At 44.2% G+C, this 56860-nt stretch carries 58 protein-coding genes and 4 pseudogenes (2 of these 62 cut by a window edge); 19 read left to right on the top strand and 43 right to left on the bottom strand.

The window, feature by feature from the left end; translation table 11 throughout:
- A protein-coding gene (locus LEP1GSC061_RS11855; RefSeq protein ID WP_040508659.1) for an STAS domain-containing protein crosses the window boundary here: on the top strand, positions 1–115 show its 3' end. The gene continues 362 nt to the left of window position 1, outside the view; 115 of the gene's 477 nt are visible here — the last part of the coding sequence; its start codon lies off the left edge, out of view; it ends in the stop codon at positions 113–115.
- An 80-nt stretch (positions 116–195) separates the two neighbouring features.
- A complete protein-coding gene (locus LEP1GSC061_RS11860; protein WP_040508584.1) occupies positions 196–3033 on the top strand; it encodes an adenylate/guanylate cyclase domain-containing protein in 2838 nt (945 codons plus the stop codon).
- Between the two features lie 8 nt (positions 3034–3041).
- Here LEP1GSC061_RS11860 and recD read toward each other — a convergent pair whose 3' ends face one another.
- The 7 genes from recD to LEP1GSC061_RS11895 form a co-directional block, all read right to left on the bottom strand.
- The gene (gene recD / locus LEP1GSC061_RS11865) at positions 3042–4823 is read right to left on the bottom strand and encodes an exodeoxyribonuclease V subunit alpha (protein WP_016545640.1); all 1782 of its coding nucleotides are present in this window, start codon (positions 4821–4823) and stop codon (positions 3042–3044) included.
- Complete coding sequence (locus LEP1GSC061_RS11870; RefSeq protein WP_052006535.1) at positions 4820–8500, bottom strand: UvrD-helicase domain-containing protein; 3681 nt, start codon at positions 8498–8500, stop codon at positions 4820–4822. The genes recD and LEP1GSC061_RS11870 overlap by 4 nt, the downstream gene beginning before the upstream one ends.
- Positions 8487–11900, bottom strand: coding sequence for an exodeoxyribonuclease V subunit gamma (locus tag LEP1GSC061_RS11875; protein ID WP_016545493.1), 3414 nt, complete (start codon positions 11898–11900; stop codon positions 8487–8489). The genes LEP1GSC061_RS11870 and LEP1GSC061_RS11875 overlap by 14 nt, the downstream gene beginning before the upstream one ends.
- A 6-nt stretch (positions 11901–11906) precedes the next feature.
- Positions 11907–12545: a hypothetical protein gene (locus LEP1GSC061_RS11880; protein WP_016545726.1), complete on the bottom strand. Its 639-nt coding sequence runs from the start codon at positions 12543–12545 to the stop codon at positions 11907–11909.
- Positions 12546–12554: 9 nt separating this feature from the next.
- Complete coding sequence (locus LEP1GSC061_RS11885; RefSeq protein ID WP_016545528.1) at positions 12555–12998, bottom strand: hypothetical protein; 444 nt, start codon at positions 12996–12998, stop codon at positions 12555–12557.
- Between the two features lie 270 nt (positions 12999–13268).
- Positions 13269–14111, bottom strand: coding sequence for an SDR family oxidoreductase (locus tag LEP1GSC061_RS11890; RefSeq protein WP_016545732.1), 843 nt, complete (start codon positions 14109–14111; stop codon positions 13269–13271).
- A gap of 33 nt (positions 14112–14144) precedes the next feature.
- Positions 14145–14531, bottom strand: coding sequence for a cysteine rich repeat domain protein (locus tag LEP1GSC061_RS11895; protein WP_016545660.1), 387 nt, complete (start codon positions 14529–14531; stop codon positions 14145–14147).
- Between the two features lie 524 nt (positions 14532–15055).
- Here LEP1GSC061_RS11895 and LEP1GSC061_RS11900 point away from each other — a divergent pair.
- The 3 genes from LEP1GSC061_RS11900 (at position 15056) to LEP1GSC061_RS11910 (ending at position 19108) form a co-directional block, all read left to right on the top strand.
- On the top strand, positions 15056–15568 hold the full coding sequence (locus LEP1GSC061_RS11900) for an LB099 family protein (RefSeq protein ID WP_016545513.1): 513 nt from the start codon (positions 15056–15058) through the stop codon (positions 15566–15568).
- Positions 15569–15756: 188 nt separating this feature from the next.
- Positions 15757–17175, top strand: coding sequence for a polysaccharide deacetylase family protein (locus LEP1GSC061_RS11905; protein WP_016545651.1), 1419 nt, complete (start codon positions 15757–15759; stop codon positions 17173–17175).
- Positions 17176–17311: 136 nt separating this feature from the next.
- Complete coding sequence (locus LEP1GSC061_RS11910; protein WP_016545563.1) at positions 17312–19108, top strand: diguanylate cyclase; 1797 nt, start codon at positions 17312–17314, stop codon at positions 19106–19108.
- Between the two features lie 188 nt (positions 19109–19296).
- On the opposite strand, the pseudogene LEP1GSC061_RS11915 reads toward LEP1GSC061_RS11910, so the two are convergent.
- Positions 19297–20450 (bottom strand): annotated as a pseudogene (locus LEP1GSC061_RS11915) (integrase core domain-containing protein).
- An 84-nt stretch (positions 20451–20534) separates the two neighbouring features.
- On the opposite strand from LEP1GSC061_RS11915, the gene LEP1GSC061_RS11920 reads away from it, so the two are divergent.
- The 7 genes from LEP1GSC061_RS11920 to LEP1GSC061_RS11950 all read left to right on the top strand — a co-directional run bounded on the left by LEP1GSC061_RS11920 (position 20535) and on the right by LEP1GSC061_RS11950 (position 28170).
- Positions 20535–22421, top strand: a complete 1887-nt coding sequence (locus tag LEP1GSC061_RS11920; RefSeq protein ID WP_016545680.1) for an AMP-dependent synthetase/ligase — start codon at positions 20535–20537, stop codon at positions 22419–22421.
- A 60-nt stretch (positions 22422–22481) separates the two neighbouring features.
- Positions 22482–22874 (top strand): DoxX family protein, encoded by a 393-nt coding sequence (locus LEP1GSC061_RS11925; RefSeq protein ID WP_016545557.1) that lies wholly within the window; start codon positions 22482–22484, stop codon positions 22872–22874.
- Positions 22875–23036: 162 nt separating this feature from the next.
- Positions 23037–24344 (top strand): porin, encoded by a 1308-nt coding sequence (locus LEP1GSC061_RS11930; protein ID WP_084680500.1) that lies wholly within the window; start codon positions 23037–23039, stop codon positions 24342–24344.
- 134 nt (positions 24345–24478) lie between these two features.
- Positions 24479–25282 carry a UDP-2,3-diacylglucosamine diphosphatase gene (locus LEP1GSC061_RS11935; RefSeq protein WP_016545699.1) on the top strand — a complete coding sequence of 268 codons (804 nt, stop codon included), beginning with the start codon at positions 24479–24481 and terminating at the stop codon, positions 25280–25282.
- An 81-nt stretch (positions 25283–25363) separates the two neighbouring features.
- A complete protein-coding gene (locus LEP1GSC061_RS11940) occupies positions 25364–26932 on the top strand; it encodes an FMN-binding glutamate synthase family protein (protein ID WP_016545597.1) in 1569 nt (522 codons plus the stop codon).
- Positions 26933–27001: 69 nt separating this feature from the next.
- Entirely contained in the window at positions 27002–27718 is a 717-nt protein-coding gene (locus LEP1GSC061_RS11945; RefSeq protein WP_016545595.1) for a Yip1 family protein, read from the top strand.
- Between the two features lie 20 nt (positions 27719–27738).
- Positions 27739–28170: an acyl-CoA thioesterase gene (locus LEP1GSC061_RS11950; protein WP_016545611.1), complete on the top strand. Its 432-nt coding sequence runs from the start codon at positions 27739–27741 to the stop codon at positions 28168–28170.
- 12 nt (positions 28171–28182) lie between these two features.
- Here LEP1GSC061_RS11950 and LEP1GSC061_RS11955 read toward each other — a convergent pair whose 3' ends face one another.
- Together LEP1GSC061_RS11955 and LEP1GSC061_RS11960 are read right to left on the bottom strand one after the other, a co-directional pair.
- Positions 28183–28635, bottom strand: coding sequence for a DUF1801 domain-containing protein (locus tag LEP1GSC061_RS11955; RefSeq protein WP_016545697.1), 453 nt, complete (start codon positions 28633–28635; stop codon positions 28183–28185).
- Positions 28625–30187, bottom strand: coding sequence for an NAD(P)/FAD-dependent oxidoreductase (locus LEP1GSC061_RS11960; protein ID WP_016545708.1), 1563 nt, complete (start codon positions 30185–30187; stop codon positions 28625–28627). The genes LEP1GSC061_RS11955 and LEP1GSC061_RS11960 overlap by 11 nt, the downstream gene beginning before the upstream one ends.
- Before the next feature lie 138 nt (positions 30188–30325).
- On the opposite strand from LEP1GSC061_RS11960, the gene LEP1GSC061_RS11965 reads away from it, so the two are divergent.
- The gene (locus tag LEP1GSC061_RS11965; protein WP_016545688.1) at positions 30326–30562 is read left to right on the top strand and encodes a helix-turn-helix domain-containing protein; all 237 of its coding nucleotides are present in this window, start codon (positions 30326–30328) and stop codon (positions 30560–30562) included.
- Positions 30563–30568: 6 nt separating this feature from the next.
- On the opposite strand, the gene LEP1GSC061_RS11970 is transcribed toward LEP1GSC061_RS11965, so the two are convergent.
- The 15 genes from LEP1GSC061_RS11970 to LEP1GSC061_RS12040 form a co-directional block, all read right to left on the bottom strand.
- A complete protein-coding gene (locus LEP1GSC061_RS11970) occupies positions 30569–30901 on the bottom strand; it encodes a DUF3817 domain-containing protein (RefSeq protein ID WP_016545501.1) in 333 nt (110 codons plus the stop codon).
- A 1-nt stretch (position 30902) separates the two neighbouring features.
- Positions 30903–31370: a hypothetical protein gene (locus LEP1GSC061_RS11975; RefSeq protein WP_016545589.1), complete on the bottom strand. Its 468-nt coding sequence runs from the start codon at positions 31368–31370 to the stop codon at positions 30903–30905.
- Between the two features lie 237 nt (positions 31371–31607).
- Positions 31608–33134 (bottom strand): MFS transporter, encoded by a 1527-nt coding sequence (locus LEP1GSC061_RS11980; RefSeq protein ID WP_016545658.1) that lies wholly within the window; start codon positions 33132–33134, stop codon positions 31608–31610.
- 120 nt (positions 33135–33254) lie between these two features.
- Positions 33255–33737 carry an SRPBCC family protein gene (locus LEP1GSC061_RS11985; RefSeq protein ID WP_040508664.1) on the bottom strand — a complete coding sequence of 161 codons (483 nt, stop codon included), beginning with the start codon at positions 33735–33737 and terminating at the stop codon, positions 33255–33257.
- A gap of 139 nt (positions 33738–33876) precedes the next feature.
- A complete protein-coding gene (locus LEP1GSC061_RS11990; RefSeq protein ID WP_016545475.1) occupies positions 33877–34389 on the bottom strand; it encodes an SRPBCC family protein in 513 nt (170 codons plus the stop codon).
- 44 nt (positions 34390–34433) lie between these two features.
- On the bottom strand, positions 34434–34829 hold the full coding sequence (locus LEP1GSC061_RS11995) for a DoxX family protein (RefSeq protein ID WP_016545498.1): 396 nt from the start codon (positions 34827–34829) through the stop codon (positions 34434–34436).
- A complete protein-coding gene (locus LEP1GSC061_RS12000) occupies positions 34822–35178 on the bottom strand; it encodes an ArsR/SmtB family transcription factor (protein WP_040508587.1) in 357 nt (118 codons plus the stop codon). The genes LEP1GSC061_RS11995 and LEP1GSC061_RS12000 overlap by 8 nt, the downstream gene beginning before the upstream one ends.
- A gap of 254 nt (positions 35179–35432) precedes the next feature.
- Positions 35433–35768: a TM2 domain-containing protein gene (locus tag LEP1GSC061_RS12005; RefSeq protein WP_016545674.1), complete on the bottom strand. Its 336-nt coding sequence runs from the start codon at positions 35766–35768 to the stop codon at positions 35433–35435.
- 159 nt (positions 35769–35927) lie between these two features.
- Positions 35928–36287, bottom strand: a complete 360-nt coding sequence (locus LEP1GSC061_RS12010; protein WP_198014263.1) for a 7(1) septoil knot domain-containing protein — start codon at positions 36285–36287, stop codon at positions 35928–35930.
- Positions 36288–36431: 144 nt separating this feature from the next.
- Positions 36432–36806 carry an iron chaperone gene (locus LEP1GSC061_RS12015; RefSeq protein WP_016545486.1) on the bottom strand — a complete coding sequence of 125 codons (375 nt, stop codon included), beginning with the start codon at positions 36804–36806 and terminating at the stop codon, positions 36432–36434.
- Between the two features lie 78 nt (positions 36807–36884).
- Positions 36885–37277 (bottom strand): hypothetical protein, encoded by a 393-nt coding sequence (locus LEP1GSC061_RS12020; protein ID WP_016545594.1) that lies wholly within the window; start codon positions 37275–37277, stop codon positions 36885–36887.
- A 64-nt stretch (positions 37278–37341) separates the two neighbouring features.
- Positions 37342–38160, bottom strand: a complete 819-nt coding sequence (locus tag LEP1GSC061_RS12025) for a lipoprotein (RefSeq protein ID WP_016545754.1) — start codon at positions 38158–38160, stop codon at positions 37342–37344.
- A 141-nt stretch (positions 38161–38301) separates the two neighbouring features.
- Positions 38302–38802 (bottom strand): SRPBCC family protein, encoded by a 501-nt coding sequence (locus tag LEP1GSC061_RS12030; RefSeq protein WP_016545516.1) that lies wholly within the window; start codon positions 38800–38802, stop codon positions 38302–38304.
- A gap of 8 nt (positions 38803–38810) precedes the next feature.
- On the bottom strand, positions 38811–39125 hold the full coding sequence (locus LEP1GSC061_RS12035) for an ArsR/SmtB family transcription factor (protein WP_016545577.1): 315 nt from the start codon (positions 39123–39125) through the stop codon (positions 38811–38813).
- A 62-nt stretch (positions 39126–39187) separates the two neighbouring features.
- Complete coding sequence (locus LEP1GSC061_RS12040; RefSeq protein WP_016545600.1) at positions 39188–39598, bottom strand: hypothetical protein; 411 nt, start codon at positions 39596–39598, stop codon at positions 39188–39190.
- Between the two features lie 309 nt (positions 39599–39907).
- Between LEP1GSC061_RS12040 and LEP1GSC061_RS12045 the strand changes: the two genes are divergently transcribed.
- The 3 genes from LEP1GSC061_RS12045 to LEP1GSC061_RS12055 all read left to right on the top strand — a co-directional run bounded on the left by LEP1GSC061_RS12045 (position 39908) and on the right by LEP1GSC061_RS12055 (position 41164).
- The gene (locus LEP1GSC061_RS12045) at positions 39908–40213 is read left to right on the top strand and encodes an ArsR/SmtB family transcription factor (RefSeq protein ID WP_232218448.1); all 306 of its coding nucleotides are present in this window, start codon (positions 39908–39910) and stop codon (positions 40211–40213) included.
- A complete protein-coding gene (locus LEP1GSC061_RS12050) occupies positions 40176–40631 on the top strand; it encodes an SRPBCC family protein (RefSeq protein ID WP_016545737.1) in 456 nt (151 codons plus the stop codon). Before LEP1GSC061_RS12045 ends, LEP1GSC061_RS12050 begins: the two co-directional genes overlap by 38 nt.
- Positions 40632–40696: 65 nt before the next feature.
- Positions 40697–41164: an SRPBCC family protein gene (locus LEP1GSC061_RS12055; protein WP_016545535.1), complete on the top strand. Its 468-nt coding sequence runs from the start codon at positions 40697–40699 to the stop codon at positions 41162–41164.
- A 59-nt stretch (positions 41165–41223) separates the two neighbouring features.
- Here LEP1GSC061_RS12055 and tmpT read toward each other — a convergent pair whose 3' ends face one another.
- From tmpT to LEP1GSC061_RS12095, 8 genes are all read right to left on the bottom strand, one after another.
- On the bottom strand, positions 41224–41862 hold the full coding sequence (gene tmpT, locus LEP1GSC061_RS12060; protein WP_016545618.1) for a thiopurine S-methyltransferase: 639 nt from the start codon (positions 41860–41862) through the stop codon (positions 41224–41226).
- 64 nt (positions 41863–41926) lie between these two features.
- Positions 41927–42397 (bottom strand): hypothetical protein, encoded by a 471-nt coding sequence (locus tag LEP1GSC061_RS12065; RefSeq protein WP_156844549.1) that lies wholly within the window; start codon positions 42395–42397, stop codon positions 41927–41929.
- Between the two features lie 279 nt (positions 42398–42676).
- Positions 42677–42871 (bottom strand): hypothetical protein, encoded by a 195-nt coding sequence (locus LEP1GSC061_RS12070; RefSeq protein WP_135701102.1) that lies wholly within the window; start codon positions 42869–42871, stop codon positions 42677–42679.
- Between the two features lie 293 nt (positions 42872–43164).
- Positions 43165–43638 carry a hypothetical protein gene (locus LEP1GSC061_RS12075; RefSeq protein ID WP_016545470.1) on the bottom strand — a complete coding sequence of 158 codons (474 nt, stop codon included), beginning with the start codon at positions 43636–43638 and terminating at the stop codon, positions 43165–43167.
- A gap of 50 nt (positions 43639–43688) precedes the next feature.
- The gene (locus tag LEP1GSC061_RS12080) at positions 43689–44219 is read right to left on the bottom strand and encodes a hypothetical protein (protein ID WP_016545532.1); all 531 of its coding nucleotides are present in this window, start codon (positions 44217–44219) and stop codon (positions 43689–43691) included.
- Positions 44220–44306: 87 nt separating this feature from the next.
- On the bottom strand, positions 44307–44882 hold the full coding sequence (locus tag LEP1GSC061_RS12085; protein WP_016545667.1) for a DUF4256 domain-containing protein: 576 nt from the start codon (positions 44880–44882) through the stop codon (positions 44307–44309).
- 68 nt (positions 44883–44950) lie between these two features.
- On the bottom strand, positions 44951–45544 hold the full coding sequence (locus LEP1GSC061_RS12090; protein ID WP_016545461.1) for a YdeI/OmpD-associated family protein: 594 nt from the start codon (positions 45542–45544) through the stop codon (positions 44951–44953).
- A 51-nt stretch (positions 45545–45595) separates the two neighbouring features.
- Entirely contained in the window at positions 45596–45955 is a 360-nt protein-coding gene (locus tag LEP1GSC061_RS12095) for a DUF2200 domain-containing protein (RefSeq protein ID WP_016545606.1), read from the bottom strand.
- Between the two features lie 279 nt (positions 45956–46234).
- Between LEP1GSC061_RS12095 and LEP1GSC061_RS12100 the strand changes: the two genes are divergently transcribed.
- Positions 46235–46789: a TetR/AcrR family transcriptional regulator gene (locus LEP1GSC061_RS12100; RefSeq protein WP_016545751.1), complete on the top strand. Its 555-nt coding sequence runs from the start codon at positions 46235–46237 to the stop codon at positions 46787–46789.
- The gene (locus LEP1GSC061_RS12105; RefSeq protein WP_016545760.1) at positions 46786–48309 is read left to right on the top strand and encodes an FAD-dependent monooxygenase; all 1524 of its coding nucleotides are present in this window, start codon (positions 46786–46788) and stop codon (positions 48307–48309) included. Before LEP1GSC061_RS12100 ends, LEP1GSC061_RS12105 begins: the two co-directional genes overlap by 4 nt.
- Positions 48310–48387: 78 nt before the next feature.
- On the opposite strand, the gene LEP1GSC061_RS12110 is transcribed toward LEP1GSC061_RS12105, so the two are convergent.
- The 3 genes from LEP1GSC061_RS12110 to LEP1GSC061_RS12120 form a co-directional block, all read right to left on the bottom strand.
- Positions 48388–48813: a VOC family protein gene (locus LEP1GSC061_RS12110; RefSeq protein WP_016545654.1), complete on the bottom strand. Its 426-nt coding sequence runs from the start codon at positions 48811–48813 to the stop codon at positions 48388–48390.
- Between the two features lie 182 nt (positions 48814–48995).
- The gene (locus LEP1GSC061_RS12115; RefSeq protein ID WP_016545571.1) at positions 48996–49829 is read right to left on the bottom strand and encodes an alpha/beta fold hydrolase; all 834 of its coding nucleotides are present in this window, start codon (positions 49827–49829) and stop codon (positions 48996–48998) included.
- A 133-nt stretch (positions 49830–49962) separates the two neighbouring features.
- Positions 49963–50724 (bottom strand): TPM domain-containing protein, encoded by a 762-nt coding sequence (locus LEP1GSC061_RS12120; RefSeq protein WP_016545502.1) that lies wholly within the window; start codon positions 50722–50724, stop codon positions 49963–49965.
- Between the two features lie 208 nt (positions 50725–50932).
- Here LEP1GSC061_RS12120 and LEP1GSC061_RS12125 point away from each other — a divergent pair, with 208 nt between their 5' ends.
- Positions 50933–51529: a dihydrofolate reductase family protein gene (locus LEP1GSC061_RS12125; RefSeq protein WP_016545747.1), complete on the top strand. Its 597-nt coding sequence runs from the start codon at positions 50933–50935 to the stop codon at positions 51527–51529.
- A gap of 110 nt (positions 51530–51639) precedes the next feature.
- Here LEP1GSC061_RS12125 and LEP1GSC061_RS12130 read toward each other — a convergent pair whose 3' ends face one another.
- The 7 genes and pseudogenes from LEP1GSC061_RS12130 to LEP1GSC061_RS21675 all read right to left on the bottom strand — a co-directional run.
- The gene (locus LEP1GSC061_RS12130) at positions 51640–52107 is read right to left on the bottom strand and encodes a MepB family protein (RefSeq protein ID WP_016545677.1); all 468 of its coding nucleotides are present in this window, start codon (positions 52105–52107) and stop codon (positions 51640–51642) included.
- A 159-nt stretch (positions 52108–52266) separates the two neighbouring features.
- On the bottom strand, positions 52267–52821 hold the full coding sequence (locus tag LEP1GSC061_RS12135) for a dihydrofolate reductase family protein (protein ID WP_040508593.1): 555 nt from the start codon (positions 52819–52821) through the stop codon (positions 52267–52269).
- A gap of 127 nt (positions 52822–52948) precedes the next feature.
- On the bottom strand, positions 52949–53509 hold the full coding sequence (locus LEP1GSC061_RS12140) for a dihydrofolate reductase family protein (protein WP_040508595.1): 561 nt from the start codon (positions 53507–53509) through the stop codon (positions 52949–52951).
- Positions 53510–53578: 69 nt separating this feature from the next.
- A complete protein-coding gene (locus tag LEP1GSC061_RS12145; protein ID WP_040508596.1) occupies positions 53579–54058 on the bottom strand; it encodes a VOC family protein in 480 nt (159 codons plus the stop codon).
- An 887-nt stretch (positions 54059–54945) separates the two neighbouring features.
- Positions 54946–56060 (bottom strand): annotated as a pseudogene (locus LEP1GSC061_RS21165) (IS3 family transposase).
- Between the two features lie 228 nt (positions 56061–56288).
- A pseudogene (locus LEP1GSC061_RS12165) lies at positions 56289–56580 on the bottom strand (HigA family addiction module antitoxin).
- A 24-nt stretch (positions 56581–56604) separates the two neighbouring features.
- Positions 56605–56860: pseudogene (locus LEP1GSC061_RS21675) on the bottom strand (type II toxin-antitoxin system RelE/ParE family toxin) (its annotated part continues 11 nt past the right edge of the window); the annotation flags it as partial.

Raw genomic sequence — 56860 nt, forward strand, 5'->3', positions numbered from 1 at the left:
CTGTTTACAGATTTTGAGAGTGCAGGGTAAGGGAAACTACAGATGCCCCGCTTGTTCCCACACATTCTATCTGACCGCGGATTATAGAACCGCAAGTTACGAGAAATTATTCTAATCCTTTTTCCGGATTTCTTCCGTAAATAAATTTCCGGAATATATGCTTGCCAGAAAAAAATCCCGTGGCTGTCTTTCTATATGAGTCAGAACGATTCCGAAAAACCGGGTTTCACCGGTCGCTTCTTGCATATATTTTTAGTCGCCGCCAAGGCATTCTATTCCGGAATACGGGCAAAATTGGCCCTTTTCACCGGGAGCCTGATCGCTCTCACGATTTTCATCCTTTCCATCATATATGTCCGTCAACAAACGGAAATTCTTACCGAAAGCTACGAGAGAGAAGCGGAAATTTCCCGAAGATATATCTCTTCTCTCGTTCTTGAATTGGACAATATCTCCCAAAGCTTGATCCGAATCGAGGAGTTCCGGGAGCGGGTCAGTAAACAGACGGAAGCATTAAAAAAATATAAAACGACTAAGACTCTAGTAAAAGAGAAACAAGTCTCCTTTTTCGGAATCAAGACCAGCTTATTCGGCGCATTGGGTAAGAGTAAGGTCAGAAAGACTCTGGATACCTATTACTCCGAATATCTTTCCAAGGACGATATCCAAATCCTGGAAAAGAATATTAAAGCGCAACTCCAGCAAGGAGGGCATGAGACCTTATCCGAAAAGGAATTCGACAAACTCCAAAATTTGGCCAAGAAATTCGTTTTGGCGGATCGGGACATGGGGATCCTAAAAAAGCGACTCTTCGAATTAAAGGAAGCCCAGGAAAAACAGGACCCTACTGAAATTTCGGCTATCGAAGAGGATTTGCGCAAACAGTCCCTTTCCGTTCGTAAGCTCCGTAGCGAACTCGATTCTCATATCGTAGCTCATATGGCGGAATCTAGAAAACGTAAAATAAAAGAATTGGGTCTGGATACGGGCAGATTCAGGATCCAAACGTTTCCGATTTCGGGAATCATACCGGGAGAACCCTCCGAAGCGACAGTAGACACCAAGATCTTCGATCCCGAATCCGAATTAAACCAGGCGCAACTAGGGGAGAATTTGGAGGAAGGATTAAAAAGCGCGTTATCCTCCCTTGTGGATATCGGAATTTTAGGCGAACTCGTACCTAGTTCCTTCCAGCAGAACAGTCTGGAATTACAGGCCTTGTATTCTCCTCATTTTCGAAATCCCGCTTCTACGGAAAGAGCCAAACTCGTGGAGAGTAGGAGGACCATTCTAGGATCCTGGAGCAATTATCTTTCGGAAGAAAAAGCGGTTCTGGATGAACTCTCCAAAATTCCTCCGATCTTGGATGCGAGAGTCAAGGAACTGAGAGAGAAGAAACCTCCGATTCCTCCCTACAAAGACAAGGAATTCAAAACCCAGTACGATAAATACGCGGGACTGGTGAGGAAACGCAAACTTCTCTATGCGAGTTATCTGCGCAATAATCCTCCCAAGGAAGAAGACGAGCTTGCAGTAGAGGCGATCGGATCCATACGAGACTCCGCTTTGGAAGACCAGGTACTATTGAGATTCCGACCAGACGGTTCCGATTACGGGAAGTCCGTTCAATCCGAAGAAGGGAGGGAAATCTTCGAAAAGAGATGGAACGGTCTGAGAGAATGGATCTATTCCGGTCAAAGCGAAACGCCCACCGCGAAACTGAAGAGTTTATTTCCGGACGGAATCATAGGCAATAGCCGCACCGAGGCGGAGCAGATTCTTTGGAAATTGGACACCACTCCTTTGCTTTCGGAGAATACGGACGATCTTCCTACGGTGGTTCTTTCCGCGAATTTTGCCGGAATCACACGAACCATAGTGGATCGCACGGAAGGACTTAGGTCCATACGAAGTAATAGGGACCGAGCTGTGCTTTCGGCATTAGTGATCTGCGGATTCTCCATTCTTCTCGCGGTCTTCATCTCCGGATTCGTAGTCCAGAAAATCAAACGTCTCATTCGCAACGCCGAACAGGTGGGGAGAGGAGATCTGAATGTGGAATTCGAACCGGGAGGATCGGACGAATTCGGAAATCTTTCCATCGCTTTGAACCAAATGGTGACCGGACTCCGGGAAAGGGAAAAAATCAAAGGGATCCTGGGTAGTATGATCGACCCTGTGGTGATCGGCGAAGCCATGAAGGATCTCGCGGCTTTAAAAAGAGGTACCGAAAAAAGGGTGACCGCATTCTTCTCGGATGTGGCTGGATTTTCTAATATTAGCGAAAAGTTAAGTTCTGTGGAACTCGCGGAGCTCTTGAACGAATACCTTTCGGCGATGACGCTCATCCTGAAGGAGCACGACGGAGTCTTGGATAAGTATATCGGGGACGCGATCGTAGGAATCTTCAACGCTCCCGTGGAAGTGGAAGGTCATTGCCTCAAGGCGACTAAGGCGTCTTTAAAGATGTTGGCTAAACTGGAAGAATTGAGAAGCTCTTGGAAGAAAGGTCATAGATATATTCCGGAAGCTAGAGACATGAAGATACGGATCGGTTTGAATACGGGACTGGCAAAAGTGGGATTCATGGGAACCGACGCATTAGCTTCTTATACAATGATGGGGGATACCGTGAATCTAGCCGCGCGCTTGGAAGCTGCGGGTAAGGATTACGGAGTCTCGATTCTCGTTTCCGATGCTGTCCATTCCGAAATCAAGGATCATATCTTCACTCGAAAACTGGATCTAGTCCGAGTGAAAGGCAAGAACGAACCGGTGATTTTGTACGAAGCGATTAGCGAACTCAAAAACGGCGCCAATAAGCAGAAAGAAATAGTAGGCTTATACGAAGAAGGCCTAACGCTCTATTTGGATAGGAAATGGGAAGCCGCAATTAAGAAGTTCAAGGAATCCGAACAGGCCAAAGGTTCTTCCGATAAGGCAGTCCAATTATTGACGGACAGATGCAAGGAATACAAAGCCACTCCGCCTCCTAATTCCTGGGACGGAGTTTATACCAGGGATCATAAATAAGGGATTTCTTATAATTCGAATCCGGTAACACGTTCGAAACGGTTCTCTAACGCGAAGCCCAGTAGTTTTTCTCCCGCAGAGAGGATTACGTTCTGTTTAGCGCGGGTAATCGCTGTGTACAGGATTTCTTTGCGGAAAAGTTCCAAGGACAGATCGTTCGGATCCAGATCCTGGGGATCGGGCGGAAATAGGATGAGTATGGAATCGTATTCCGATCCTTGGGATTTGTGGACCGTAATCGCGAATGCAGGCTCGTGAGAAGGCAAAGTATCTAACGCGAAATCTCGGATGGTTCCTTCTATCAAGAATAGGGCGCGTAGCTCTTTTTCTCCGTTCGGAGTCTCCATTTCCAAAACCAATCCCGTATCCCCGTTAAATACTCCTCTGGCTCTGTCATTACGAGTGATCATCACCGGCAATCCTGGAAAATAGGTCCTGTTTCCGATTCTTACGATCCTTTCTTTTTTTCGGGATAGAAGGGAAAGAGTAAGTCTACGATTGATGGAATCGCTACCGTAGAAACCGTTTCTGAGTATCGTGAGAATACGGGAACGATTTATATCCTTAGTTAAGTATCTTTGGATGGCGTTCGAATCCTTTGGATCCGGTAGATTTTCCAGATTCGGGAGAATTGCCTTATCCGAATACGTTTCGAGTAATGTCTCCAAATCTTTAGAATCTTCCTTCCGGATCGTAAAAAAACCTTTTCCATCCAAGGCAGATTGCAGATTTTCCAAGCTAATTTCGCTAACGGCACTGGATTGAAAATCGCGTAAACTACCGTTCTCACGAATGCAGATTCTTGCCGCCTGGGAAATCGAACCTGCACCTTCCTCCTGACGACGACTCACTTGCAACTCCAGAAAATGAGAAGATTTTACTTTAGCCAAAGCTTTTACCAGATCGGAAAGAATCGCTCCCGCCTCCACGCTCGGTAATTGATTGGCGTCCCCTAGAAGAATCAGTCTGAAATTTTTCTTTTGGGAGACGGGCAGGGCTTCCAGTAATCGACTCATCATATTCAGGTCGACCATGGAAGCCTCGTCGATCACGATCACTTCATAGGGTAGGGGAAAGGATTCTCCGAATTTGTAGGATTTCCTACGAGGGTTGTATTGCAGTAGTCTATGTAAAGTGGAGGCGGAGAGTCCGGCCAAGGAAAGATCCGACTCTTCCTTTCTTTTCGCGAAGGCCAAGGAATTGTCCAAGGACTCTTTGAGCCTTTGCGCGGCTCTTCCCGTAGGAGCGGCCAAACCGATACCGGAAGAGGAATAGCCCATGCGTACAAGTCCGCGAAGTAAATTCGCGATTACGGTCGTTTTGCCGGTTCCGGGACCACCGGTCAGTACGAAGAAAGGATGAGCCAGCGCAGCTTCCAAAGCTTTTCTCTGTTCTCCTTCTCCGCAAAGAACGAAATCCTGGGAGCCTTTTCGGATGAGTAAGGGATTGATCTCGGTGATATCTCCGATTACGGACGGAATCTTCTTTGAATTTTCCTCCGAATTTTGAAGCGCCAATAGACTCCGAAAGCCTTCTTCCAAGTATTTTAATCTTTTGAACGTTTTATGAAAGTATAATAAATTTCCGCGAGTCTTGAATAAATCCGATTCGGGCGGAACGCGATCCCCGACAGGAACCGCTAGACTTCCTTGCTTGGAGGCTCGAACCAGGGAAAGATTCCATTCGTATATTTTTTCCGGAGAAATCCCGGGCAGGAAAAACGCGAATTCTTTAGTTAAGAATTTTGCATATTCTTCCTGAAGTTCTAGGTCTAAATTCTCTTCGTTCATTCGGTCCTATCCTCGAAGCCTTTCTTGAACGCGAGGGCCTCCTGCACTTTTTCCTTAGAGGTTTGTAGAAACTCCGGACTCAGTTTTTGTAGAAACACTCCCTGTTCTATTTTATTAGGATCCATTCCCCTTAAGAATAGAAAATACATCCCCCCCATTAGGTCCGGGTCGTAATCCTTTCCGTACTTGAATTGCAACCATCTATCCAGAACCACGGAATATAGATAGAGCTGTAGAGAATAGGAGGTCTGCACTTTCTTAGAAATCGATTCCTGCGAATATCCGCCTTTTCCTCCGGAATCCGACTCCAAAAGATTGGATTTCCAATCCAGGATCCAATAGCGGTCTTGGTGGCGGAATATGAGATCCACGGTGCCGTTCAATAAATCCTCTCCGGCGGAATCCGACTCCAAATAAAAATCCACCTCGTGCTTTCTGTCGTCGGTCCCGATATTCGCCAGACAAATTCCGTCTTCCAGAAAAGGAGAGCGTAATGTATTCCAAAGCAGTTCAGCTATGCGGTCCGAGAATTTTTCGGATAATTCACGATCGACGGAGTATCCGTACATTCTTAATAAATCGGAGAATTTCCTTTTTGTAGTCGGGGAAAGTTCTTTGGGAGATTTAGCCTTCCTGTATTCCTCGAAATCGGCAGTCTCCAAGAGTTGGTGGAGTAGATTTCCCATTCGACTGGAGGAGGGGAGGTCCGTAATCGTTTCCTCTTCGGAGGGAGTCTCGTCCATTTTTAGAGTTCTGGACTCTTCCGGTTGGAAGTTTAGATTTTCATTTTGTAGGAATTTATCCAGGGAAGAATAACTTTCTAATACGATTTTCCGGGCCTCTGCATCCCTTGGCCATTCCGGTACGAATATGGGAGTTTTTTTGGCTTTCTCCGATTTTTTACCGGGAGCCGATTCTTCCTTCTTTTTTCCTTTCCGGATCCACTCCGTCGCATATCCGTCCCCGTCTTCCAGGCTTCGTATCATTTGAACGGAAGATTCTTCGGGGAATCTATGGATAGAGGCTTGGAAAGATTGGCGAAATAGCTCCAACGGTCTTTTTGGGTCGGAGGCAGGCAAAAGAGGAAAATAGAATTTGTACATTGCGCGGGTAACCGCCACATAATATAATCTTTTGTCCTCGTTCATCGTATTCCGCAAAATATCGACTCCCGGAGAGGGTTCAAGGCTTACGACCTTCCTCTTCCCTTCCTCTCCGTTCTCACCCTTTACGGAAACGGAATATTCGAATATCTTGGATCGAGAGGCGTTTCCCCAGCCCGTAAATCCTCCGAAAAGAAATACGATAGGAAATTCCAATCCCTTGCTCAAATGCATGGTAAGAATTCGCACCCGATCCTCTTCGGAATCCCTTTCCAGATAATCGTCGTCCTTGTCCGAAGCGATTTCGCTTTCCAAATACGAGACCAATTCGGAGAGACCTAAATTCTTACCGGAAGAATATTCGGCTAAAGAATAAAAAATCTGTCGGAAGTTTGCGATCTTTCTTTCCCAGTCGGGAAGGGATTCGTTTTCGGAAGGAGAAGAAAGTCCGCTTTCCGTGAGTAAGGAACGGAATAATCCCGGATAATCTTTTTTTCTAGCGAACCTTCTCCAGGATTCCAAAAGACGTTTTTCTCTGGATTCGATCGGATATTCTTCGTAATCCTTCAGGTTCAAAGGAGAGATATGGAATAAGTCGGATACTAATAGTTTATAAAAAGAATCCCGGCTACCTTCTTCGTGGAGACAGATTAATAATTCCCTAATGCGGATCGCTTCTCCCGATTTGAATAAACCTGCCTGTTTGTGGTATGTGTATGGAATACCTCTGGCACGCAATTGTCTACGTAGTAGGTCCGCATCCTGCCAGCTCCGTACTAAGATCGCGATATCGGACCAAGTCGCATAACCCGAAGAATTTCCGTTTTCTCGATTCAAGACCAGGGACTTCTTAGATACTAGATGTAGGATTTCCTCCGCTAAGAATTGGGAGTATTCTTCCTTTAAACCGTCCGAATTTTTTCCGGGAGAACAGGCAAAGGCGTTTAACGCGGCTCTTCCGCTTTTATCCGAATATAACACCGCTTTTCCGGGCTTCTCAGGAGCCCGGACGGAAGAATATTCTATAGGAGGATAATTTCCCTCCTGGATCGGAAACCATCCTCCGTCCGAAGAGGCGAATAAGGTATTATAAGCTTCGATGAGTTCAGGCAAGGATCTCCGGTTCGTGTCCAATTCAGGATAAACCAGAGAAGAGGAAGCGAATCTTCCCCCGGTATCCAGATCGGACTTCGCGGCCAAATAAGTATTCAAATCCGCTCCTCTAAATCCGTATATGGATTGTTTCGCATCTCCGATCAGAAATAAGCTACCGGGTCGCTCCGGACTTTTATTTTCTTCCAGAAACAGGGTGCTGAATATCTGGAACTGTTCCGAATCGGTATCTTGGAATTCGTCTATGATTCCATAACGGAAACGTTTTCTTAATAGTGTGACCGTTTCCGATTTTCCGCTCAAAGCGTTCGCTAAATGGAGAATCATATCTCCGTAGGTGATCTGGCCCTGTTCCGATTTTATGAGTACTGAATCTTCGGCTAAATCCTCAGCCAAAGAAATTACGAAACTCGAAACCGAATTTTTTAATTCCGAAAATACGGAACCGATTTGCCGAAAGGAATCCCTTTCCGAGATATAAGAAGGATAATCTTCCTCCTCGGTGGCTTTTTTTAATTCTTCCTCGTTGAGTAAGATAACGTCCCAGCCGGTTCGCTTGCTTCTTTCCAAATTCAGAATTCTTTTAAGAGCCAGGGTAAAGGAAATAGAATCAAAGGAAGCTTCGTTGGCTTTTAATATGGAGAGGGATTCTTGGAAATCTTTTTGTCGGATCTGGATTGCCTTATAAGTCTGGGCATTGATTCCTTTACGAATATTCTCCTGTCTTTGCAAGAGACGAGGGAAGGATTCGGACAAGACGAGGATGGCTTTGCTTACTCTTTCCCAAGAAGGAAAAGGTTCGGGGCGGGGGAGTAATTCCACCGTATCCGGTGCTCCCGCCTTTTTAACTGCCAGATCGCATACTAGATTTTCCCAGGTCTTACGATGAAAACCGTCTTTGTAGGATTCTTGGGCTTCGTAGATCAGGAAAGGTAAAAGCCATTTCGGATATTTTTCACGGAACTCCTGTCGCATTCTGCCGTACAAAGCTTTTGCGATCGGAGCGGTTTCCTTAACGAGTTCCGTATTCTCCGGTTGCCCTATCTCCAAGGAATATTCTTTTAAAATCTTATGAGCGAATCCATGGATGGTGGAGATATACGCTTGGTCCAATTTTGCGGATTGGTTTCTAAAAAAATCCAACTCCTGGATTTCTTCCGGAAGAGAATCCGTCTTCCTTTCCAATTCAGAAATCCGATTCTTGAGTTCCGCTCTTACTCTTCCCCTCAGTTCGGAAGCCGCCTTGTCCGTATAAGTAAGTATCAGAATGGACTCGATTCCGATCGGGTTCTTTTCTCCTTTTAAGGAAGAAAGAAAAGATTCTTTCAAAATTTTTAATACTAGAAAAACGATCGTATGTGTCTTACCCGTACCTGCGGAAGCCGCGATGAATCCGTTTTTGGAGATATCGATCCCGTCCACGAAATCTCCCGACTTTGCGCTTAGGTCATTCCTTGGCATAGATCGCCTTCATTATGGGTTCGTAAAGTTTCAAACAAAGGGCAAAGTCCCCTTCCGTGACGTAATCCTGCGGATAGGAGAGAAGTCTAAGGACCCGGTCCAAATAGATTTCCGGATCGTATTGAACGGATTCCTTCGCCCAAATCAGATATTCTTCGGAAAGCTCCCGAAATGAATCTTGGTCTTCCTGCGCTGAGGAATTCGAACGGTCCGGAAAGTCCTCCCATAATTTCGGGGAGATTAGCGAGGATTTGGGTTCTAAAAATTCCGTGATCAGGTCGTCTAAAAATTTTTTTCTAATATTCTCCTGTCCCTTTCGGTTCATGGGTAAGACTACAGGAGAATCTCCGTACCCTAAAATCGCGATCACGGATCTAGGATGGGAATTCCCGGACAAGCGATCCAATAAACATTGCGCCAAGTAGGGCTCTATTAGATTTTTTAATTTCTTGGAAGAATTCGGATATATGAATAAAATCGAATCCTCTCCGTTAGCCTCTTTCTTGAGCAGAATATTCTCCTTGAGGCCTTGCAGATCCAAGGAAAATTCCTTCTTTTTCCAGGGAACGGAAGGCAGGGCTAATAAAGGTTCCTTCTTCTGAGAAGCGCCGAAAGACAAACCGGTATAGACTTTGGAACCGGAAAGAGTTTCCTCTAGAGAACTCGCTAGATCGCGGATCTTACGAGCCTTGGAAAGAAACTCCACATCTCGATAAATTCCTCTTGGGGTCATTCCTTTCTTTTCCCAGAGAAAAAAGACGTCCTTTAAAGAATCGTACAGATTCCTAGGTTCGAAATTCTCCCTTGGACGCAGACTATCGTTCCAAATATCCGATAAAAACCCGAGTTCGTTCGAAATCCGAAACGGTTCCTCCGATTTCGTATCGGTCTCTGAAATTTCCTCCACATATAATCCGAATCTTCTCTGCATATGATAGGCGAGGGGGGATTTGCAGAATTTTACAAGTTCGTTCCAATCTATTTCCTTCGTTTCGCCGACGTTCTGAATCGCCGAGATCGCAGGGGAGGAATCCGCTCCTAAAATCTTTTTAGAATATAATATGCGATCGGAATCCGAACCGTGTATGAGCGATGAGGATAGATCGTAATTTTTCAGGAAATCGTTTCGAGCTTCCGTCTCGGAAGAGGAAAAATATTCCTTACTATGCTTATTCAAGGGGACCTTAGAACGCAAATGACTTTCCGGAAGAAGAACATTCTCCTTTAGAGCCTGCTCGATCAGAAGGAGAGAAGAGGACGGAGCAATACTTTCATCATTCGTAATATTCTCCGAAACGAAGGACAGCACCAAACTCTCTTTGGCGGAAAGAATCGTTTCGTATAACAGGGATTCGTTCAGGGAACGCAGACCGATATCTCCTTCTCTGGGAGAAATATGCCTTAAGTTAAAAGCGGACTTATCGTCCGAACCGGGAAACAATCCTTCTCCCAGGCCCAAAATATAGATATGACGAAAAGGAATCGGGCGCATGGGCTGGAGAGCGGAAACCGTGATCCCTCCGGTAAGGTATTTTCCTTTTCTGACTTGGATCTCTTGCGAAGACTGCTTCACGAAAGCTTCCAGGAATCGGATTCTATCCTTAGGATCTTTGGGATCCCAATCAAAGTCCTTGAGTTCCTCGAAGGAATCCCTCAAATTCAATTCTATCTCTTCCTCCTCCGATTCGGGAATCTTGGAAGTAAGAATCTCCGACACCAAGGAAAGGAAGGATTCCAAAATCGAAGATCCGTCCATCTTCGGATCAGAGAGCCTCTTTTGGAATCCGTTCAGACTGCGTGATATTCTAGCCCAAATCGAGATCCAAAGTTCCGAAGACTCGGATCCGGAATCGTAAGGAGAAACGGGAAGAGAAAATTCTTCCTCCTCGGGCAATATGTAGCCCGCAGCCAATCGTACAAAACCTTTCCGAAAGGAAAAGGAAACCGGTTCGGATTCTTCCGTGAAATCGTCCTGGTAAAGTTCCAGATTCTCCGCAAGTAAAGACCATTCCTCCACTGTGATCGAATCGATCCCCCATTTGGATTGGAAACAAGGACTCTTAAAAAGCTGAAAGAGATCCGCCCTGGATCTTTGTCCGGATAAAAGAGGAAATAGCGAAAGAACGGCACTAGTATACTTACTCGCCTCTCCCGCGAGAACGTCCCGTATCGTATAAGCCAAGGTTCTTGTTCCCACCTTGGATTCTTTTTGGGACAGCTTGGCGATTATCCCTCCGTCGAATACCGTTTCGATCGCGGGACGATAAGAAGCCAGATCCGCGCAGAAGATTCCGAAATCGGTCAATTTAGTCTCGGGAGAATCGGATAGCTTGGCCAAGATATTCTGGAAGACAGCCTCGACCTCTCTTTGCTTCCCGGGAGCTTCCAGAATCGTAAGGCTTCGATCGGGAGGAAGTCGATCCTTATTCAAGGATCCATAAATTAAATATTTCTGAAATTTCCCGAGAACGCTTTCCTTTACGGATTGCTTCGAAGCGCCTGAATTTTTTAGGTCTACGAATTCGGCACCGGCCTTTTCCCAAGTCTTTCTCAGAGAACGGAACGGGTTGGCCCAGTTCCTACATATCTCGGATCTTTCCCGCCCCGGAACCTCCGAATCCTGCGGGATTCCGAATTGATATACTTTTAGATTCACTTCGGGCAATAGATTCCGAAAAATAGCGATATAGGTTCCCGATAATTGGGATAATGCGAAAAGGTGCAAATCGATAGGAGGGCCCGTAGGAGCCTTTTCCTCATCGGTTCCTATTTTCATCGAATAGGAAATCAGATTTTCCTTCTGTGACGATTCGGAAATATAAGAATATAATTCTTTTTGAAAGAAGAAGATTTCGGATTGGGTCGCGATCTCTTCCCAGATATCCTCTCCCGGCACCCTTAAAAGGGAATATTTCTCGCCGGTCCAATTCCGGATCCAGTCCTGACGGTGTAATTCGTAGTCCTTGAAGTATTTGGCCATTCTTCCCGAAAGATCCAAGAGTCGATCCGGATCGGGAGTCTCTCTGCCTTTAGGAAGCAGATACGATTTTAGAATCGGATATTTCCGGATCAGATCGGGAGACCTCAATAGAACGGAGTAAATCTGGAACTTTCTGCTATCGTTTTGTAGAAAGGGTCTGGATCTAGAATCGATATTCGGGGAGAATTTACCTAGTAGCAATTCTTCCAGAATTTTTTCGAGAAACAGAAACCTAAGATTGAACACCACTCCGGATCTTCTCACAAGATCCAGATACAACCAAGTCTCCATACTCTTATTGGGAATCACGATTAAAGGGGAATGCAATCCTCTCTCCCTACGGATCTCTTCCCGGATGGATTCGTGTAAGGATCCCGAAAGGTCGGAAAGATCGTCTGATCCGAAAACAGTAATGGACATGAGGCCTTATTTCAGGAGAGCTTCGAAATAATCGATGCTATCGTAGCGATTCGTAACGAGCTGGTCCGGTATGTATTTCAAATATTCCAAAAGGTTTCCGTCTTTTTTCAAAAGTCTCAAAAAATTTCCCGCCTGATAAACGGAACCGGATCCGCTACAGAATTTTTCCAAATCCACGATCTTTTCCTCGTCCCCGTCGGCGCATTTCGCCAAAGGAAGAAGGTGTCTGGAGGCCTCGGAAAAAGACATTACATAATAATAATTAAGTTCCCCGTTCTTACCGAAGGAATAATTGATGCAGGATTCTCCGATGCAGGAACTGAATTCGAAAGGATTCATATCGGAAACCTTCTTGAATTGGCTTAACGGTATAAAATCATATTTGCCGACCCAGCCGGAGACGCATCTTTCTCCCTCGCAACGCCCGGTTCTGATTTCGAATAACTCGTTCCCCTGAGCGTCCTTTTTCTTATTCAGGATTTCCACGATTTCCAGTTCGTCCAACGGAACCTTTTTCTTGGAATCTCCTCCCAAACCAGGGAGATCCACGTTTTGCATTACGATGACCGCTTCTTCGGATAAGATCGGGCCGGAAAGAAAAAATAAGGATAGGATTAAGAATGGGAAATATTTGCGTTTGGACATCTTTGAAAATCAAAAGTCCTTCTGTGGATTCACATTATAATAGGACTGGATCCCTCGGGATAGAGTGTAGAATAAATACCAAAACATAGAGATCGCCGAGTCCGCAAAGAAAAGAATCGCTTCATTCCCCGAACCTTGTTTGTCCATTTCTACGATTGGACTTTTCGGGATCGAGAGTTCGAGAAGGAATACGCCTAGTACAGCTAAGGCAAAACAATGGACGAGAAGAATGTACCGTATCGCTTTCCAAGAGCCCGCTACGGTGACTCGGAGATATCTCATGAAAATCAGGGTGAATACGAGTATCGTGAAAAACCCGTAGAAAATACGAGCGAACCATCCCGTAGGATCTTTTTCCAAATAAAGAGAGGCGCTGCAACCCAGGCCGGCGGTGGCCCAGACTCCTAAGATAATTCGAAGAACGCAATAGCCGGAGAAGATTTTCAGAATCAAAGAGAAATCACCGTTTTGAAAAATGGGTGGCAGCTTTTTGGGAAACTGCATGCATAAGAGGGAGACTGAAAGCTCAGGTCTTTTTTTCAAGCCGGAACATTCTTCTCATGAGACCTTCCGACCGAAAGATCGAAAATCCTGAGAGAGAGGGCGAATCGCCTTTCTCCGGAATCTAATGCGACATAATGCTGATTATCGGAAGTAAGGGCCTTCTCAATAAGGATCGATAGGCCAATCCCGCCGTGTCTTCACCCGTATTTGTAGTACCTTCTACAAATACGGCGCCAGAATCCGATTCGTGGCCTCTCGGATCTTAGATCTAAGCCCCGAATCCAGGGCGATTCCTTTCCAGGGAAGTTCTTTACGACCGTCGAAATACTTTCCCGAGACCTTTTCCAGACCCGGAGCATCCGCAAGATAAATGGAGGTTTGGGCTCCTTCTTCCGGGCTGATGAAGAATAGATTCTGGATCCCTGCGAAAATCAATCTCAAGGGACCGGATACATCCCTAAAAAGAGAACTCCGTACCACCCCTGGATGCAATGCGTTGATCGTGACCTTACTTCCTGTTCGTAGTTCCTCCGCCAAATCCATCGTGAAGAACGCATTATAAAGCTTGGAATCCGAATATGCTCCCATCCAGGAGAATTTGATCCTCTTATCTAGGTCCTCGGGATCCGGATTCCCATTTTTATGTAATTTGGAACTTACGACTACGATTCTTCCCTGGGAGGATTTTTCAAGATTCGGAAGTAGAATCCTCGTAAGTAAAGAATGAGCTAGATGGTTGACCGCGAAATTCAGCTCGTAACCGTCAGAAGATTCCTTTCTTCGCAAAGGCATCACTCCGGCGTTATTGATAAGACAGTCTATGACCGGATACCTTTCCTTCAACTCCCGACCGATCCGTTGCACGTCTTTTAAGGAAGATAGATCGCCTATCACGTATTCCACTCTCGTGCTTCCGGGAATCTTAGCGGCTTCTTCTATTATCTTATCCGCTTTTTCCTTACTTCTCGCTACTAGAGTGATAGCCCATCCTCTTTCCGCTAGACCTTGTACCGTGGCTCTCCCGATTCCTTCCGTTCCGCCGGTGATAATGACGCGCTTCAAATTCTTTTCCTCCCTAGGATCATTCGAATATAATTATAATGCTTTGGACTTAGACGGATCCGACTTTTTAGGAAGAAGATCTTTGCATCTCTTACTTAAGTAGTCCGAATTTTCCGAAAGACAACGTATCACATTTTTGCCCTTGTCCGAACAAAATTTGTCTCGGTCTTCCTTACAGGCCTCTAGCCGCTGTTTGGCGAGCTCCCGGATTTCCCCGATCAAAGCCTTACATTCCTCTCCTAAGGAATCCTCCTTGTCTTTGAGGCAATTGATAGTCTCCCCTTTAGGGACGGTTTTGCAGAATTTTTCAACGTCCTGTTTGCAGGAGTCCTTATGCGCGTGAGGCGCACCTTCTTCGTGAGCGTATACTGAGAACGAGATCCAGAAAAAAAGGCATAGATGCGCCGTAAGTTGTTTCATTCTGACTCCAAAAAACTTTATCAATCCCATACAACGTCGACTCAGACCTTGAAAAAGTATTTCGGTTTCCACCTTTTGATATTCTTTCGAAAGGGAGTCCCATTCTTACCACGAGAAGCCGTATAATTCTTGTAGCCGATTCTGTGATGGCCTTCGAAAAACAGCCAAGATTCGCGTATACTACAATCTTCTTTCACTTCTTTTAATAATATTCGAGCGCTCTCAGTCGTTTTTATGATAGGATGAGATTTGTGAATTTACGTAGATTCTTGTCCATACAGTGCCTAGTGCTTCAACTCATGAGGTTGCATACACTTCGTCGGACCCGTGTTCAAGAAACTTAGTATACTTTAAGGGGCTTGCATCTTCTGAACAGATAATTTATTTTGCAAATAGGGGATTTTTGTTTTTTCCGCACTCTATCGGAAAAAGAGTTTCGGTATTGATCCAGGTAGAGAACACTATCCACCTATTCAGATAGAAAAAACACCGCAAGGGTGAAACAGAAATCGCAAGGCAAGGATATGGATTACGAAAAGGAAAAAAAGAAACTTCTCTCTGCGAAAACGCCAGAGCAGTATATTGAATTTTCCATCAAATCAAAGTTAGAAGGACCCAAGAAGTCCAGTATTACCACAGAATGGTTAAATAAATCCGGTTATTCAATAGATGACATAAAATATGCAAGAAATAGGCACCCTTTTTGGAGAGAAAAAAGAAATAAGGGCTCCTATGAAAGAAATAGCCGTCGTCTAGAGTATCACAATTACTACAAAACCGACGAGAAGATCGTATGGGACGAAGCCAAATTATCCAAGTTCTACGATCTCAATCAGGAAGGTAATGCGGATCATGAATTGGCTAGGATCTTCAAGACTTCCATTCCTGCAGTGAATCATATTCGCAGAAAATTCCGCTTCTCCACTATCCTTCTGGAATTGGAAAAAAAGAAACCGAATAAGGCTGCAGTAATCAAACTAAGCAACCATTCAGAATCGGTTCTGAAGCGACTAATCAAAGAAAAAGGGAAAAAATAAAATCCCTCTCTCGCTTCCTTTTCAAAAAGGATATGCGAGTCTAAAATGCGAAATCCATTCAACCGCTTGAGCCTGGTCCTAGGGAGGAATCCCTCGGACAGGCGACCATCCCTATTCTCTCCCAATCCCGCGAAACACTTGCAGATCGCCGAGGTCTCAGAAATTTGGAATAATCCGTTCCAAATACGATGCAAATTAGAAACTTATCAATAATTTTTTTCCTACTCTTAGTAAATTCCTTCCTGATCGGCGCCCCCGTAGACGACTTTTTGACCCCCGAGCCGACTTCGGAAAGAAAGACCAAAAAATCCGGGGAAAATTCTACCGCTCCCGAGAAACGCGAAATCCCTAAGGAAGAGGAAACTAAACCTTCTCCCGCAATTCATTCTAAGAAGGAGAAGGAAGAATCCGTCGCCTCCCAATCTTCTTCCACTTCTTCTCATAAATCCAAAAGGGTGCAGAGAAGGAAGAAATCCAAAACCGCGTCCAAGAAGGTCTCTCCGACCGAAAAAGGAAAAGAAGAGAAGGTCGCTCTTCCCAAAAAGTATGAGAATACGGTTCCAGGAGTCTCGGATCTTCCTCCTAAAACTTCCTACGATTCTAAGAGCTCCGGAGCGGAATCTCCTGGGCACGGCAAAGGAATCCCGGTACTATGTTACCATCACTTGGTGGGAAACGGGGATCCGATGGGCGGATACAACTTGGATCCGAATCTTTTGGAGGAGCAATTTAAGTTTCTACAAGGTCTAGGCTACCAAACGGTTAGTCTGGATCAATTTTACGCGTATATCCAAGGAAAGGCGGGTAACGATTTTCCGAAACGGCCTATTCTTCTTACTTTCGACGACGGCTCCATAACCCATAGAAATGTGCTTGTTCCCCTCTTGAAAAAGTACGGCTTCCGAGCTTCCGTCTTCATTTATCCTACCGTTATCTCCAATCCTAAGTACAAATATTATCTCAGCTGGGCGGAACTGAAAGACGCCTTGGATAGCGGAGTTCTAGACATCGGATCTCATACGGTATACCATCCCAAACTGCCTGCGATGAAAAGAGCGGAAATCAGGCAACAGTTACGGGACTCCAAAGCTACTTTAGAAGCCAAGACAGGAAGAAAGATCCAAGATCTTGCCTATCCGTTCGGACTATTCGATGTGAGAGTCATTGAAGAAGCTAAGGCCGCCGGATACAGAATGGCATTCACGGTGAATCGAGGTAAGAATATTCCCGGTACGGATCCCTATACGGTTCATAGAGCCTTGATCGCTTGGGGAATCAGCCAAAAGACTTTCAATGCGATTCTAACGACCGCTCCCCCTTCCAAAATTCGCTTGGGGATCGCGGACGGATCCTGGGTCAATCCGGGAGAAACATTTAACGTAGGAGTGGAAGGATTGGAGCCTTCCTCTATCACGATGCAAATCGGCGGAAAAGATAGAATCGTATCCAGAAAATCGGATACCGAATATACGGTTCGTATACCGGACTTTCATAAGACTACAAGCTATCCCACAATGGTAATCCGGGGTAAAAGTAAGGCGGGGATCACGAGCGAGACTCAGTTTCTATTCGTGAATCGACGAGAGTTCAAAAGAGACCCGGACTGATCTTCGTTAGTCGGATAGGATTCCTATCTTATCCGATATTATACTTAAGGGAGTATGGTCGGATCTTCTGCAAATCGAAAGAGACTTTAGAAAGTTTTTTGACTGACAACCGCCCCTAGGTAAGAATATTTTCGGTATGCCGAAGCGTTCGGAGAAACGAAAATCTACGGATCCGAAATTTCCATTCCTTGGACTTTTCCCTCTATTTCTTCTTTTTTCTCTAGTCTTATTCTTTCCTCAAAATTCCTTTTCGGAAGAAAACCGAACTACATCGGAGCCCATTTTTCTGGACTCCCATTCTCCCCGGAGGATCTATTTAAAATCGACTTTATCCTATTTAAAGGACGTATCCGGATCGCTAACCTGGCAGGAGCTCTCGGGAGGAGAATCGGATCTGGAATTCAAGAAACATCCGGATAGGATTCCGGGTTTCGGATACGACTCTTCTCCTTATTGGCTTAAATTCGAAGTAGAGACGGAAGAGCCTCTCTCGGAAGAACGCTTTCTAGTTTTAGAATATCCTCATATAGATTATATCGACGTCTTCTGGAGAGACTCCAAAAACAGAGAGGGCGAATATCATACCGGAGATATGCTTCCCTTTCGGGAAAGACCGATCAAGGACAGGTATTTCGTATTCCCCCTCCCCTTGGAAGATAAGGGCAGAGTGGAGGTTATGCTCCGGGTCAAGTCCGAGGGCTCCCTTTCCCTTCCTCTGCAATTAGTCACTAAAAGTGAGTTGGAATCCTCCTCCCGTATTTCTCTTCTATTGAACGGAATGTATTTCGGCGCCTTGGGAGTAATGGTCTTTTATAATTTCTTCCTACTACTGGGCATCCGGGAAAAAGCGTATTTATATTACGTATTTCTAATCGCCGGAGTCACCTATTTTACGATCATGATTTCCGGCTACGGATTCTGGCTACTTCTTCCGAATTCTCCCCGATTCGTTAACTCCTCTTTTATCACGGTCACATGTATCATCATGATTTCTCTGGGTCTATTCGCCGAAGAATATCTGCAGACCAGAAATCTCCATCCGATCACACATAAGATCATCCGAGGATTTACAGGCATTTGGATCGTATGCTTATTTTTGCCCTTTTTCGTCCCGCTCCAATATCTGCTACCGGTTAGCGCCATTCTTCCGATCGGGGAGATACTGCTACTGATCGTCATATCGGTCATCCAGACGGTGCGCAAGGATAGAAAGGCGACCATTTTTCTAAGCGCCTGGGTCTTAAGCTTGATCGGGACCATCATATTCTCCCTAAACAAGTTGGGATTTTACGATTCCGAAGAAGTGGCTTCGGGAATGTTAAAACTGGGTTTATTGAGCAACGTTATTCTACTCTCTCTCGGACTCGTGGATCGTATCAATACTTTCCGAAAAGAAAAAGACGAGTATAAGGAAAGGGCGGACAAACTCTTAGAACTTTCCCTCTTGGATCCTCTTACCGGAGTGGCCAACCGTAGATTCTTCGACCAGGAATTGGAAAGAGAATGGAACCGTTCCCTGAGAACGGAGAGACCCTTGTCGGTCCTCATGATAGACGTGGACTTTTTCAAAGCGTATAATGATACTTACGGGCACTTAAAGGGAGATCAAGTTCTAGAACAAGTAGCTCAATCCTTGAAGGAATGTTTGAATCGTTCTTCGGATATGATCGCGCGCTTCGGCGGGGAAGAATTCGCGGTCATACTACCCGATACTCCGGTGGAAGGTGCGATCGTAGTCGCCTTAAATATGCTACAGACCGTCGAGGATATGGGCATCGAACATTCTCAAAGCACGTTCACTCGGGTCACCGTTTCCATAGGCGTATCCAGCAATACGGATCACGATATCCATTCTTACCAGGAGTTACTGGGCCTAGCGGATAAGAATCTGTATGACGCGAAGGCATTCGGCAGAAATCATATACGTCATTGATCGTTATAAAACGATCGTTCGACAACTACAGGATATCATAATTTTTGAATTTTTCCTGGACCCGCTTTCAGGTAAGGATTAAAATCGGTTCCCGCAATGGAACCCTTAAGACTCCCCTTCCTACATTCCCAAACCTTATACTGTGTACGTCCGGGAACATAGGTAACAGTTTAGACCGGAGACATGGGTTACACTTTTAATATCCTAGAGACCTTCTGTCTTTTTTCATCAAATATTCCTATTTTAACAAAGCTAAAATAAATTGTCCAAATACCATCCTCCACTGGCTCGAAGCCTATATACTCGCCCCCTAAACTTTTAGTAACAAAGAACCTTTTATTCTTCCAATAAAAATTCCCATCATCCACCTTCCGGACCTCGAAGTGACCAGGGTAAGAAATCTCCGGTATACGATTCGGAAATGATCTTGTAGATGCCTTATAAAAATGAGATGGTGTCTTTTGCCCTAAGGCTTCGTGAGGACGTTCGTTATTGTATTCTTTCCTAAACCTATCAAAAGATTTTTGCTGCTGCTTCATATTCGAACGGATTGGGATAAACAGCTTCTGCCTTTAGGGTCCTGTGCATTCTCTCATGCCTTCCGTTCTCCTGTGGCTTGCCCGGGCTGGATACGTTCGGGTAAGATTCCTAATTTGATCCACCAAGTAGAAAGTAGCGAAATTCCTAATCCTGCTGCAAAAGGGATCCCGTTGTCTGTTCGTATTGCATTAGGAAGTCCATATTCCCTAAAACATCTCTCGAATTCCTTTTTAGTTTCATATGTTCTTGTTCCGGATAAACCCTTGCAACAGAGTAAGAAGCGGCTATATCCGTCTGAAATCGTTAACGGGTAACAACGAATCCCATCCTTTAACTTAAAATCTCCTTTGAAATCTGCACACCATACTGCGTTTGCATGATCATACCCCTTGAAAGGTTCAGAGTATCTTGCCATTCCCTGCCGTTTCTTTTTAGATTTTACTAAACCTCTTTTTTGCAGAATGATTCCTATCGTGCTTGCAGCAGGCCAGTCCAACTCCGGATGAGAATTTTCCAGAAACGCAAGAAGCTTTCGAGGCCCCCAGGTTGGATGATCTTTACGAATTCCTATGATCATCCTTTCTTCGGCAAAGCCCACTTGATTCGGATTTGAATGTGGAGCTCGATTTTTATCTAATAATCCTTCAGGACCTTCTTTACGGTAACGGTCCAGCCATTTATAACCGGTCTTCCTACTTATACCAAATGTCTCACAAAGAGAACTCATCGATACATTACCATCGCAGACTGCTGCAATGAATTTTACTTTCTCGTCCATAGGTGACACCTCTTTCCACGGCAAAGGATTAGCCCTCCTTTGCATACGTTTAGTGTTACCTATGTTCCCGGTCTATTTTGTTACCCATGTCTCCGGTTTGTACCCTGGATGATGAAATCCTCTTCGGAAGCGTTTTCGAATTCTCCCGCTCAATTCTTCAAACCTGACGGCAAAACATACAAATCCCTAGCGTTCCGAGAATTGAACGATTTGGTAGTGCGTATAGGATTAGGACTCGTTTCGATCGGTGCGCAAAAAGGTCAGAATATAGGGTTAATCGCGGACTCGGGACATCGTTGGATCTGGGTTAGTTTAGGAATTACGAATATAGGGAGCGTGGACGTGCCTAGGGGAACGGATTCCACGATAGAAGATCTCGTATATATTCTAAATCATGCAAAGACAGAGGTATGTTTTGCAGGGAATTCCGAGGTAGTTCGTAAGATTTCGGCAAATGCGGACGCCTTTCCTCACTTAAAAACGGTCATCTTATTCGAACCCTCCTCCCATCCCTTTTCCAAGACTCCTTTCCGAATCCTACATTTGGACGACTTGATTTCCTTGGGGGACAGATGGATTCAAGAAAAAGGAGAATTAGAATTTCATAAAAGAGGAGAATCCGTTCGCGAAACGGATCTGGCGACGATCGTATATACTTCCGGCACCACAGGAAGGCCCAAAGGCGTTATGCTTTCCCATCGGAATATAATCTTCAACGTAAACATGTCCCTTTCTCTGGATGATATCCGAATCACACCTGCCGATAGGACCATGGCTTATTTGCCTCCTTGGCATATTGCGGAAAGATTGATAGAAACCGCATGTATCCGCGCCGGAGCCTCAGAAGCGTTTACCTCCATTTCCAGTCTGGGGCAGGATTTACAGGATATCAAGCCTACCTTTCTGCTTTCCGTACCAAGAGTTTGGGAGAGTTTCTATAATAAGGTTCAGGACAAACTCAAGGACGCTTCTCCCGTAGGCAAGTTTCTGTTTAAGACCTTTCAATCGGTCGCCTCCTCCTATTACACTTATAAGAGTAGGCTCGTAGGCCTCGAATTCACTTTACATAAACGGAATTTACTTTTGGAGATCGTTTACCGTTCCGTAGCCTTCTTCGGAGCGCTCTTATACTTCGTTCCGAACATTCTCGCCCAGGCGCTATTCTCCAAAATCCGCAAAAGTCTGGGAGGAAATCTGAAATTCGCGATCTCCGGAGCCGGGGCCTTACCCGAATACATCGATCGATTCTTCAATTCCATAGGTATCCCTATTTTGGAAGGTTACGGTATGACCGAGACCAGCGGAGCGTCTACGAGAAGAAGATTGGATCGGATCTCCGTCGGAACCCTGGGCAAATGTATCCCAGGCGTCGAGATCAAGATTTTGGACGAAAAAGGAGAGGAAATCCACGAACCCGGGATCAAAGGTATCGCCTGGCATCGAGGGGATCATATCATGCAAGGGTATTATCTGGATCCGGAAAAAACGGCAGAGACGATCAAAGACGGTTGGTTGAATTCGGGAGATCTTCTCTTATGGACCGCCCAGGGCGAATTGAAATACGCGGGAAGAGCTAAGGATACCATCGTACTCCTGGGAGGAGAAAATCTGGAGCCTGAGCCGATCGAATTCGCACTCACACAAAGCGAGTTAGTACTACAAGCGATGGTTGTTGGACACGACCAAAAGGTACTCGGCGCCCTACTCGTTCCGGATTGGGATGTTTTGGACAAACAATTGAGAGAATGGAAATCCAGACTCTTACAGGAGATCGAAGATCCTAACTCGGATCCGGACGTAAGAGAACTATTCAAGAAGGAAATCAAGGAAAGAGTCTCCGCCAAAAACGGATTCAAGAATTTCGAGAAAGTTTCCAACTTCTATCTATTGCCTAAAAAATTCGAGCCGGGAGACGAACTCACGATGACGATGAAGATCAGAAGAAACGTCGTCTCTGATAAATATAAGGACCAAATCGAAGAATTATATAGATAAATTTTTGCATTTACTGTAACGAAACCCCGGGGAGCCCGAATCCTGGGAAAGGAGCGTTCGATGGTGGCTTTGACCCAGACTACGAAAAACCGTATTTCCACAACTCTGGCCGTATTTTCGGCCTTGGTTTTCATTCAGACTTTATTCTTCAAATTCACCGGTGCCAGCGAATCGGTGAAAATATTCTCCACTTTAGGTATCGAGCCCTGGGGCCGAATCGGCACCGGCTCCGTAGAGTTCATCATCGCTACATTGCTCGTCTTTCCCGCTTCCCGATTCATCGGGGCTTTAGTCGGCTTCGGACTGATGGTTGGTGCCGTACTTTCTCACCTTCTCTTCTTAGGAATCGTAGTGGACGACGACGGAGGATTATTATTTATCCTAGCGGTTTTGGTCCTGCTGTCCTGCATCACTATCATAAATTTAGAATGGGACCGACGCCCCCCGACCTAAGTCCGATTTTATTTTAGATACCCGCCTTTTCGAGGGAACGATTCTTTAACGTTCCCTTTCTAACTTTAAAAAGTCCTCTTGTTCTTTTTTTTCGGATCGGAGTCCCCCTGAAAAATAGGACTTTTTCCTAATTTATAAAAAGAAAATACAGATATAAGGACTATGAGTTCGCATTCTATTTCGAAACCGATTCGGTCCCGATTCATTCCATCCGGTGTGACAGTCCTTCTTACCTGCACTCTTCTCCTCCCCTCCCTTTCCCCCGAATCGAAAGAAAATACTGCTGCTTCCGTTCCGACGAATAAGACCAAAAAGAAGAAAAAAATCGGAAAGGAAATCGCGACCGTCCAAGCTAAGCCACAAGACAACGTGCTCTTGGATATGGATTTCGGTAAAGGGATCTCTTTGCAAACTCCCGATTTGCAAAGCTTCCTAAATATCCGGGCGAGACTACAGGAAAGAGCCACGGAAACCATCGTGCACGAACAAGACGATACCCGGGAAGAAACGGAACTCCAAACCAGAAGAGCGAGGCTTACTCTCGCGGGAAATTTTTTAGGCAAGGATTGGCAATATTATATTCAATTTTCCTTTTCCAATTTGGATATGGAGAAGGATAGGCCCGTACCTCTTAGAGATGCCAGCATTTCTTACACGGGATTTCGTAACGCAAATCTTAAGATCGGGCAAATGAAAGTTCCCTTCAATCGACAAAGATTCATTTCCGACGGAGTCCAAGAATTCGTGGATCGTACGATGGCTAACGACGAGCTGAATTTGGATAGAGACGTAGGAATCCTAGTCTCCTCGGGAGATTTATTCGGTTTGGATCGTTTCGGATATTCCGCGGGAATCTTCGGAGGAGACGGACGAAATCGGACTTCGGAGGCGTCGGGAGTTCTTCTCAGTGGTAAACTTACCTATTTCCCGATCAGAACCTTCCAAGATAATGGGGAACCGGATCTGAAAAGAACCGATCGCCCGAACCTTTCCTTTTCCTTGATGGGCGCGTCCAATCGAAACACGAACCGGGATCATTCCACCTTCGGAAATACTTACGAATTCGCCCGATTCGATTATTCCCATGCAGGTGCGGAGTTTCTTTTTCAATGGAAAGGAGTATCCGTCTCCGGAGAATCCGTGGCGAGAAAAGCAAATTCTCCTTTCGTGGAGAAAACGATCGGAACGGAAACGCATAGGGAATATTCCAGATCCGTAAAAGGAGGGTTCCTACAGATCGGATACCTGTTTCCGAATAATTTGGGAGTCGCAATCCGCTATTCCGAATATCGTCCTTGGGGAAAAACGGATCCCAAATTGGTTTACTCGAAGGAAAGAGGCGTAGCCTTATCTTATTATATGAGAGAGCATAATCTGAAATTCCAAGCGGACTACGCCTATCTGGACGGAGGAACGGTGGAGAACCTGGGCTCTCATAGAATTCGAGCTCAAATTCAAATTTTTCTGTAATAAAAACGTAAATCCGCTCCGGGAAATTCCGTGAGGAAGCGCATTAGTATTCACGTATTCTACGGAGTTTCACATTCTATTCCGTTGACAAATGTGAATCCTATCGTCATATGGAATTAAGGCATCCATTCTAAATGAAATTCCGGAGAGGGAGAATCTACGAAGGCTTTTTCATTTCGGATATCCATTACCTCCTAAACAAAAAAATCAAGACCCATAAGCATAAGGAACTTTTCCAGCTACTGGATCATCTGGATCGGAAAAATATCCGTTTCGAGAATCTTTACCTAGTCGGTGATATCATAGAAAGTTGGTTCTTTAGCGCGGATAGACGTTTGCGCCGAGTTAAAGGAAAGAAAAGGTTCAATAAACTTTTCGACCGGTTGGACAAGCTTTCCGCGGGTACGGGTAGCGGCAAAAAATATTATATCGTCGGTAATCACGACACCACTTCCTACCTCATGAGGTTGTCCCCGAATGTGGAAAACTATCTGCGGGAAAGGAATTGGATCGTATGCGAGAAGGCGGAAAACGACGTCCTAATCGCTCTACATGGGCATCAGGGCCAATATAATAAATTCACTTGGATGGGTTCCATTCTAGTTTTAAGAATTTTGCATGTATTCGCTTCCATTTTCCCTGCTTTGTTCAAATTTTCCGAGAATTTCTACCAAAATCACTTAAACCGCCAGGATCCTAGCACGATAGAGGAGACTCTGCATTATTATCAGAGACTTTCCAAAATCACTCACCAAGGTAAGAAAGTTCTGATCTCCGGTCACACTCACGATTTTCTCTGCATTCCCAAGATCAATATCATCAACACCGGGGACTGGGTCAAAAGCAACACGTTCGTAATTCAAAACGGACGAAAATTTCTGGGCATCAAGATGACCGCTAGAAAAGAGTTCAAAAAAGAATTCGTCCTAAAAGCCTAAGATACGTTTTAGGTTTCTTTACTTCGCTTCCCGAAGAAAAACTCATTTGCAATTTCTTTCCTTTCCGTTATACTTCGGCGCATGTCAGAAGAAACGATCTTGGAATATTGGCAAATTTTCGACGCTCACGCTTGGCTCTTTTGGTCCATCCTAACCTTCGTCTTTTTGGTAGTCGTATTCATCCACGATCTCCTGCAAAGAAAACACACGATTAAACACAATTTTCCCATCGTAGGTCATATCCGTTACCTATTCGAAAAGATAGGTCCGGAGCTCAGGCAATACTGGGTCGCAAACGATAAGGAAGAAATGCCCTTCAATCGCGCTGAGCGATCCTGGGTATATGCAACTTCCAAGATGCAAAATAATAATTTCGGGTTCGGAACTACGGAATTATTATACGACGCGGGATATCCCATTATCAAACACGCCGCTTTTCCTTTTGCGGACAGTAAGGCGACTTATGTGGAAGGGGATCCTTCCATGATTCCCGCACTGAAGGTGATGGGAGAGTTCCATAATCGCAAGAAACTGTATCGTCCCGCATCCGTAGTAAATATTTCCGCTATGTCGTACGGTTCCTTGGGCGAGAGGGCCGTTTCCGCATTGAACCAAGGCGCCAAACTCGCACGTTGCTACCACAATACGGGAGAAGGAGGCTTAAGTCCCTATCATACCTTCGGAGCGGACGTTATGTGGCAATTGGGAACCGGTTATTTCGGAGCCCGGGACCATAGCGGAAAATTCTCCATGGACGTTTTCTTAAGAAAGATAGAGGAGAATCCGAACGTTCGGGCCATAGAAATCAAACTCTCCCAGGGAGCCAAACCTGGAAAAGGAGGGATCCTGCCCGGCGCCAAAGTGACCAAGGAAATCGCGGAAATCAGGGGAATCAAACCTGGAGAAGATTGTATTTCGCCTAACGCACATACCGAGTTCGACGATGTGAATAGTTTGATCGAATTCATTGAGAAAATCGCGGGTCTCTCGGGACTTCCCGTAGGAATCAAAAGCGCCGTGGGAGAAACCAAATTTTGGGAGGAACTAGCCGCGAGAATGAAGGAGACCGGTAAAGGTCCCGATTTCATCACCATCGACGGAGGAGAAGGAGGGACCGGTGCGGCTCCCCTCACCTTTACGGATCATGTGTCCCTTCCGTTCAAAGTAGGTTTCGCAAGAGTCTATAAAATCTTCCAAAGGGAAAAACTATCCAGCCGTATGCTTTGGATCGGTAGCGGTAAGCTGGGCTTTCCGGATAGAACCATCGTGGCCTTTGCAATGGGTTGCGATCTGATCCACGTCGCAAGAGAAGCCATGATGTCCATAGGATGCATTCAGGCTCAAAAATGTCATACGGGACATTGTCCCGCAGGGGTCGCTACCCAGAGCAAATGGTTACAAGCCGGTCTAGATGTGGAATTGAAAGCGAAGCGGGCGGCAAATTACATAAAAGGATTCCGAAAAGAATTACTTTCGGTAGCGCATGCCTGCGGATACGAACATCCTCTCCAATTTACCGGTAACGATATAGAAATCGGAGCCGGGCAAAATCGTTTCCGAACTCTTTCCGAAGTTTTGGAATATGAGCGGGATCCGGTAAGATTCACGACTATGTTGGATTACGCGAGTTATATCCCCGACAAAAAATAGCCCCTTCCGAGTCGGAGAGAATCGCTTGCATTCGGATGCGTGTGTAGGAATATTTGCGCGTCTCTTACAATGAATTCGATTCGAATTTTTCTCTCCGACTCCTGGAAATTCCTATTAAGGCCGAGGGAGCAGATCGCAAAAGCTTCCTACCAAGGCCATCTATCCGTAGCGACCCGAACTTTCGTCTCCGTTCTATTCGCGTATACTCTGAGTCGTTTTTCCTTCCAGAAAATCGGCTTACTCTACGTTTTTTCCGGCGGTTCCATTTCCAGGCTTCTTTTTCAGGCTGTCCTTCCGGATTCCCTTTACGGAATTTTAAATTGCATTCTACTCTCCGTACTTTATTTGGCGGTCGTTGGCGGGATCTTTTACGGAGTTTCCAGATTGTCTTCGGTGAGATCGGATTTTCGTCCGTCCTTAGAATTCGCCGCCGGTATATCTTTCCTGTTAATATTCTGGGGTTTCCTGGATTTCCTTTCTCCGAGGGGGATATTCGGAAGCGTACTTTATATCGTTTTCTTTATATACCTTTCCTACGTTTCGATCTTAGTCCTATTCTACGGAATCAAGGCGGAGAGAAGAATCAGCCTCATCGGAGGATTGGCGATAGGACTCATCGCCTACGGCATATCTCTCTACGGGGTTAGGAACGAGATGGACGGATTCATTCGACCTCCCGAACCGGAAATAGTGACCCCGGAAGAGGAAATGGAAAGAATCAAAGACGCGGAAGATACGATTCGAAAATTGGAAGAAGCTCGGCGAGCCCGGGGATACAAAGAATAATACCACATTAAGGAATCATCATGGCCAGAATACAAGTAGACGTTCCGGAACGACTTTCTTGGTCCACTAGTTTAAGAATCAGAATTTACGACACCAACTTTGCCGGGCATTTGGCTCACGACAAAGTAGTATCTTTACTACACGAAGCCAGGGCGAGATTATTTAAGGAAAAAGAATGCTCGGAACTGGATGTGGATGGACTCGGAATCATCCTGACCGACCTTGTGGTGGAATATAAAGCGGAAGCATTCTTCGGAGACGAAGTTCTCGTGGAAATCGGAGCGGGAGATTTTAGCTCAAAGGGTTGCGACCTATATTATCGTATGATCCATACCGACGGTCCGATCAAAGGAAAGATCATATGTAAGGCTAAAACAGGACTCGTGTTTATGGATTATTCCAGTAGAACCGTGAGTCCGATTCCGGAAACCTTCAAAAGTTGGTTTAAATAGTCTTCTCCGACTTTAACGGGAGGATTTCTGCGAAGCGGATTGCTTTTTTCTGGAGTGATAAGTCAAAGCGTCCGCGATGCATTCTTTCAGCGCTTTTTCCGGGATTTTGGTTTTTGTAGTAAACAGAATGCTCCTATCTCCTTCGAATCGGAATTCCTGTCTGAATTTTTTTCGAAAGGAGGAGATCAGATTGGTCTGGCAATGAAAGAATATGGCAAAACCGTTCTCCTCGGCTTTGTTTTTATCTATCCGGATCGTACTTCCACTCTTGGATTCGGGAGTGATATAACTCGGTTGGCCCCATTTGATCACCTCCTCTATCCGTCCCACGCCTTCGGTTTCGGATGCGACTTGGAAAATCAGTCCGCGCAAGTATAAAAGTCGCTCCCTTAACTCAGCAGGATAATCGGCGAATATTTCAGCTATGTCTTGGTTCTGAAATTTCACGAATTTCTTATCTTTCATTCCGAACTCCCGCACAGGCGTTCGCGCAATTCATCCCGTCCATAGCGGCAGATACGATCCCTCCGGCGTATCCGGCTCCTTCTCCGCAGGGATATAAACCTCCTATCCTTATATGTTCGAGAGTCTCGGGATTTCTAGGAATACTAACCGGAGAAGAGGTTCTGGTCTCCGGTGCGTGAACCACAGCTTCGTTCGTAAAATAGCCTTTCATACTCTTATCGAACTCCTTAAACCCCTGCGCAAGAGCGTCGTATACAAAACCCGGAAGTACATCGCGGAGATTTACGGACGCGATCCCTGGAGGATAAGATGTTTTGGGCAAATCCGAGGAAATCTTTCCTTCCGTAAAATCGACCAAACGTTGTGCGGGAGCGGTCTGGGTCTTGCCTCCCGCAACCCAAGCAGTCGTTTCGATCGACTTCTGAAATTGCATCGCCGCAAGAGGTCCGGACTTTGCAAAAGGTTGAAAATCTTCCGCTCGTAATTCCACTACGATTCCTGAGTTTGCGGTGGGCCGAGCGCGGCGAGAAGAAGACCAACCGTTCGTCACCACCTCTCCTGGCTTAGTGGCACAGGCCGCTATCACCCCTCCGGGACACATGCAGAAGGAATACACTCCTCTACCGTCCACCTGTCTCACTATGCTATAAGGAGAAGGGGGCAAATAAGGCCCCCTATCCGCACAATGATACTGAATGGAGTCTATTAAGGATTGCTTATGCTCGACTCTTACCCCCACCGCCAAAGGTTTTAAATCGATTTCGATCCCTCTTCGATGCAGCAGTTCGAAAATATCCCTCGCGGAATGTCCCGTCGCAAGAATCACTTTCTTGGATTCGATTTTCTCTCCGTTTTTGGTGATTACGCCACGGATAGAATTTCCCTCCAGGATGAAGTCTTGGACCCTAGTATCGAAGCGTACTTCCCCTCCTCTCTCCCGAATCGTTTCCCGTATTTTTCCGACTATATTCGGTAACTTATTAGTACCTATATGAGGATGCGCTTCGATGAGAATATCCGGATTCGCTCCAAAACCGACTAGGAGTTCCAACACGGTCCTTACGCTTCCTCGCTTCTTGGATCGAGTGTATAATTTTCCGTCCGAATAAGTGCCTGCTCCGCCTTCTCCGAAGCAATAATTGGAATCTTCGTTTACGACATGATGGGCGTTGATGGATTGAAGATCCTTAGGACGATTCTTGACGTCCTTGCCTCTTTCCAAGACTACGGGCTTCATGCCCAATTCTATCAGTCTAAGAGCGGCAAAAAGACCCGCGGGGCCCGCTCCTACGATGATCACTTCTTCTCCCTTGCTTACATCCGGATATTCGGGAAGAGGTATCGGGCGAAACTGAAATTCCTCTCCGATATATGCGCGAACGCTCAGTTGAAAGAATACGTTTCTTTGTCTGGCGTCGATGGACCTATGCAATATCTCCACATGACGAATATTTTCTGTCGAAGTCTTTAGGCTTTTTGCGACAAAGGACTTTAAGGGACCGTCCTCTCCGGCGATTTCCGGAGCGACTCGAATTTGGAGTTCTCGTATCATCTATATTTCCGGGTCGATCCGATTTTTAGGACTTCTCTAATAGGAGAAAAAGGAAAGGAAGGATGCCCGCAAGAATTTTCTTGAATCTTATCCATAAATCCGAATCCTTTCTATGATCTTCCGAGACCGGAATCCGCCTTGAAGCATCATCGTAAGCAACACAAAAATTTCCTAAAATTACTCAAGGAAGCGAGACTAGAGGCGGGACTTTCCCAGACGGAAGTGGCGGACTCTATAGGTCACTGTCAGAGCTTCGTCTCCCGAATCGAATCGGGAGAACTGCGTTTGAAATTGGAGGATTTTCTGAAATTGTACCAGTTATACGGTAAACCCGCGACCCACTTTTTTCGGGCATTCACCGAAGAAACGGAATAGGCCGACTTATTCCGCCGGATTTTCTTCCGAAACCTCGGACTCCCACATAGGTTTTAGAACTTTATAATCTAAGAAAATAGTTCCGAAAGGAATCATGGAAGCCAAAAAGAGCTTCGCGGATAAGGTCCACTTCCATCTGTACTCGACGGCGGCTCCGAGCAAATTCATGCAAAAGAGCAGGAAGAATGCTCCGTGAATCGGCCCCAAGATTTGGACGAGTTCCGGCGATTCCCAAATTCTCTTTAAGGGCACGCCAATGAAAACGAGAATTATGAGAGAAAATCCTTCTAGAACCGAAAGTACTCGTAACCAACCCAATTTTGAAGTGAATAATCTCATTCTACGGTATCCTAAAAAGAGGTCTTGTAACGACGCTGATTATGGGCCAAGGGATTGCAACGACTATAAGAAATAAAGCACTAGTAAACCAAGATAGAACGATCCGATGTTTTCGATTTTGATCCGATTCTCTCTTGGCCTTTGCGGATCCGACGGTAAATATCACTACTGCCGAGAACATCACCAACGCGTGAAAAACGGAAAAGAAGGAAAGTTCGAGAGATGCGAAATTGTCCTTCGCATTGGTAAAGAAGGCTCTTACAAAAGGGCTTTTAAAATATACGATCAAACCCAAAACCAATTGCAGATGCAAAACCGAAGTGGTTATCAAATGCAAATGTCTAAGAAAACCGGAAGCAATCTCTTTCCGATAAATTAAAGCGAAGCAAGAAACTAAGAGGCAAAGCGCGAGTAGAACAAGCACGAGCCAACGATTATAAGAATGTAGGAACAGTAGTACAGTATACATTTCGTAGTTCCATCAATCGGACCGTCAAACAAATAGACGGGAGTCGATCAGCCGAACCTCCTCTGGATCGGAGAATAGGAAACGGCTCTATAAGAGCACCAAAAATTTAATCGAATCCTAGTATATAGGGACACTAAATCGTACAGACTCGGGTTCGGTCCGTTTTTCTATAGAAGTTTTACTTTCTTAGTAACACGTTGTCCGAACTCCGAATCATCTTATTTCGAAAAATAAAGATCAGGTACCTTCTTCTTTTCTCATATTCTTAAGTAATACCAGAACCGAAATCACAAGCAATCCGGTAAGAATCGCGCATATTAAGGATACCAATTGCATGGAATCCGTGAACGCTTCTTTGGCGGACAATAATAATGCGGCACCGAATTGGTCCGGCAATTCTTTCGCAAGAGCAACGGCCGCTCCCAGAGTGTTTTGGGCCGCATTCGTAGCTTCTTGGCTTGCACCGATCGCCACTACATCTTTCATTTGATTTCTGTACACCGCCGTTCCGATGCTTCCTAATACAGCAATTCCCAAGACCCCGCCGAATTCCGCTCCCGTCTCGGAAATAGAAGCCGCGGCGCCGGCTCTCTCGGGAGGAGCGGCAGCCACTATGATATCCGTTCCTAAGATTACAACCGCGCAGATTCCCAAAGAGAGAATAACGGATCCGACTACTATGTTCATGAGGCCGGACACCCCGTCTACCTGAGAATAGAGCCAGAGTCCTATGGCAGCCAGGACGAGCCCGCCGATTATGATATACACCGGACGAACTTTGCGAATGAGAACCGGAACTGTCAACGATCCAACTATGTTAGCTATAGCGGAAGGAATCGTCCAAAGCCCCGCTTGGAGAGGAGAAAGCCCCAGAACCAATTGAAGGTATTGAGCGATGAATAAGAATGTGCCGAGGGCTACGAAAATCGTAAGTGTATTCGCGATTAATGCCCCGCTAAATTGGGGAATACGGAATAAAGCCAGGTCGATCAAAGGATCCGCAAGAGTCTTTTGGCGACGTACGAATAGGACACCTACTCCGATTCCGGAAAGAATAGAGAGGATGCAGATGAGATCCCAGCCGGCTTCGGCGACTCTCTTAAAACCGTAGATGATCAAAAGAACCGAGGCCAATGATAAAATCGCGCTGAGTATGTCCAAATTTCCTGCATTCGGATCCTTGAACTCCGGCAAAAGCTTCGGTCCCACGATGAGTAAAAGTATCATCACCGGGACGCTAAGTAGAAATACGGAACCCCACCAAAAATGCTCGAGTAAAACTCCTCCCACCAAAGGGCCGATTGCACCGCCGAAAGAAAAGCTGGTTCCCCAGATCCCGATAGCCATGGTCCTCTCTTGATCGTCCAAAAACATATTACGAATCAAGGAAAGTGTCGAGGGCGCTAGAGTCGCTGCTGTAATACCGAGGAGAGCTCGTGTGGCAATGAGCATCTCCGAAGTGTTGGAGAATGCTGCAAGTACGGAAGCCACGCCGAATGCGGCGGCCCCGATCAATAATAGTTTTCTTCTTCCGATCCTATCCCCCAAGGTTCCCATAGTGACTAAGAACCCGGCGACTAAGAAACCGTAAATATCCACGATCCACAGAAGTTGGGAGCTGGAAGGTTTTAATGCGGCAGTAAGATGTGGAACCGCCAGATACAAAACCGTTAAATCCATCGCATATAACAAGCAAGGTAATGCGATCACTGCGAGGCCGATCCATTCTCGGTTCCCTGCTTTAGGAGGAGTATTCGTACTCATTTATATTCCTTTATTTTTCGAACGCTAACTAAATAATATATTTCAGACCCCGGACAAAAGCGCCCGGGGACCGCAAAAAAAGGACGTACGGATTCTTTTCTCCGCATCATCCTGTAGGAATCAAGCCATCTTCGTAAGGTATTCTTCCAGATGACTGAGGGTCTGATTCATGCCCTCCAGGGCTCCGTATTTCTCTATGACCTCGTCTCTAGCTTCCTTAGTTTTGAAAATAGAACGCATCACCAGTTCAGTTTTTCCACCCAGGTCCTTAAAAGTCACTGTGACGAAAAAATCTCCCGGATGATCCGTTTCATCCGAGCCGTGGGTATAAACTAATTTCTCAGGTTTTACCACTTCGATAAAGGCGATTCGATTCGGATAGTCCACGCCGTCAGGACCGTGCATGACGAATTTCCATACCCCTCCCGATCTTACGTCCATGGACTCGATTGTATTCGTAAATCCGTTCGGACCCCACCAATGGACCACATGATTCGGATCCGTCCAGGCCTTCCATACTAATTCCCTGGGCGCGTTCAAAAGCCTATAACCTACGATCTCACGATCGGAAGTGTCTTCGGCGGCTTTTAAATTCTCACTCATAATCGTTCTCCTACTCTGGTCCTTGGGTCGGAAAAAATACTCCCGCCGCATATTCTTAGAAACGATTCTTCGCTTCTTACGAAACGTATAGAAATATTCCGTCGGTTTCACTCCGAAGCGACTCCCACTTCCGATCGCCTTACGCGTTCTGGTATTCGTTTAACAATTTTTGAAGCTTATCGAAAGATTCGTTCCAACTTGCGCCGGTCATCTCCACTACTTCTCCCGGAGGCATTCCGGTATGAGTAAGAATCATTCGGGTCCTCCGGGAATCGACTTCTTCAAAGATGAGCGTGACCACTAATTCTTCCGGCCAATCCACTTCCATTCCGTAATAGGAAGCGGGAACCGCATTCCCCTTATCATCCGCAAAGCTGTCAGTAAATACTAGACGGGAAGGAGGAACGATTTCTCGGTATTCTCCCGTACTCCAATAGTCTTTACCATCCGGAGAACGTAAGGAGAAGTGATATCTTCCTCCGACCCGAAAGTCCATTTTACAAAACGGAGATGTGAAGTCTTTAGGACCCCACCAACGCATGAATAATTCCGGATCCGTCCAGGCTCGAAACACAAGTTCCCTCGGGGCCTCGAGAATTCTGTCGATTATGAGCTCCCCATTCTGCCCGAATCGAATTCCTTTAGTATCCATTTGTTTCTCCGATAAAGTACATTCTATTTTTATACTATTCTAAACTAACTCAAAATCCCTGCAAGCTTCCGATCCGCAGGTCTTGACCACCAGGAAAAAGCCGCGAAAACCAACATGACGAGCGGAGTGATGATGTGCGGAATTTCAAAACCGGAGATCGCATTGGATGCGGCAGCGGCGGTAAGATTGAATAGAATCCCCGCATACGCCCATTCTTTAAGAAGAGGCAAACGAGGAGCGATCAGAACGACGGCCCCCAGAATTTTCCAAATTCCTAAAATCGTTATGAAATAAAGAGGATAGCCTAGCTGCCCCATTCCGGAAATAACCTGGTCGTTTTTGATAATATAAATGATTCCCGCATAAAGATAATTCAGCGAAATCAAACTTGTGATGATCCAATACGCGATTTTCTTTATTCTTTCCTTTTTCTCACTCATTCTGATTCTCCTTCTTTTGTAACTCTCGTAGGTAATCTTCCAGTCGGTCCAATCTATCCTCCCACAATTTGCGGTATCGATCGATCCAAGCCGAAGCCTCCTGTAGAGGCCCCACTTCCAGCCTTGCGGGTCTCCACTGAGCTTCGCGACCCCGAGAGATTAAACCGGCTTTTTCCAAAACCTTCAAATGCTTCGTGATCGCGGGCAGGCTCATCGCGAACGGCTCGGCCAATTCTTTCACCGACCTCTCTCCATCCTTTAAGGACGCAAGAATCTGACGTCGGGTAGGATCGGCAAGTGCGGCGAATGTAGCGCTTAAGTGATCTGCAGTGGCAGAGAGCTGAACCATATAGTTAATTAACCATCTGGTAAAATAATAAAAACAAGATCTATAGTCAAGAGAAAAAGGGAGAAAAATTTTAGGATTCGGGGAGAAAGATTAGAAATGCCCCTGGGAAACAAGGGGATGTGGAGGAAAATGGGGGTAGAATGTAGTACCTTCTACCCCTAAATAAAACCTAAAAGAACGGGAAATTGCAATAACCCGCCGATTCCGGGCCAAATAGCAATTTTTGGGAACTTAGATTTGGCTAAGTGAGAAACCTAAGACTTTTTAATCAACGGGTTGCCTTTTCCATCCCTGTAGGAACCGGTAAGAATAAGGATAAAATCTACGACGGCCCAGATCCCACAGCAGCCAAAGGTTAATAATTGGGCGATACCGATCCCCGTATTACCCGTATAAAAACGATGAATTCCGAAAGTTCCTAAGAAGAAGCAAAGAAGAAGAGCGGTTAACCAGTCGGTTCCGGAGCCGAATGTGTCGGAAGAAAATTGGCGGACACCGCAGTTCGGACAAATCTCGGCGGCCTTCTTGATTATGGAGCCGCAGGTCTCGCAGTATTTCTCGTCGATTCCCTTCTCTTTTTGACCTGCCATAAAAACCTCGGTTTTCGGAATGTAGTCTCAAAAGAGACCAGCGCAAAAATAATTTCCACTTCGAAAAAAGGCATTCAAAAAATCGAATTCTTTATCATAAAATCGGAGTTTCGGTTAACCTCAAGTTCCCCGTTCTTAGCGATTTTGGGATAGAATTACTTAATAGAAAAGGTCCATTTTAGATCGATTTTTCCATCCCGCCTGACTGGAAGAATTCACGAAATACACTTTAATATCCGCCTGGCTTTCATGAGCCACGAAATAGATCTTAAACTTTGCCTGAGATTCGTAATTGGTAAAAAACCATTTACCGTCGTTTGCTCCCGCTTGGTTGGCATACTTGACCTTATAAACCTTCAAGTCCGCCTGGTTCTCATACTTCACTACGTAAACTTTTACGTCCGCCCGGCTGGAATGATTCTCGGAGAATACGCTCTGTCCGAAAATATTTCCGGAAACCGGAACAAAAAACATTAATAGCGAAAAGAGAATGGATTTCATATGCAGTCCTAATTTCATTATACTTTTTTTTAATACTATAAACCCGTTTTACTGTTCGGAAGACAAGAAATCGTTTTTGATTCCCTCAGAATCCGACAGGTTTTTGAAACCGAATCTGAATCAAACGAAAGAGCGAGAGGCATCCGAATGTTACAAGACCCGTTAAGCTTTCGCTCTCCTTTTTCCGGATTCGAAGTTCTCCTTTACCCTGAATTTGACGATCTTCCCGATCAATCCGAGCGGCAAAGGTTTTTCGATCGGGAATTGCACCGTTCCCTTGGAATTCTTGAAACCTTTCAGCTCTTCTTGGAAGACACGGATAGCTTTTGCGCCGGGATAGAATCCTATATGATTCTTGTACGCAGCAAAATGAACCAAATTTCCATAGAAATCGAATGTAGGGATTTGATAACTGATTTTTTCTTTCGCCTCCGGAGCATTCTTTCGAATGAAGGCCCGCAAACCTTCCAGAATTTCCTGAACGTCTTCCGGGAACGTGCTGATATAATGGTCGATATCTTTATAATCTGTCTTCATGGATTTTCGGGGTCCGATCCGGAACTTTTCGTATATCCGAATATTTCAATTTTTGAATTCCAGAATTTTATACTTTTTTTAAGCGAGAGCCAAGCACAAAATTGCAATCAAAAAAGTGATCGGAGTAAAGATCAAGGTCTCCATCCGGTTAAGAGCATTCAGATTTCCGATCGTATTTAACGAAAACAGGATCACCATGACCCACAATGTCATTCTCAGGATTCCGGGAGCTATCGGCGTTTTTATATATTCCTGTCTGGCAAGAACGACATAGATAAAGAGAAAATTCAATGCGAGAGAAATGAATTCGAACCAATACAGTTCTTCCTGTTTTTGAATGCGTCCTCCCCAAACCATATCGAGTGGGACCAGCCCGATTATGACGAACACATGAAATATCGTAACTAAGGAAAAGAGGAGCAACAAAACATTTCCGGCCATTCTTTTCGCTTTAGGATTTTTTAAGAACATATCACCATCACCTTTCTTTATATTCTTTCCATTCGATTCGAATCCGTTTCTCTATCAGCCTGAGTCAACGAAGGATCTCCTTGAATTCGAAATTCTCACACGCATCCAACCATCGAAAAAGCATTTCACTCTTTCCGAATTCGATCGATCTGGAAAAATATTTACAACCTAAAATCCATTCTCCTTGGAATATATAAATCGTCCCTATATTTTGTAATAAGGAAAAGTCCTGTGGGAACTGTGCTTCGGCGGATAATAGGATTTTTTCGGCCTTCTTCCAGTCCAAAGGATCTTTCGAAAGTTCCGAAAGAAAATCCGAGTAGAATCCCCCTAACCTCTCGTTCCCGGAAGCGTTCGTAAAGAATTCGTTTAACGGAGTTCGGACGAAATATCTTCGAGGAAATACGCTTCGAACAAGATGCTCTATCGAGGCATAAACCCCCGAACGAACGGTTTGAGAGGAGAAATGGCAGGAGTTTGATTCGAATTGGGACTCCGAGAGAATAGGGCTCGGCGCTTGGATGGGTTTATTACCGGAAGAAAAACGAAGAACGGAAGAAATGCGTAATATTCCCCTTCCTTTCATGCATTTCCTTGTTTCATTCAGCCTTAAGGAAATGCAGAATTCGTCGCGGTCTCCGTCGCAGGTCTCTACTTGCTGAAAGGCACCGATACGTTCGATCAGTATTGGAAGAGAATATACGGAAATCTTTTCCTTTCCGGTAATTTCTATACTTAGCTGTTCGGAAATCGTCCCGAGAAGGTAATTTCGAACCTTTGCGCTTTCCTTTGTATCCGGAAATAAATAAACGGTCACTCCGACCGGTCTGCATCCGGAGAGAAAAAATAAAATTCCGAGAAGAATTAAGAATTTATTTCTCATTTTTGAATACGAAGTTTCTCGTCTGGATTAAAAACTTCGTTTCGAGAATACTGGAAAGACATTTTTATCGTTTATTCTAAAGAATGCGATGAAGCCTTTTCTTCCGTAGTCCGATCGAATTATAGAGTGAAGACTTTCTACTTATCTTCCGATCTTTGACAAATAACTTTCCAGCTTATCGAATGTGCCGCCCCATCCTTCTTCCATGCCTTCCATAATAGAGTAAAAGGTTGCGGTTTCGCTTTCCGTAGAATTGATAGGTTCGCTCACTAAAGTGATTGTGGTGATTCCATTCTTTTCTTCTAGGCTGATTTTATTCAGAATTTCTTTCGGTAAATCCAAACCTTCGAAGGGCGGCTTGATGATGGTCCCATTCTTATCCGCAAAGGAATTGATCCAAGTGATCCGATTCGGCCTTTCGATTTCCTTGAATAGAAAAAGACCGTAATGTTCCTCATCCCCCTTCATCTTATAATGAAAAACCCCGTTTACCTTAAAATCCAATCGGATTACTTCGATCGAAACTCCGATTGGCCCCCACCATTCCGCCAAGGCATCCTCCGTAGAAAATGCCTGGAATACCAGCTCCTTGGGGGCTTGGAAAGATCTTTGAACTGAAAATTTTTGATTCGTCGTGCCCATACTGTCTCCTACTTCTTTTGAATCCGGTTAAGATACTTTTCCAGATCGTCGAATTTGCGATCCCAGAACTTTTTATATTGGGTCACCCAGGTTTCCACCTCGTTCAACTTACCCAATTTCGCAATGCAGTATCTTTCCCGACCCTGGCGTTTGATACTTATAAGACCACATTCGGAGAGAATCTTAATATGTTTCGAAATGGCCGGTCTGCTGATCTTGAAATTCTCCGCTACTGCATTCAAGTTCATCGGTTCCTTGGCGAGGAGACCGATGATTTGTCTCCTGGTCGGATCCGCGATGGCTTGGAATACGTCTCTACGCATGTTCGACCGCCATTATATATGTAACCGATCGGTTACACAAATACTTAAAGTTGAGGTTTGGATTATTTTTTTCTAAGGATTCTTCCTCCGAGATAGCTCGTAGGAAGATATGCGACCACAAGATCCAGTATGATAAACCAAATAGGCGCCGGTATCATGAATGCGCTCACTATTCCTCCCAGCAAGAAAAAGGCTCCTATCACCAAGGCGAGTTCCGACGTGTATCCGGCACTCATCCGTGCGGTTACTATAGCCCCGGCTAGAGTGCCGAGAGCATGAGCCAAAAACGGAAAGATAAAGTGCTCAGGCCGGAATAAATGGGCCGATGCCTTCAGGCCTTCCATAGTGGTCACATCTGCCCCTTCGGGAGGAGGAATAATATTCCCGCTGACGAGAACGATCCCCATATTCACGATGCTTCCGAAGACAAGCCCGGCGATAACGGCTAAGATATTTTGAATGATTGGATGCATACCCGATTCACCTCTTTCTTTAGGGAGGGACAATATAAGGCCGCTATTCAAAGGAAACAAGAAATTTCCAAGGATTCTCCGAAAGAAAAGATTACGGTTCTTTCGAAATCGATGTCCGAATAGCACCTAGAAAAGAAGAATCGACCGAATTCTTTTCCAAATTCTTCAAAAAAATACTCAACCCTTTGGTATAATAATTGACGAAAAAATCCCCGGTAATATTTATTCAACTAAATGGTTGGATTATTGAAAGCTGAGGAAAAGTTGGATCGGGTATTCGCCGCTCTATCGGACAGCTCTAGACGCCAAATGCTTGTTCATTTGCGGAAACGTTCGCTCACAATCTCTGAGTTGGCCGAACCTTTTTCCATGTCGTTTGCAGGGGTAGCCAAGCACATCGACGTGCTTACCTCGGCGGGTCTTGTACGCAAGGTGCGGGATCCAAATGACGGACGTAGTTTTAGATTGGAATTGCAGAATCGTTCCCTTTCCGAAGCAAGTGCGTGGCTCGCTTACCATCAGGAATTCTGGACCAACAAATTGGATAGATTAGAAGCATTTATAGAGGAGCAAGATCATGACCGAACCGGTCCTAAAACTAGAAAAAAAAATTAACGCCGATCCGACACGACTGTTTCGAGCCTGGTTAAACGCCGAAGATTTGTCGAAATGGTTTTTACCCGAAGACGCGGTCAATATTCAATCCGCTACTCTGGATCCTAGACCGGGTGGAAAATTTTTAATCAATATGGTCCTAAACGGCAAGGTTCTACCTCATGAAGGGGAATACAGAGAGATCAATGAACCGAAAAGACTGGTATTTACTTGGAAGTCTATCGCAACGGGCGGTCGCGATACTCTCGTAACGATAACTTTCGATTCTATTGCCGATCCTTCGAACAAAAAGCAGAAGCCGCAAACTCTTGTGACTTTGATTCATGAACGACTGACTAACGAAGAAATCGAATCGCATAGAAATGGATGGACCGGGATCCTGAACGGTTTGGAAATCCGAGAAGGGATTAAAGAATAGAATAACGTCTTTATCGGCAACGCCGTGAAAGAAGAAGAAAAACAACGTAGATAAAGGAGAATAAGATGAACGGAATATATCACAAAATAGGCATTCGCGCGGAAGCACCGAAAGTCATCCAAGCGCTTGCAACGAAAGACGGTTTAGCGGGATGGTGGACTAGACAAGTCGAGGGGGAATTCTCCGGAGGGACTTCGGGAGTTGGAGAATCCATCCGCTTCGACTTTGGACTGGCAGGTTTCGAAATGAAAGTGCAGGAACTTGCTCCCCAACGGGTCCTCTGGGAATGTACAGAAGGTCCGGAAGACTGGGTGGGATCCCATGTGGACTTCCAATTGACCCAAGGATCTTCTCCTGACGGAGCTAAGATGACACTAGTCCATTTTCGTCATCAAGATTGGAAAAACGAAAGCGAGTTCACCGCGCATTGCAGCATGAAATGGGCGACCTTTTTACTCAGTTTAAAAAGTTTAGTCGAGGCAGGCAAAGGCCAACCGGCTCCGGACGACCTAAAGATAGACGATTTCAATTAGGATTTACCGCGCGCATCTTTCCCGAAGATGCGCGTAATATTTCGAGCATTTTGTAAACCTTAAATCGACTTTAACTCCCAAACATTCTCTTTTGCAGGACATTGTCCTCGCAACCCACCCTGCACTTCCAAACTAGCCAATCGAGTAAGATGAAACTCGCTTTTATAATGCGATTCTATCTCTATTTGTGGGACCGAAAAAGGAGGGCCCGACATCACATTTTGATCGTAATCGTATGCAATCAATAACTGAGGAGCATGATCCGTGATTTTTACGAGATGTTTGGTATAAAGTATCCTAGTCTCGGGAGGAAGAGCAACTAGAGCCGCTCGATCGTAAACGGCGTCCACCTGTCCAAGAAGTTCCTTGGTCAAATGGAAGAAATCTCCGACATATATATCGAGACCCTCCGCGCTATACCGAACGAGTTTATCGACTTGAGAAATCTTAGGCGTAACCTTCAGCTCGGAAAACAATTGCCGAATGGCTAGATCGGCGAATTCGACACCAACCACACGAAATCCTTTGGATAATAGCCAAGCGATATCCAAAGTCTTACCACATAAGGGCAGAAAGATCCGATCTCCTTTTGTCAAAGCTATGCTTTCGAAATATTTAACTAAAAGAGGGTTCGCCTCGCTTTGATGAAATGCAATATTATTCTCTTTCCACCTTTGCTGCCAAAAATCTTCGTTCATTTTTTACCTCTATACTTCATTTCCGCTCCTTTAGACTTCGATCGGATGTTTCCGGTTCCTTCTTCTATTTTAATCTTTGTATATACAGAGTTAGCAGGATGAAATCCAAATAGATAAAACCGACACCCGCAAAATATAGAAATCGATTTACGAATTCAAATTGATATCCGGTTAAAACGATTGTAGCTACAAATAACGCTATAATTGCAAGATACCCGCCTACATAAAAATACGTTCCTCTGTCCGAGAATATTCTTCTCAAATTAGAGAAATAATCCTTATAAGACCTCTTTGCAATGATCAAAGATAAACCAGCAAAATATATAGAAGTCAGAAATACGTATCCTGTCGCAAAAATGATCATTTTCACAATGAGATCGAAGGAGACTTCTTTCTGATTCAGATCGATTCTGCTAAAAAGCGCAAAAAGCAGCGTGTAAATTATAGTAACAAACCAGCAGCCGGATACGAATACCGATACTTGCAGAAGAAGCTCTAAAAACGGGATTTTCGGCAGATCGCGATCTTCCGTCAACAGCAATATGGAGATAACCGCAAACGACAAAGATAATATAAGTAAGAGAAGTAGAATATAAAAAAGTGTGTCTGATGGATGCGTTTGCTCTTCGATTCCAAAGTAACTCGAAGGAATCAAAAAAACTTGATAAGCAAAATAGCAGAAGAACGCCGTTCTCGCAAACTGATTTTTTGCGATGCGTCGGAGAGTATCTATCGTATTATTCATTCTATTTGGCTACCTCAGGTGAATCGAAATGTTCTAATAAGGAAGCATATATACTAATCGAATCTTGGGCTAATCGGAAAAGTCTAAAGAAATAAATTTATAACGTTGTCCGTACGAACGAAAACCGTTGATCTCGCTATGAGTATCTATGACAAGTTCCTCGCCTAAAATATAACCCTGATACTTGACTGCGGCAGAAGGTATGCCCAACTCGGCCGCATAGCCGGAAATCTCGGTGCTAAAGACTATTTTGCTACCATCCACAGAATAAGTTCCCGACGAAATTCCAGATTTTTCTGCAGAAAACCAAGTCTTGATATCTTCCGGATTCCCGGTACTACTGACGCTAATCACGCGACCATCCCGATAGAATCTAAGGTAATACCAATAGTCAATATTCGGGGCAGAGCCAGGAGAACATCGATATACTCCAGTAAATTTAAGCCCGGAGTAGGATACATTGCGATCGGTAAGCGACTGGCAAGAAAAAAGTGTAATACTCCAAATGGATACTACGCAGAAAAGAAAAAGACGATATTTCATAAGACTCGATCGGATCAAAAGGACCTGCTGATCGAAATGGAAGCTCCAGCCAATGAACCGTTCAATCGAAAAGAAGTATTAGTGTCCATCGCTCTTTGAAAAAAATAATTCGTAAGTAGCATCGCCCCAAGCGTGCTCAAGACGACCGATTGCTGGATATCCGTATCTATTTGGCGATTTATGTGTCTCACATTGCTTGCCGCGTCTTGGTATACGTATATCGAAGCGGGCAAATTGCTAAAATTACCGGAAGAATAGCTTTCGGAACCTATCCAAAGCGCAAAATACTGCACTTTATGATTGTAATCCTGTTTAGAATTTTGCGAATAAATATGATGTCCGTAGGAAATCCCTCCAAGTAAGGCAAAGATACCGATTGCAAGCCTAAATCCTTGTCTCTCTTCCGCCTTCAATCTATCCTTTTCTGCATCGGCAAAAACATAGCTCGAAGAAGAGATTAAGAGAATTATAATAATGAACTTTCTCATTTGTCGTCCGAATGATTATTATTAAAGAAAGAATCCGATCTCAATGGATCTCATTGCAAATCCTTTTGAATAATAGCTTCGTCTGTTTCGTTATTTACGGCATTGATCAAGAGAATAGCCGTTTTATCGAAATCATTATACGACGCGTATAGAACGTACAAGTATACTTCCGATTTAGCATTGGAGAGAGTGTATCGAACGAGCACGTCTTGAAAATATAAGACTACTTTAAATTTTCCTTTCGGAATTACCAATTGATAGGTAAAAATATCCTCCAACTTGAAGGGGGTCTGCAAAAAATCCGTAAGAGATCCCAAAACGATATACCCGTATTCGTCGACTTTGGTGGGTAATTTCGGAAGCTTATACTTAATCTTATACCTTGTATTGATGATCGCTACCCCGCCGTCTCCTTCGGTCTCATGGATATTCTTTGCAAGCTTGACTACTTCATCCATTGTAGTCGGCACATAGGCTTTGAAATCGAAAGCCGGCTTGGGTTTCGGGGCTTCCTTGATCTCCGTCGACGAACAAGCGATTGCAAAGAGGGCAATTGCGATGGATACGGATATTCTTTTCATTGTATTCTCTATTAAAAGTTTCAAAAAGCGAAATATTGTCAAAGGAAATGCGGATTTTAAATCCCCAAACGATAGTGATCGGGAGAATCAGACGCGCAAGGAACCTCGAAAACCTCTAACGGCGTAGTAAGATTGCGCACCGTTATGGTAAACGAAGACGGTTCCGTAACGATAATCGGCAAAAAGGGCTCCGCCAAGCTTTCGAATCGAAGCGGGCGTCTCGATCCAACTCGAGGTTTTTGCGTCGAAATTTCCGAGGGACTGCAGTTCCCGATATTCCTCTTCCGTTAAAAGTTTGATCCCCATGGCCGAAGCCATATCGATCGCATTATCCTGAGGTTTATGCTCCTTTCTAGAGTCCAGAGCATCGCGATCGTAGCAGACGCTCCTTCTTCCTTTCGGAGTTTCTTCGGAACAATCGTAAAAAATGAATTCATTCGCCTTCTTATCGTAAGCGACTACATCCGGCTCACCGCCTGTCCTTTCCATTTCATTCAAGGACCATAGCTTTTTCGAGTTGTCTTCCAACTTCGCTTGTACGTCCGCCCAATGAATATCTTTGTGGCGGTCTTTATTTTTCTCGAAACGGACTTTCAAAACTTGGAGTAAATCTTCCTTCTCTTGCTTGGATAAGTCTTTCTTATTATTACCGGTTTTCTTCATTGGTCCTTTCCGATACGTTATACAATCCCGATTCGAAGTTGCGATCCGTTCACTTTAAAAAGAACGTATCAATCGTCCAATCCTTTACCATTAAGAATTTTACGTATGCATTTCTCGATCCGAGATTCTCGCGTCTTAGATTGCTTAGCGGAGGAGAAATGGAGAAGATACCCTCGCTGTCGTCCGGGAGTCAATGCGTCGAAAGCCGTTTTTAATCCCGGGACTTCATCCAGTTTGCTTAAGAATTCCTCCGGCACGGCGAATTCCGAACTCTTTTTGAAATTCACTTTCAAGCCGGACTCCTCCACCTTGATCGCTTCGGAAATATAAGTCTTTAAGACGGTTTTTAATTTAGTTATTTCCCGAACATCGGTGAATCGAATTTGGCGGGCAGATTGTACATTCTCGGTTTGTCTAATTAGAATCCCTTTAGGGTCTTTTAACAAAGCGCCCTTAAAAAATAGAAGCGCGCAATATTCTTTGAATCCGTGCATTAAGACTATATTATTCTTTCCGAGAGTGTAGCACGGCACCCCCCATTTCAATTCTTCGGTCAACTTGCATTCCAGAAGGATTCCCCTCAACTTCTCGAATTCTTTCCGCCAACTTTCGGCCTTTATTAAAAATACGTCTACCTTGGGATTTTTGTTAGTCTTTGCCATAAGTATCTTACTTCGTTTTAATCGCTACGCTCTGAAGTCGCCTGATACAATCTAATGAACGGACCCGCGCAATATTTTATCCATGGCTTTGCCTTTCGCTAACTCGTCGATTAATTTATCCAAATATCGGATTTTGCGCATAAGCTCGTCTTCAATTTCCTCTACACGATATCCGCAGATAACACCTCGGATCAGCGAAACGTTATCATTAATATGCGGGGCCTGTTCGAAAAATTCTTCGAAATTAACTTCTTTCTTAAGTTGTTTTTGAAATCCCTTCGCATCGTATCCCGTGAGCCAAAAGATGATTTTATCGACTTCCGCTTTGGTTCGCCCTTTCCTTTCGGCTTTTTGAACATACATGGGATAAACACTTGCAAAGGATGTCGTAAATATCCTATGTTTTTCCATTCGATTTCCATCCTTATCCCCGCCGGCCTGACTTAAGCTAAAACATGCGGCAACGCTTATGTGTATTCGCGGAACTTCTCTGAATGAGGGCTCAAAAAGTCCGTATATCCGCAAAAAACCCCACTTTTCAGCCGTTTGCAACCAAAAAAGCCCCGATTCCCATCTCCTCGCGTCATTCAGGAGGATATATAATTATGAAGTCAGTGCAATTTTATATTTGCTATTAATTTGTTGTTAATAAAAATAGGAACTGAATCCAATTATAGGAACGATTCGAAGATGGGGCTGCGGGAACAAAAGAAAGCAAAAACTAGAAAACTCATTTCGGATATCGCTCGCGATCTTTTTATAGAAAAGGGATTTGAAACCGTTACAGTCGCCGAAATAGCTGAAAAAGCCGAGGTAGCGGTTACCACACTTTTCAATTATTTTCCTACGAAAGAGTCGCTCATTTTCGATCTTGAGGACGAGATCGACAACGACATCTTGGAAGCGATTCGGGAGCGAAAGAAGGACCAATCCATTTTGGATGCCCTTCATCAATACTTTCTAGCGAGTAAGCTATTCAATCCACCTAGTAAAAAGACATTCTCGGGGTTCGGAAAACTCATCAGAACTTCGCCCGAATTGAGTTCTTACTTACGCGGATTATGGGGACGATATGAGAATACTCTGGCCAAGGAAATTCAGAACGATTCCGGCGCAAATAAGATGGAAGCGGAATGTGTGTCAAAGCTGATTCTCGAAGGCGTAAGTTTTGCGTGCAACTCGCATTCTCCCAAGGATACCTTGAATCTAACGTTTAGAATCTTAAAGAATGGGTGGAATAAGTGAAACAAGACTTGTCGATCCATGATGTAATCATTTCCGGGGCGGGTCCGGTAGGACTTTTTCTCGCGTGTGAATTGGCCTTAGCCAAATGTTCGGTATTGATATTGGAAAAGGCGGAAAATTCTCATTCCCCGTTGAAACGGATGCCTTTCGGGATACGCGGACTTTCCGCACCTACGATCGAAGCGCTTTACCGCCGAGGATTATTAAACGAACTCGAAATATACAAACGCCTAAAAAATCCCCACTCAACGGCCGTGCAACACGGTCCTCGTCGTCAGGTAGGACACTTCGCCGGCATTCCATTTCATGAAGGCGATATAGACAATTCTCAGTGGAAACATCGTCTGCCAAGTTCGACAGATACGAATCTGATATCCGAAATGGAAGAGATGGAAACGATACTATTACGACGCGCGGAATCCTTGGGAGTCGAAATCATGCGGGGACTTGCAGTGACTTCCTTCCATCAAACCGAGGACGAGGTGACGGTTCGATCGGGTGAGAAATCTTTTAAGAGCCGATGGCTTGTGGGTTGTGATGGAGGTCGCAGCGTTGTGCGTAAGGTGGGAGGTTTTGAATTTGCCGGTACGGAGCCGGAATTTACGGGCTATTCTGCCAAGGTAGATATTACCGACCCGGAGAAGCTAAGTCCGGGCCGAAATCCTACGCCGACAGGCATGTATTTGCAATCGCAGCCGGGTTTCTTAATAATGCAGGATTTCGACGGAGGGGAATTTCACAATTCGGAAAAACCGATCACGTTGGAACATGTGCAGAAAGTTTTGCGCTATATCTCGGGCACCGACGTTACCATCAACGCCTTACATTTTGCTAGTACATGGACAGATCGAGCCAGGCAAGCCACGAACTACCGCAATGGACGAATTCTTTTAGCCGGAGACGCCGCACATATTCATTCTCCTTTGGGAGGCCAAGGGCTAAACTTAGGATTGGGAGATGCAATGAATCTAGGCTGGAAGCTTGCCGCAACCGTTCAAAATGGAGCCCCGGAAAGTCTATTAGATAGTTATCATGCTGAACGATATCCGATCGGTGCGCGAGTTCTGGATTGGTCCAGAGCTCAGGTTGCGATCATGAAACCGATACCTCAGGCTCGAGCGCTGAATGCGATTATCCGCGACCTTATGGAAACACGCGACGGTGCCACGTACATGGCAGGAAGAGTATGGGGTATTCACACTCATTATAATCTAGGAGGCACCCACCCTCTATTAGGGCACAGTGTTCCCAACTTTGAGTTCGAAGACGGGACAAGGATCGGTGAGTTCATGCATGATGGCCGGGCGATACTACTTGATTTCGGTATACATACTTCCCTAAAAAATTTAGCGGGTGAATATGGAGATCGAATGAAGTATGTTTCAGGTAGGGCAAAAGAACAATTAGGATTGAGCGCCGCATTGATACGTCCCGACGGGATTATCGCCTGGGTCTGCGACGGAGAAGAACCGGAAGAACAGCAGCTGAAGCAAGCAGCTGCTCAATGGTTTGTGAGATAGCCGAAGGCTCACTGCGAACAGAATGACCATTTCTAAGCGAGACGTTTAAGCTCATAGTGTGGCCGGCTTAAAGCGATTTCAACGGGGCTCCCACAGCTCGATCTTGTTTCCTTCAGCATCCATAATATGGACGAATTTTCCATAATCGTAACTCGCAATATCATCGAGTACGGTTACGCCATTTTCTTTCAATTTGGTTATGAGCGCCTCGATATTCTGGACTCGATAATTGATCATAAAATCCTTTTTGGATGGAGAAAAATATTCATCCCCCTTTTTGAAGGGAGTCCATTGGAGAGAATTTATCTCGTCAGGCCTATCGAGATTCCTGAATTCGAAGCTTGAACCCCACGAATTGATTTCCAATCCTAGATTTTTGGCGTACCATTCTCTCGTTTCCTGGGGATTATCGGAAAAAAAGAAAATACCGCCTATGCCGGTCACCTTAGGCGTTGAGTCAGCCGATGAAGTCGATTTCTCAGCTTGTTCGTTCGGATCTTTCATATTACTAATCGTTTTCGCAGAAGAATAGCAGATCGAAAGACACGATACAAGCTAAATTATCTTGATCATAATGAATTCGTATAGAATCTCGCGACAGTATTATCCCGGGTCCGGCGACCCGAATGAGGATAAAAGGGATTTCGACATGTAAAATACCTGCTGCCGTTCTTACACATTTAAATTTATAATAATGATATACAAAACTCGTTAAACTTCTCCGACTCCTCGAAATTCGGAAGATGACCGGAATTTTCAAACCAAACGATCTTTTTCTGAGGCGCCTCTAATATCTCTAGATATTCTTCCACAAGCTCGAAGGGAACCGTATAATCATATTTTCCCTCGCAAAAATATATCGGTATATCCAGCTTCCGGATCTTCCGCATTATATTAACCCCCATTTGTTCATTCTCCAAACTTTGCAACGAGAACACGATCCCCTTTACGAATTTGATAATGTACGAAATACTAATATCGGACAAGGCAATATTCACGAAGATGGTTTTGTAAATATTCCCTTTCTTCATTATCCCATTGAATCTCGATAACCATTTTCTTTGGATTCCGGCAGAATCCAAATCCGAATATGGCGGAGGGCCTATTTTCCTCAATTCTCGGATCGCTTTATCGTTACCGGATTCGGTCGCTTTTCGAAGAGTATAGTTGTATGATATCGTTTCGCCCCTTATCATATCCACCACTTGACCGATTCCAATATAAGCGAATAGTAAATCGGGTCTTGCCGAGGCCAGTTTTATTCCGAGAATACTCCCCCAAGAATGCCCGACTAAGAAAATCTTTCGCCTATTGAATCTTTTGATTAGATATTCGATTAACTCTTCCGTATCATGCAGAAAAGCACTAATAGTCATATCCGATCTTTGTAGACTTTTACTATACGATTTGCCTGAACCTCTTTGGTCCCAGTTGACTACTATGAAACGTTCTTCTAATTTTTGTTGAGGTTTTCGAGAAAAGAAGATTTGAGCAGTTCCAGGACCACCGTGTAAAAACAATAAAATCGGACCTTCTAAGCTCTTTGAACGAATAGAAATCCATTGCTCAAGACCTCCAATTTTGATTTTCTCAAGAAAGTCGATGGGCGAAGTGAGCAAGTTCATAAATTAGAATAATATGAGGTTCGATAAATTAAGGATCAACCCCTAAAAGTTGAAAAGTAATCGGATTCACTTTCACTAAACGAGCGGTAATCAGTTTAGCCTTTTCCTTATTTAGTGAAGAAAACGAAGGTTTATACCTTGTAACTATCAAATTGATATTTAGATCATCATCTGTCTTTACTAGCAAAAATTCCTCCCCTTGGTTTTCGAATTGGCGCACGCCCACTTTTTCCGTTGAAATAAGAGCGCCGTTAAATTGAAAAATTTGATTCAGGTCATTCTTCGCTAACGACCGTAGCGATTTAGAGTCGATTTTCCATGAAACACCGGTGGCTAAAGGAATAATGGATTTGAGCGAATTATCTAGCGCCGTTTCAAAATCCCCTTCTCTCAAATACGGCACCATATCGTCAGCAATCCGCGAAGTTAATTTATCGCTAATAACCCATTCCATGCCTGACCCGATCGAAATTCTAATCATCTGATCATTTTTCGACATAAATAGCAAGATCCCATTATTAACATATCTCGCACCCACACCGTTCTGGTTGGCGATTTCCATAACAAAGGATTCTATATTCTTATCTCCAATGGAATCCACGATCAATATGGCGATTTTCACCGAAGAGCTGCTTTCCACTTCTGATAATCTGGAATTAGTCCGTTTAATATACGGATCGCTTAAGGTATGAGTCCTATCATCAACGTAACCGTTTATTTTGAATGTTTGCCTTTCCTTTCCCGAGCAGAAGAGATTGATGATCACAAAAGAAAAAAGTAAAAATCTCATAAATATCCTTACACTTTTATTGAATATGTTCTAACGAGCAAGGCTCGAATAAATCCTAGACAATAGTCGCGAAATGAGTTCGTAATGCAGTAATAATTTACAGTATTAGAGATCTCATCGATTTAAAAACTCATACTTAAATGCTATTGACGTTTCGGAATTTTTGTTTAAAAATTGAGCCGGAACATTCTTTAGAAGGTACTGAGCCATGAGAAGAATTATTGTACTCGAATTCCTCACTCTTGACGGAGTCATACAAGGACCGGGTGGTCAAAAAGAAGACACCGACAATGGCTTTGCTTATTGCGGTTGGCAAGTCCCCTATACCGACGAAGTTGTCGGAACAGTCATGAATCAGCAGATGAACGTTCCATTCGATCTACTGTTAGGACGTAAAACCTTCGATATATGGGCACCGTACTGGCCGAAGCATGCGGACTTTTGGCCTTCCGCTATGAAAGCGACCAAGTACGTCGCTTCGAATACCTTAGCCTCTAGCGAATGGCAGCCCTCCGTATTTTTGAATGGAGATATCGTGGAGAAAATCACCAAACTTAAACAAGAAAAAGGACCGGATCTACACGTTTATGGAAGCGCAAATCTAGTTCAGACTCTCATGAAGCATAATTTGGTCGATGAGTTTTGGCTAAAGATATATCCGGTGACGTTAGGAAGTGGAAAACGTCTGTTTGTCGAAGGCACAATCCCCGCGGCATTCAAAGTAACGGAAAGCCAAGTCTCTCCGAATGGAATCATTATTGTAAATTACAAACGTGCAGGCTCGGTTGAAACCGGAAATTTCTGAATGCCCCTATCCGCTAAATAGTTTAAGAAATTTTTATCATTCAATACGTCGAACTCTGCTTAGTAATGTTCGATGGAAAAGCTAAACGAAAGGGGTCAGATTTATTAAAATTAGAGATTCATTAATTCTTTGAGGCGCAAACGATCATCTTTATCCGCTTTTTTATGTTCAAAGAAATAGCGTGATTGCCAAATTTGGGATGTAACCGCCTGATCATTAGAAGGCGATTCCCAAGGAGGATAAATTCTGAATCCCCTTTTTCCTTCTTTACTTGAAGAAATAATTCCTTTTTCAATCAGAATTTCCTTATTAAAAACGAAGTGCCCAATCCGGCTGGATTTTCTAACCTCGACTACGACTATATCAATATTATCCTTTTTATGAAAAGGGATCGCAGTCCCGTTTTTACCTCTTTTCCAAAGAGTAACAAACATACCCGTTTTCTTAGGGGTAATTTTTGCCAACCTAAATATGACCTGCTTCTTTTCCAAATGAAAGACGGCTGCATTATAATCGGAACTTTCTTTTTCTATTCTATAGCCTTGGATTTCTATGTCACAGTTTTGTGAGAATAACATATTAACTTCAATTAAACTCGACGCAAGTGTATTCGATATCGAATTTTTTTTCTGCATCCAGTGTCACAATAATAAGTAGCGGTGAAATTTTCCGTTCATATCTCGTCACGGAGCCGCTCATATCGCTCCCTACGTCGTATGTAAACTTTTTCTCGCCGATTACACCCTCTTGTAGTGAAGAACAATAGCGCCGGATTGTAAAGTTTCCGAACCAAGAAAGTCAAGCAAAAGCCTTTCTTGTAATTTCTGGCTATCGAATAACTTAGGACCTTTTCCGACAATCACTGGATGGATTACGAAACGATACTCATCAATCAAACGGAGTTCCGAGAGTTGAGAAGCGAGACTCAAGCTACCCACGAAAATATCTTTTCCAGGTTGTTGCTTCAATGCGATTACTTCGTCCGCAATGCTCTCGCGGGCCAGTCTGGCATTTGTTCCCTCTAATCGTTTCAATGTGGTGGAGAATACGACCTTCTCAAGTGAGTCGAAGACCCGAGCGAACTCATTCGTTACTTCCGACATTGATTGGTTTCTCGCTACTTCAGGCCAAAATGGTGCCATCAGTTCATATGTGATCCGGCCATAGAGAATATGACCTGCAGTACGCAGGAGATCGGTGAAGTATTTATGCAGCCCATCATCAGGGATCATGTCCATATGACCGAAGTATCCATCGGCAGTAATATTGATCGCAAAAATAACTTTTCTCATAGACCAATTTATACAGAGTTAGTTAAAAAATTCAAGTACTGATCGATCGAACCGTATATTAGTATTGAGCACGATACTTAATTATGCATTGCGTTTTCGAAGAATGATTTTCTTACCTTTCATTGTTTTACTCTCCCTTTGGAGCATACCGAAGAACGACGCCGTTAGTAGATAATGGACGAGTTTCAAGTAGCTTGAGTTTCTCATGAGGAATTCCTTGGTTAAACAAAAGTCTACCGTTCCCTAAGAAAACCGGGGCAATACATAGGCGAAACTCGTCAAATAACCCTGCTTTCATTAAAGATTCGGAAAGGATACCACTACCGAATACAAACATGTCTCCATTTCCCTGCGATTTCAGTTTAGGAATTTCAGCTACGGCATCTTTTACAACGATCGTATTATTCCAATCGGCGGTTTTAAGCGTTGATGAACAGGCAACCTTTTGAATCTCATTCATGAATTTGGCGACTTCTCCCTCCTCCCCCTTTGCATTTGTCCAGTAATCCGCCATACCTTTGTATGTTGTCGCACCAAATACAAGCATGTCGGCCGATTTCAGTTGAGTGAGACTGAATTCCTCGAGCTCCTTACCCCAAACTAGCCCGTGAAAGCTCAAATCCCAATTTTTCTCACCTTCAAAATATCCATCCAGGGTGATTACGTTCCACATTATTAATCTTCTCATAATATTTCCCCTAAAGATTAAAAATTTATAATTAATACACTTGCATCGCGGTCGAATAATACTACTTCATTACGAATTTTCAAGAATATCCGTCGCCGTCATATCCCCGATTTGTTCTGCTAGTCCGATAAGGAGTCCTTCCGTTCCTCGAATATAGCAGAGCCGATATATATTCTCATATTGAACCACTTCTCCAACGAGCTGAGCGCCAAGCTTCGCGAGCCTGGATAGTAATTCGTCAAGATTGTCAACTCTGAACATGATACGAAGATATCCAAGAGAGTTAACGGGAGCCGTCCTGTGATCCGCTACGGTATGAGGAGACAGAAATCGTGAAAGCTCAAGTCGGGAATGTCCATCAGGAGTAACCATCATAGCAACCTCAACCGACTGATTACCCAATCCGGTCACTTGCCCAGCCCATTCACCTTCAACCATCATTCTCCCTTCAAGCGTCAGTCCAATCTCTTTGAAAAAAGAAATTGCAGTATCAAGGGACTCAACAACGATACCGACATTGTGCATTTCCAGTAATTTACTTTTTATCATGGCCTCATCTTTCTATGAAGTCGCACTCGATCAAGATCATTTATAAGTGCTCCAGTCTTAAAGTTTCATATAAGCAAACCGGGCTTAGCGATATTTACCAAGGCGCGAGGGTTGCACAGCAAGCGAGAGGCATAACGAAAACTGCTGTAGCTTGCAACGCTCACCTTTATGAAAGCTGCTGTCATTCGATTATTAATAAGTACGGTTATAAACAATAACCAGATGAGATATATGAAATCCACTGAAGAATAGACTTGGAACCTGCAAATGCCACTTAGAATATGAAATATTAAAATAATATTCCTTTGCGGCCAAAGAGATTCCAAACAACCAAATTATCGGGGTATAGGCCGGAGCGGAAAAACCCGTAATGCCCAAACTCCAAAATGAGTTCGGCATATAAATAAGAGCGATCCAAGAAAGGTAGTATAAAATACTGCCTGCTCCATAGACTAATAAGCCGACCCTTTCTCGTAGAGATTTCCAATCAAACTTCAATGCAAGCGGTAAGATAAATATTATACTACGAAATATGTTCTCTCCGATTAACACGAATATTGGTATATCACGATTAAATTCAGATGGCTGATAGGAAAGAGGCAACTTATTTATAAACAAAATATTCCATATCAAAATTGGAAGAAGTAGGATATAACAGTTAGTAAAGATCAGACGCATTATTAATAGGTTTCCAAATTATCCCTAATAGGACATTAAATTAGTTGGCTTCTTTTACTTTTCTAAGCTTCAATTAAATAGAGTTTGTTTTTTCAGTAACTTTCCGCAGTAAGGTCTTAATTTTTAAGAACGATTCTGAATCCACCCGACCCAAATAAATTGATGTATCATTTAAATACATTTCCAATACGTGGAGTTACCCCCAAAAATCATACAGCGAAAGATAGCTCATATTTTCTAAATTCATCTGGCGACATCATCTTTAAACCTTTATGGGGAGCAAAAGAATTGTAGTCGTCAATCCAAAGATGAATTTTCTTAAGAACTTCATCTGCAGTCTCTAAATTGTTAATATACGCGCAATCTCTTTTGAATGTTTTTACAAATGCTTCTGCCATTCCATTGCTTTCAGGAGAATAAGCGGGTGTATTACAAACCTCGAAACCAAGCTGATATGCAAAATGAACTGTTGCTCGAGCCACATACTGAGGTCCATTGTCCGTCAAAAGCTGAGTTTTAGGAACTCTACCATGTCAGAATCTTTGTTCCTTGGCTTCCAAAAGAATATCTCGAAACATCTGTCCATCAATACCATTGGTCGATGCAACGTAGGAAATGATTTCTCTATCGTGACAGTCCAGAATGAATGCTATCCAAACAAGGCGACCGTCCCAGCAACGTATCGCAAGAATATCAGAACACCAGCGTAGATCACTTTTCAATGTAATGATTTTTCCATGATGGGTGAGATTAGGTCGTGGAAAATTTCTTTGAAGCAACAGCTCGTTTTCTTTCATGATCTTGTAGATCCGTTTCTTGTTCACAGAAGGCATTCCAAGCCCCTTTCGAATGCGATTTACGACTGCTGTAACTCTTGGATAGCCATAGGTAGGTCTTTCGGAGCAAACTTTGAAAACTATGTCTTTGACTTCATTATTTCGATCCTGACTGACTTTACTCTTTTTTCGAGATCATTTTTTTTCCGAGCAAGCACCACAGCTTCCTTCAGAATTTCTACTTCCTCGGTCTTTCTGCCGAGTAGCCTTTCCAAGCTACGAATTCGCTGTTCTAACTTCTTTACTTCAGACTCCGGAACGAGACTTTCTTCGTTTTCTATTCCTTGGCTCGCACCTTCTTCCATATATCGTCTCCATTGGAAAAGCTGACTTGCCGCTATACTATACTTTCTCGCGATTATTGAAACCGAATTTCCTGTTTCATAAGTCTCTTTGACAATCTCGGCTTTCTCTTGATTGCTCCATCTGCGTCTCCTCTGAACCGACGTAATCACATGGATCTCTTCTTTGTTACTAGTAGTATTCATACAATTACTCCTATTAGTTAGGAGCTAACTTCGTTGTACGGTCTTCAATTGGGTAGCTCCATCGAGCCGATGACTTATTTGTCTTCAGGCTAAGTTCCACTGCGCTTTTGAAATTCTTCATCATATTGCGATTTTCGGGCCATGCTGATTTATCCTATTTTCATGCATTTCCGTATCCAGTATATCGGGGGAACTCCACACTGAAAGTTATACGCCGAGCTTTAGTAGCTAACTAGCTTGTAGTTCTTGAAACTTCTTAATCGTTTTCAGTTCACTTTTAAGCTCATACTGCTTAATTTCTAAATCATAATGGGTCTGTATTGATGGCCAAAAATTCCGGAGAATTACCGAAGAATTTAGAAAATCTAAGTGCAGTGCCTGCTGTGATAGAACGACGACCGTGAATTATTTCACTAATACGCTTCTGACCAATATGAGTAGATTGAGCAAGTTTACAGGCTGTTATTCCCATGGGTTTTAAGAAATCTTCTAACAAGATTTCACCTGGATGGATATTCATTAATTCTGCCTTATGATAATCGAATATCTCAACATTTAAAGCATTCCCATTTTCCCAAGAGAAGCATGTTCGATATTGCATATTTATACTTATGCTACACTGGCCTTGCCCATCCACTGACAAAGCATGGAGTCTATCTCCGGGAGGAATTTTTAAATCTTCAATATTCTTTGCACTATCTATATGAATTAATTTCCTTCTAGCTGTTCTCCGAATTTCTTTCGGAAACTTTTTAGAAAACTTACCTAACCAAATAATTTCAGATTCTTTATCGTAGAAT

It is taken from the genome of Leptospira wolffii serovar Khorat str. Khorat-H2, from assembly GCF_000306115.2.
Taxonomy (GTDB): Bacteria; Spirochaetota; Leptospiria; order Leptospirales; family Leptospiraceae; genus Leptospira_B; species Leptospira_B wolffii.

Excerpts from the sequence above, each read along its gene's own strand:
- LEP1GSC061_RS11985 (WP_040508664.1), bottom strand. The coding sequence starts at position 33,737 with ATGAGTGAGAATTTAAAAGCCGCCGAAGACACTTCCGATCGTGAGATC.
- LEP1GSC061_RS12120 (WP_016545502.1), bottom strand. The coding sequence starts at position 50,724 with ATGAGATTTTTACTTTTTTCTTTTGTGATCATCAATCTCTTCTGCTCG.
- LEP1GSC061_RS11895 (WP_016545660.1), bottom strand. The coding sequence starts at position 14,531 with ATGAAACAACTTACGGCGCATCTATGCCTTTTTTTCTGGATCTCGTTC.
- LEP1GSC061_RS11925 (WP_016545557.1), top strand. The coding sequence starts at position 22,482 with ATGGTGGCTTTGACCCAGACTACGAAAAACCGTATTTCCACAACTCTG.
- LEP1GSC061_RS11930 (WP_084680500.1), top strand. The coding sequence starts at position 23,037 with ATGAGTTCGCATTCTATTTCGAAACCGATTCGGTCCCGATTCATTCCA.
- LEP1GSC061_RS11990 (WP_016545475.1), bottom strand. The coding sequence starts at position 34,389 with ATGGATACTAAAGGAATTCGATTCGGGCAGAATGGGGAGCTCATAATC.
- LEP1GSC061_RS11955 (WP_016545697.1), bottom strand. The coding sequence starts at position 28,635 with ATGAAAGATAAGAAATTCGTGAAATTTCAGAACCAAGACATAGCTGAA.
- LEP1GSC061_RS12050 (WP_016545737.1), top strand. The coding sequence starts at position 40,176 with ATGACCGAACCGGTCCTAAAACTAGAAAAAAAAATTAACGCCGATCCG.
- LEP1GSC061_RS11970 (WP_016545501.1), bottom strand. The coding sequence starts at position 30,901 with ATGAGATTATTCACTTCAAAATTGGGTTGGTTACGAGTACTTTCGGTT.
- LEP1GSC061_RS12035 (WP_016545577.1), bottom strand. The coding sequence starts at position 39,125 with ATGCGTAGAGACGTATTCCAAGCCATCGCGGATCCGACCAGGAGACAA.
- LEP1GSC061_RS11935 (WP_016545699.1), top strand. The coding sequence starts at position 24,479 with ATGAAATTCCGGAGAGGGAGAATCTACGAAGGCTTTTTCATTTCGGAT.
- LEP1GSC061_RS12130 (WP_016545677.1), bottom strand. The coding sequence starts at position 52,107 with ATGTTATTCTCACAAAACTGTGACATAGAAATCCAAGGCTATAGAATA.
- LEP1GSC061_RS12030 (WP_016545516.1), bottom strand. The coding sequence starts at position 38,802 with ATGGGCACGACGAATCAAAAATTTTCAGTTCAAAGATCTTTCCAAGCC.
- LEP1GSC061_RS11860 (WP_040508584.1), top strand. The coding sequence starts at position 196 with ATGAGTCAGAACGATTCCGAAAAACCGGGTTTCACCGGTCGCTTCTTG.
- LEP1GSC061_RS12025 (WP_016545754.1), bottom strand. The coding sequence starts at position 38,160 with ATGAGAAATAAATTCTTAATTCTTCTCGGAATTTTATTTTTTCTCTCC.
- LEP1GSC061_RS12095 (WP_016545606.1), bottom strand. The coding sequence starts at position 45,955 with ATGGAAAAACATAGGATATTTACGACATCCTTTGCAAGTGTTTATCCC.
- LEP1GSC061_RS12075 (WP_016545470.1), bottom strand. The coding sequence starts at position 43,638 with ATGAGAAAGTTCATTATTATAATTCTCTTAATCTCTTCTTCGAGCTAT.
- LEP1GSC061_RS11880 (WP_016545726.1), bottom strand. The coding sequence starts at position 12,545 with ATGTCCAAACGCAAATATTTCCCATTCTTAATCCTATCCTTATTTTTT.
- LEP1GSC061_RS12135 (WP_040508593.1), bottom strand. The coding sequence starts at position 52,821 with ATGAGAAAAGTTATTTTTGCGATCAATATTACTGCCGATGGATACTTC.
- LEP1GSC061_RS11945 (WP_016545595.1), top strand. The coding sequence starts at position 27,002 with ATGAATTCGATTCGAATTTTTCTCTCCGACTCCTGGAAATTCCTATTA.
- tmpT (WP_016545618.1), bottom strand. The coding sequence starts at position 41,862 with ATGAACGAAGATTTTTGGCAGCAAAGGTGGAAAGAGAATAATATTGCA.
- LEP1GSC061_RS12110 (WP_016545654.1), bottom strand. The coding sequence starts at position 48,813 with ATGAAAGATCCGAACGAACAAGCTGAGAAATCGACTTCATCGGCTGAC.
- LEP1GSC061_RS12090 (WP_016545461.1), bottom strand. The coding sequence starts at position 45,544 with ATGGCAAAGACTAACAAAAATCCCAAGGTAGACGTATTTTTAATAAAG.
- LEP1GSC061_RS12015 (WP_016545486.1), bottom strand. The coding sequence starts at position 36,806 with ATGAAGACAGATTATAAAGATATCGACCATTATATCAGCACGTTCCCG.
- LEP1GSC061_RS12020 (WP_016545594.1), bottom strand. The coding sequence starts at position 37,277 with ATGTTCTTAAAAAATCCTAAAGCGAAAAGAATGGCCGGAAATGTTTTG.
- LEP1GSC061_RS11975 (WP_016545589.1), bottom strand. The coding sequence starts at position 31,370 with ATGTATACTGTACTACTGTTCCTACATTCTTATAATCGTTGGCTCGTG.
- LEP1GSC061_RS12005 (WP_016545674.1), bottom strand. The coding sequence starts at position 35,768 with ATGGCAGGTCAAAAAGAGAAGGGAATCGACGAGAAATACTGCGAGACC.
- LEP1GSC061_RS11910 (WP_016545563.1), top strand. The coding sequence starts at position 17,312 with ATGCCGAAGCGTTCGGAGAAACGAAAATCTACGGATCCGAAATTTCCA.
- LEP1GSC061_RS12140 (WP_040508595.1), bottom strand. The coding sequence starts at position 53,509 with ATGAGAAGATTAATAATGTGGAACGTAATCACCCTGGATGGATATTTT.
- LEP1GSC061_RS12100 (WP_016545751.1), top strand. The coding sequence starts at position 46,235 with ATGGGGCTGCGGGAACAAAAGAAAGCAAAAACTAGAAAACTCATTTCG.
- LEP1GSC061_RS11960 (WP_016545708.1), bottom strand. The coding sequence starts at position 30,187 with ATGATACGAGAACTCCAAATTCGAGTCGCTCCGGAAATCGCCGGAGAG.
- LEP1GSC061_RS12145 (WP_040508596.1), bottom strand. The coding sequence starts at position 54,058 with ATGATAAAAAGTAAATTACTGGAAATGCACAATGTCGGTATCGTTGTT.
- LEP1GSC061_RS12085 (WP_016545667.1), bottom strand. The coding sequence starts at position 44,882 with ATGAAGAAAACCGGTAATAATAAGAAAGACTTATCCAAGCAAGAGAAG.
- LEP1GSC061_RS11905 (WP_016545651.1), top strand. The coding sequence starts at position 15,757 with ATGCAAATTAGAAACTTATCAATAATTTTTTTCCTACTCTTAGTAAAT.
- LEP1GSC061_RS12080 (WP_016545532.1), bottom strand. The coding sequence starts at position 44,219 with ATGAAAAGAATATCCGTATCCATCGCAATTGCCCTCTTTGCAATCGCT.
- LEP1GSC061_RS11940 (WP_016545597.1), top strand. The coding sequence starts at position 25,364 with ATGTCAGAAGAAACGATCTTGGAATATTGGCAAATTTTCGACGCTCAC.
- LEP1GSC061_RS11995 (WP_016545498.1), bottom strand. The coding sequence starts at position 34,829 with ATGAGTGAGAAAAAGGAAAGAATAAAGAAAATCGCGTATTGGATCATC.
- LEP1GSC061_RS11980 (WP_016545658.1), bottom strand. The coding sequence starts at position 33,134 with ATGAGTACGAATACTCCTCCTAAAGCAGGGAACCGAGAATGGATCGGC.
- LEP1GSC061_RS12010 (WP_198014263.1), bottom strand. The coding sequence starts at position 36,287 with ATGAAATTAGGACTGCATATGAAATCCATTCTCTTTTCGCTATTAATG.
- LEP1GSC061_RS12055 (WP_016545535.1), top strand. The coding sequence starts at position 40,697 with ATGAACGGAATATATCACAAAATAGGCATTCGCGCGGAAGCACCGAAA.
- LEP1GSC061_RS11920 (WP_016545680.1), top strand. The coding sequence starts at position 20,535 with ATGATGAAATCCTCTTCGGAAGCGTTTTCGAATTCTCCCGCTCAATTC.
- LEP1GSC061_RS11870 (WP_052006535.1), bottom strand. The coding sequence starts at position 8,500 with ATGCCAAGGAATGACCTAAGCGCAAAGTCGGGAGATTTCGTGGACGGG.
- LEP1GSC061_RS12000 (WP_040508587.1), bottom strand. The coding sequence starts at position 35,178 with ATGGTTCAGCTCTCTGCCACTGCAGATCACTTAAGCGCTACATTCGCC.
- LEP1GSC061_RS11950 (WP_016545611.1), top strand. The coding sequence starts at position 27,739 with ATGGCCAGAATACAAGTAGACGTTCCGGAACGACTTTCTTGGTCCACT.
- LEP1GSC061_RS12125 (WP_016545747.1), top strand. The coding sequence starts at position 50,933 with ATGAGAAGAATTATTGTACTCGAATTCCTCACTCTTGACGGAGTCATA.
- LEP1GSC061_RS11900 (WP_016545513.1), top strand. The coding sequence starts at position 15,056 with ATGGATTACGAAAAGGAAAAAAAGAAACTTCTCTCTGCGAAAACGCCA.
- recD (WP_016545640.1), bottom strand. The coding sequence starts at position 4,823 with ATGAACGAAGAGAATTTAGACCTAGAACTTCAGGAAGAATATGCAAAA.
- LEP1GSC061_RS11875 (WP_016545493.1), bottom strand. The coding sequence starts at position 11,900 with ATGTCCATTACTGTTTTCGGATCAGACGATCTTTCCGACCTTTCGGGA.
- LEP1GSC061_RS12045 (WP_232218448.1), top strand. The coding sequence starts at position 39,908 with ATGCTTGTTCATTTGCGGAAACGTTCGCTCACAATCTCTGAGTTGGCC.
- LEP1GSC061_RS12040 (WP_016545600.1), bottom strand. The coding sequence starts at position 39,598 with ATGCATCCAATCATTCAAAATATCTTAGCCGTTATCGCCGGGCTTGTC.